The organism is Endobacterium panacihumi, assembly GCF_050847465.1.
Classification (GTDB): Bacteria; Pseudomonadota; Alphaproteobacteria; order Rhizobiales; family Rhizobiaceae; genus Neorhizobium; species Neorhizobium panacihumi.
This window is the reverse complement of the sequence record NZ_JBOZRA010000008.1, coordinates 164,874-221,987: the sequence shown is the minus strand read 5'-3', so window position 1 is coordinate 221,987 and position 57,114 is coordinate 164,874. Positions and strand designations below refer to the sequence as shown.

The following is a 57,114-nucleotide window of genomic DNA, read 5'->3' as shown; positions in this document are numbered from 1 at the left end:
TCGCCTTGCGCTTGCGGTAAGCGATGATGGCGAGCACAATCAGGCTGTCGACGGCAATCGCGCGCGCAACAAGCGGCGGAAGATCTTCAGCGGGAATACCCAATATCTGGCTGTAAACCTCGAAGACGAGATCGTGCGTCTGGCGCGTCAGCATGAAGAAGCCAAAGCTCATGTCGTAATAGGACAGGCCGTACCACGCTCCCAGGAGCAGAACCGGGCCTGCCCACAGTATAAGAAACCACTTCATGCGGCCCCCCTTGCCATTGTCACCGGACCAATTTCCAGCGACACCACCCACCGCAACAACGCCATTGCGCTCAGGACCACCGCCGGAACAGCGATATCCAGAGCAAGGACCGCGAAAAACACGACCCCTGAGATTAGCAAATACTTATGGAAATAAGTCGTTCCCATAAAGAGCCCATGCCCGCTTGCGATGGTTAATTTTCTGTTAACCCCAACTTAGAGCGTGAGCGTCAGGCCGCAACGAAAACCCCGCCATATGGTTAACGGCGGGGCGAAGGCTGTGGAAACGTGGGGTTTTTAGATCAGCTGGCTGCGGGGTAAAGCAGGTCGACGATGTAGGATGCGTCGAATCTGGCGTCCAACATGCCGTAGGTGGAGCGCCAGCCACCCGCGAGGCGCGTTTCAACGAAGGCATCGACGATCTTGCCGGCGCCAAGCCGCGCCAGTTCCGCTGCGCCGGCCGCCAGTGCAAGCTGTTCGATCAGCAAACGGGCTGCCCCCTCGTCACGTTCGGCCAGCGCCATGGCGGCACGCAGCACCTCAACCGTCTTTTTGCCGGAAGGACCGAGATCTCGTTCGAAACCGGCAATCACCATGTCGAAAAGGTCGCGGCCGCGCGACAGGACACGCAACACGTCCAGCGCCATGACATTGCCGGAGCCTTCCCAGATCGCGTTGACGGGAGCCTCGCGATAGTGCCGGGCAATCGGACGTTCCTCGATGTAGCCGTTGCCGCCAAGGCATTCCATCGCCTCATAGATAAGCGATGGCGCAATCTTGCAGTTCCAGTATTTGATGACCGGCGTCATGACGCGGGCATAGGCGGCATCGGCAGGCGATGTCGCAGCCTTGTCGAAGGCCTCGGCCAGACGATAGGCAAGCGATGTAGCGGCAGCGACATCCAATGCCATATCGGCGAGCACGCGCGTCATCAGCGGCTGGTCGATCAGGTTCTTGCCGAAAGCGGTGCGGCCACGGCAATTGTGGACGGCTTCGGATAACGACGCGCGCATGATGCCGGCCGATGCCAGCGCACAATCGAGGCGGGTCAACGTCACCATGTCCAAAATGGTGCGGATGCCGTCACCCGGTTCGCCGAGCAGATAACCGAAGGCATCGCTGAACTCGACCTCGGATGAGGCGTTCGAGCGGTTGCCGACCTTGTCCTTCAGGCGCTGTAAGCGCAAGCCGTTGGCTGATCCGTCTTCAAGAAGACGTGGCACAAGGAAACATCCCATGCCGTCGCGGGTCTGCGCCAGCATGACAAAGGCATCGCTCATCGGCGCCGACATGAACCATTTGTGGCCGGAAAGTCGGAAAACGCCTTCGCCAACGCGCTCCGCCGTCGAGCGGATGGCGCGCACATCGGTGCCCGCCTGCTTTTCGGTCATGCCCATGCCGATGGTGACGGCACTTTTCTGCAATGCGGGCTTGCTGCTCGAATCATATTTGCGCGACAGGATTTTTGGTGCCCATTCCTTCTGCACACGCGGCGACGCCATGATCGCCGCAATCGAGGCGCTGGTCATGGTGAGCGGGCAAAGATGGCCGCATTCGAGTTGCGAGGTCAGATAGAAGCGCGCAGCACGGGCGCGGTGCGAAGAACCACGCGTTTCCGGCACGCTTTCCCAAAGCGAAGAATGCAGACCTGACGCCATCGAGCGGCGCATCAGCGCATGCCATGCCGGATGGAATTCGACCTGGTCAAGCCGTTCTCCACGCGGTCCGTGGGTGCGCAAGGTCGGCGGGCTTTCATTGGCCATGCGCGCCAGATCCTGCGCTTCCGGCGACGTCACGTAACGGCCAAGCGCGTCATACTCTTCCCGCAGGCTGCGGTTGAGACCCGCCGTCAGGTCAACAATCAACGGATCGGAGCGATAGGCATTGATCCCGCTCCAGAGTCCCGGCTGATTCAGTTCAGAGTTTTTTTCTTCGTCGCGCGACATGTCAATCATGAGCCGGTTCTAGCGGAAGTTACATTGTGTGGGAACGGCCACCTCAAGCGATTTTCGGCTTTCCGACAAAAAGCTCAAAACCGGAGACGCCGAACCCGGTGACATTTGCAAAACAGCCGCATGGACCTTAAAATGCCGCGCATTGCGGGAGAACTCCATGAGTGTGCGAAAACTCAGTATCGAACTACCGGAAGCCATGGTCAACGCGATCGAAACCCGGATTGGCGCGGGTCGATACCAATCTACAAGCGATGTCATGCGAGCCGCCATTGACGCGCTTTTGCGCGAGGAAGAAGCACATGACACCCATCTCGACACTGTCCGTCAGAAAGTGCGCGCATCACTTGACGATCCTCGCCCCAATGTGAGCAGTGCCGAGATGCGCAAGCATATCGAGAGCCTCTACGCCAGCCGCAGGGGCTAAGCGCAATGAAGCGTCTGCCGGTTCAATACAGGCCGACGGCAAAAGACGACATCGAAGCAATATTCGTCTACGTATTCGAAACAAGCCAAAGCTTCTCAACCGCGCAGCGACTGGCCGACGAATTGATGGCGCGCTGTGAGAGCATCGGCAACGCGCCTCTCGGTGGCGTCGCTCGCCCGGACCTTGGCAACGGCATTTGAATGGTTCCCTTCGAGAAGCGCGCCGTTATTCTCTACCGGGTCGTTGAAACCTCGGTTGAGATCACCAACGTCTTCTATAAAGGTCGTGATTACGGCGCTATCATTACAAACAAGCCGTAGATAACGAACGCCGCCGCTTGCGGGCATCTCCCCCACTCTTTATAGACCGCGTGACTGACACGGAGGACGTTTACGTGGTCTTCTTTCCCCATCGCCATCTGCTTGGCATCAAGGGCCTTACCGAACAGGACATCACCATTCTTCTCGACAAGGCCGATGAGGCCGTGAAGATTTCCCGTCAAAGGGAAAAGAAGACGTCCACATTGCGCGGCCTCACCCAGATCAATCTTTTTTTCGAAGCTTCGACCCGGACGCAATCCTCGTTTGAACTCGCAGGCAAACGCCTCGGCGCCGACGTGATGAACATGTCGGTCGGCAATTCGTCCGTCAAAAAGGGCGAAACGCTGATCGATACGGCGATGACGCTCAATGCCATGCGCCCCGACGTGCTCGTGTTGCGCCACTCGTCGGCCGGTGCTGCCGCCCTGCTCGCGCAAAAAGTCGCCTGCTCGGTCGTCAATGCCGGAGACGGCCAGCACGAGCATCCGACGCAGGCCCTGCTTGACGCGCTGACCATCCGCCGCGCCAAGGGCAAGTTGTCGCGCATCATCGTCGCCATCTGCGGTGACGTCCTGCATTCGCGCGTTGCCCGCTCCAACATCCTGCTCCTCAACGCCATGGGCGCCCGCGTCCGTGTCGTTGCACCGTCCACGCTTCTGCCCTCGGGCATTGCGGAGATGGGGGCGGAAGTCTTCCACTCCATGGAAGAAGGCCTGAAGGATGCCGACGTGGTGATGATGCTGCGCCTGCAGCGTGAACGCATGGCCGGCGCCTTCGTCCCTTCGGTGCGCGAGTATTTCCGCTTCTACGGTCTCGATGCCGAAAAGCTGGAGGCGGCCAAGGAAGACGCGCTGGTGATGCATCCCGGCCCGATGAACCGTGGCGTTGAAATTTCCTCCGATGTCGCCGACGGCCCGCAAAGCGTGATCGAGCAACAGGTGGAAATGGGGGTCGCCGTACGCATGGCCGTGATGGAAACCCTGCTTCTTTCGCAGAACAACGGAGAACGCGCATGACCGCCCCCGTTCTCGACAAACCGCTCGTCATCGAAAACGTCCGCATCATCGATCCGTCACGCAAGCTGGATGAAACCGGTACGATCATTGTTGGCGCAGATGGCAAAATTCTTGCAGCCGGAGCCGACGCCCGCAATCAGGGCCGCCCGGATGGCGCCACGGTGCGCAACGGCAAGGGCCTTGTTGCCACGCCCGGCCTCGTTGACGCCCGCGTCCATGTTGGCGAACCCGGTGCGGAACATCGCGAGACGATCGAATCCGCTTCCCGTGCGGCGGCTGCCGGCGGCGTCACCTCCTTCATCATGATGCCGGACACCGATCCGGTCATCGACGATATCGCGCTGGTCGAATTCGTGCTGAAGACGGCGCGCGACAACGCGATCGTCAACGTGCATCCGGCCGCCGCCCTTACCAAGGGTTTGCTCGGCAAGGAAATGACCGAACTCGGCCTTCTTACCCAGGCCGGTGCCGTCGCCTTCACTGATGGTCATCACGGCCTGTCGGACTCGTTGCTTCTGCGCCGCGCGCTGACCTATGCGCGCGAATTCGATGCCGTGATCTCGCTCGAATCTCGTGAAAAATATCTCGGCAACGGCGTCATGAATGAAGGCCTGCTGGCAAGCTGGCTCGGCCTTTCCGGTGTCCCGAAGGAAGCCGAGCTGATCCCGCTCGAGCGTGACCTGCGCATTGCCGGCCTGACGCGCGGCAAATACCATGCGGCACAAATCTCGGTGCCGGAATCGGCCGCCGCCATCCGGATCGCCCGCGAGCGCGGTGCGAATGTCACCTGCGGCATGTCCATCAACAACCTGACGCTCAACGAAAACGACATCGGCGAATACCGCACCTTCTTCAAGCTGTGGCCGCCGCTGCGCACCGAAGACGACCGCATTTCCATGGTCGATGCTTTGGCCGACGGCACGATCGATATCATCGTTTCCTCGCATGATCCGCAGGACGTCGATACCAAGCGCCTGCCGTTTGCCGATGCCGAAGATGGCGCGGTCGGTCTCGAAACCATGCTCGCCGCAGCGCTTCGCCTGCACCATGCCGGACAGGTGCCGCTGATGCGCCTGATCGATGCCATGTCGACGCGTCCTGCCCAGATCTTTGGTCTCGATGCCGGCACGCTGAAGCCGGGCGCCAAGGCCGATATCACGCTGATCGATCTGGAAGAACCGTGGCTGCTGTCGAAGGACATGCTGCTGTCGCGTTCGAAGAATACACCGTTCGATGATGCCCGTTTCAGCGGCCGGGTGGTTGCCACCTATGTTAACGGCCGTTGCGTGCATGCGCTTTAAGGGAGACAAAGCGTGAGCGAACTTTTCAACTGGCAGATCACCTGGGGTGTTGCGCTCGGCGCGCTTGCTTTCGGTTACCTGCTCGGATCCATTCCCTTCGGTCTGCTTCTGACGCGTGCTGCCGGTCTCGGCGATATCCGCTCGATCGGCTCGGGCAATATCGGCGCGACCAACGTCTTGCGCACCGGCAACAAGAAGCTTGCCGCTGCAACGCTGCTGCTCGACGCGCTGAAGGCGACCGCTGCTGCACTCATCGCCTATGCCTTTTTCGGCAAGGATGCGGGCACACTGGCCGGCTTCGCCGCCTTCATGGGCCACCTCTATCCGGTCTGGCTCGGTTTCAAGGGCGGCAAGGGTGTGGCGACCTATATCGGCACGCTTCTGGGCGTGGCGTGGCCGATGGTGTTTGTCTTTGCCGTTGTCTGGCTATCGGTCGCCAAGATCAGCAAATATTCCTCGCTATCCGCCCTGGTTGCAACGCTTGTCATTCCGGTTGTGTTGTGGTTCATAAATGAACCGAGGGTCGCGCTCGTCATGGCCATCATGACGGTGATCTCGTGGTGGAAACATGAGGCCAATATCAAGCGCCTGATCGCGGGCACGGAAAGCAGGATCGGCCAGAAGGGCTAGGCCGGCGAAAGGGAGATATGCCGGGGAGCAGCGCAGGACGAACGGGAATTGCGCTGACCGACCGCCAGAGACTGGCATGGTTGCGGCTGATCCGCAGCGACAATGTCGGACCCGCCACGTTTCGTGACCTCATCAATCATTTCGGCTCCGCCGAGGCGGCAATAGAAGCCCTGCCGGAACTTTCTCGCCGCGGTGGCGCCACGCGCTCCGTGCGTATCGTCTCCCGCTCAGAGGCCGAGCAGGAACTGGAAACCGCGTCGCGCCATGGTGCCGTGTTTATCGGCATCGGTGAGCCGGATTATCCGCCTGCCCTGCGCCAGATCGACGGAGCGCCTCCGCTGATCGCTGTCAAAGGCAATCTGTCTGCCCTCACCAAACCATCCGTCGGCATTGTCGGCTCGCGCAACGCCTCGATCAGCGGCGCAAAATTCGCGGCCATGATCGCCCGTGACGCCGGTCGCGCGGGGTATGTCGTCACCTCCGGGCTCGCACGCGGCATCGATACCGCAGCCCATCGCGCCAGCGTTGATACAGGCACGATCGCTGTTCTCGCCGGCGGCCTCGACCGCCCCTACCCGCCAGAAAATCTCGGCCTGCTTGACGACATTACCGACGGCAGCGGCCTCTCCGTCAGCGAAATGCCGTTTGGCTGGGAACCGCGTGCCCGCGACTTTCCGCGCCGCAACCGTCTGATCGCCGGCATCTCGCTTGGTGTCGTGGTCGTGGAAGCTGCGGAACGTTCGGGATCGTTGATTACCGCGCGCATGGCTGCCGATTTCGGACGGCTGGTGTTTGCCGTACCCGGCTCGCCGCTCGATCCGCGCTGCCAGGGAACGAATGGCTTGCTGAAGGAAGGCGCCATCATCACCACCGGGCCGGAAGACGTGCTCGCGGCGTTTGCCCCGCTCTCGCAACTCGACCTCTTCTCACCGCCGATCATCGAGGAACCGGCCAGGGACAGCGACATGATGCCGCCGGATGACGACGCGCGCGGCATCATCGTCAACGCGCTCGGCCCAACACCGGTCGAGGTAGACGACATCATCCGCCACACGGAACTGCCGGCCTCCACGGTCTATCTCATCCTGCTGGAACTTGACCTTGCCGGACGGCTGCACCGCCATTCGGGCGGAATGGTTTCGCTTGCCTACTGACACGGCGCATCAGGTTTCACTCAAACCCAAAAATGGCTCTGAATAACGGCAGCAGGATCATGGCCCCTTTCGTTTGATCGATGACAGCGGGCGCCGCCCTGCCTGCAGGTCTCCCGCCTCCACATAGGCCATCTCGATCAGGTAACAGAGCATGTCGGCGCCTTCCACCTGCGCCACGTGGCGCAACTGTCCCAGCATCTCATGGATGTAGGCGATGTTCTGTCGCGTCTCATCTGAGCCACCGGCATGTGCAAATCCCGAGATCATTCTGCCCCCTACCAACGAGCGGAAAAGCACAGCCAAACGGCCGGTTCAACACTACGTTTCATCAGGAATAGCGCATTTATTTAAAATTGCACTCAACGCGCCGTATCGCATAAGTTGAATCCCGTTGAATAAGCTAATTTGGCCGTGCCCTCTTGACCCCGGCGCAAACGCCCTCCATGTCGGGAGGTCAGATTTCCGGCCTGATCGCGATTGTTCCGCGGTTTTTATGTGGCCTGCCTCGTTCCAGAGAAAAGCAGAATGAAAGTTGTCGTCGTAGAATCCCCCGGGAAAATTAAGAGCATCAACAAGTATCTCGGCTCGGGCTACAAGGTTCTGGCGTCCTTCGGGCATGTGCGGGATCTGCCGGCCAAGGACGGATCGGTGTTGCCCGACCAGGATTTCGAAATGTCCTGGGAAGTCGATGCCCAGTCCCAGAAGCGTATCAAGGATATCGCCGATGCCGTGAAAAGCTCGGATGGCCTCATTCTCGCGACCGACCCGGATCGCGAAGGTGAAGCCATTTCCTGGCACGTTCTCGACGTGTTGAAGAAGAAGCGTGTGCTCGGCGACAAGCCGGTGGAACGTGTTGTTTTCAACGCCATCACCAAAAAGGCCGTGCTCGACGCCATTGCCAATCCGCGCGATATCGACGTGCCGCTGGTCGATGCCTATCTCGCCCGCCGCGCACTGGATTATCTCGTCGGCTTCAACCTGTCGCCGGTCCTGTGGCGCAAGCTGCCGGGCGCGCGGTCTGCCGGCCGCGTGCAGTCTGTGGCGCTGCGCCTCGTCTGCGACCGCGAAAACGAGATCGAACGTTTCGTTTCGGAAGAATACTGGAACCTCTCGGCACTGCTGAAGACGCCGCGCGGTGACGAGTTCGAAGCAAAGCTCACGGCTGCCGATGGCAAGCGCCTGCCGCCGCGCGGCATCAAGAACGGCGAGGAAGCCGGTCGCCTGAAATCGTTGCTGGATGGTGCCGCCTACACGGTCGATACGGTCGAGGCAAAGCCTGTCAAGCGCAATCCCGGCCCGCCCTTCACCACCTCGACACTGCAGCAGGCGGCCTCCTCCAATCTCGGTTTCAACGCCTCGCGCACCATGCAGGTGGCTCAGAAGCTTTATGAAGGCGTCGATATCGGCGGCGAAACCGTCGGTCTGATCACCTATATGCGTACCGACGGCGTGCAGATGGCCCCTGAAGCGATCGACGCTGCCCGCAACGCGATCGTTGACCAGTTCGGCCAGCGTTACCTGCCGGAAAAGGCACGCCATTACTCCACCAAGGCGAAAAACGCCCAGGAAGCGCACGAAGCCATCCGCCCGACCGATTTCAATCGCTCGCCCGACAAGGTGCGCCAGTATCTCGATGGCGACCAGTTGCGTCTTTATGACCTGATCTGGAAGCGCGGCATTGCCAGTCAGATGGCGTCGGCAGAAATCGAACGCACCACGGTCGAGATCATCGCTGACAATAACGGTCAGAAAGCCGGTCTGCGTGCTGTCGGTTCGGTCGTCCGTTTCGACGGCTTCCTTGGCGCTTACATGGACCAGAAGGAAGAAGGCGAAAAAAGCGATGATGACGACGACGATGGTCGTCTGCCGCAGATCAATGCCAGCGAGAAGCTCGATAAAAACAAGGTCAATTCGACCCAGCATTTCACCGAGCCGCCGCCGCGTTATTCGGAAGCCTCGCTGATCAAGAAGATGGAAGAACTCGGCATCGGCCGTCCTTCGACCTACGCCGCGACGCTCAAGACGCTGTCCGACCGCGAATATATCGTCGTCGACAAGCGCAAGCTGATCCCGCATTCCAAGGGACGACTGGTGACGGCCTTCCTCGAAAGCTTCTTCACGAAGTATGTGGAATACGATTTCACCGCTGATCTCGAGGAAAAGCTCGACAAGATTTCTGCCGGCGAACTCGACTGGAAACAGGTTCTGCGGGAATTCTGGACCGATTTCTTCGCCCAGATCGAAGACACGAAAGAACTGCGCGTCACCAACGTGCTCGACGCGTTGAACGAAACGCTCGCGCCTCTGGTCTTCCCGACACGCGAAGACGGTTCCGATCCGCGCATCTGCCAGGTCTGCGGCACCGGAAACCTGTCGCTGAAGCTCGGCAAGTATGGCGCCTTCGTCGGCTGCTCGAACTATCCGGAATGCAATTTCACCCGCCAACTGTCGTCCGACGGCAATGAGGCGGATGCATCCGGTCTGAACGAACCGAAGGCACTTGGTGCCGACCCGATGACCGGCGAGGAACTGACGCTGCGTTCGGGCCGCTTCGGACCCTACATCCAGCGCGGTGAAGGCAAGGAAGCCAAGCGTTCGTCGCTGCCGAAGGGCTGGAAGCCGGAAAATATCGATCACGAGAAGGCATTGGCGCTGATCAACCTGCCGCGTGACGTCGGCCAGCACCCGGAAAGCGGCAAGATGATTTCCGCAGGTCTCGGTCGTTACGGACCGTTTCTTCTGCATGATGGTGGTTACGCCAATCTCGAAAGCATCGAGGACGTGTTCTCGATCGGCCTCAACCGCGCCGTCACCGTGATTGCCGAAAAGGCAGCCAAGGGCCCGGGCGGCCGTGGCCGTGGCACGCCGGCAGCGCTGAAGGAACTCGGCGAACATCCCGATGGCGGCCCGATCACGGTGCGTGACGGCAAGTATGGCCCTTATGTCAATTGGGCAAAGGTCAACGCCACCCTGCCGAAGGGCAAGGATCCGCAGTCGGTGACGCTCGAAGAAGCGCTCGCTCTGATCGTCGAAAAGGGCGGCAAAACGCCGGCCAAGGGCAAGGCGAAAAAGGCTCCGGCCAAAGCTAAGGCGCCGGCAAAGGCGAAGACGGCTGCCAAGACAGCTGACGGCGAGACCAAGAAGGCCGCACCGAAAAAGGCGGCCGCGAAGAAAGCTCCGGCAAAAACTGCCGCAACCAAGGCAAAGAAGACGACCACGTGAAGACTCCGCGCGACAGGAACAAGCCCGGCCGCACCGGCGACCAACCGAAAAGCAGGCGCACCGACCGGCGTGCCAATGGCGAACCGAAAGTCGCAAGCCAGGGTTCGGGCATCGTTCACGGTGCGGTTCCGCCGCGCGAAGTGCTGCTTGAATTTATCGCAGACAATCCGGATCGCGCCTCCAAACGCGAGATCGCCAAGGCGTTTGGCCTGAAAGGTGAAACCCGCGTCGAGCTGAAGGATGTTTTGCGCGATCTCGAGAGCGAAGGCCTGCTCAAGAAGGATCGCAAGTCGCTGTCGCGGCCGGGTGCCCTGCCCCCGGTCACGGTGCTCGACATCACCACACGCGACAAGGATGGCGAACTGATCGGTCGCCCGGCGGAATGGCCGGATGATGCCGGTGCGGCACCGGCCGTGCTGATCCGCATGAGCTCGGAAAAACGCGGCAAGGGCAAGGCGGTCACCGCTGGTCTCAATGACCGCATCCTTGCAAAGATATTTCCGAACAAGGACCGTTCCGGCCCGGCCTATACCGCCCGCATCATCAAGGTTATCGACAAGCGCCAGAACGCAGCACTCGGCGTCATCCGCATGATGGCGGAAGGCGGCGCGCGGCTGATGCCGATCGACCGTCGTGGCGAGGAAATGCAGATTTCCGCCGACGATCTCGGCAATGCCAAGGACGGCGACCTGATCGAAGCCGACATCCTGCGCGGCAACCGTTTTGGCCTGACGCGCGCCAAGGTGCTCAATATCGTCGGCTCGGTCGCCAGCGAAAAGGCGATCTCGATGATCGCCATCTATGCGCACGGCATTCCGCACATTTTTCCGCAGACGGTCATGGCGGAAGCCGAGGCCGCAACATCGGCCAACATGTCGAAGCGCGAGGACTGGCGCAGCCTGCCGCTCGTCACCATCGACCCGGCCGATGCCAAGGACCATGACGACGCCGTTTACGCTGAGCCCGATACCTCGCCGGACAATCCGGACGGCGTCATCGTCACCGTCGCGATCGCCGATGTCTCCTGGTATGTCCGCACCGGCTCGGACCTCGACCGCGAGGCGCTGAAGCGCGGCAATTCCGTCTATTTCCCCGACCGCGTCGTGCCGATGCTGCCGGAGCGCATTTCCAACGATCTCTGCTCGCTGCGCGAAGGCGAAGACCGCCCGGCACTTGCCGTCCGCATGACCTTTTCGAAGGAAGGCCGCAAGGCCGGCCACACTTTTCATCGCATCATGATGAAGAGCGCGGCAAAACTCTCCTACCAGCAGGCGCAGGCCGCCATCGACGGCAAGACGGACGACAAGACCGGCCCGCTGCTGGAACCGATCCTGAAGCCGCTCTGGCATGCCTATGAAGTGATGAAGCGCGGCCGCGACCGTCGCCAACCGCTCGAACTCGACATGCCGGAACGCAAGATCGTTTTGAAATCCGACGGCACCGTCGACAAGGTGATCATCCCGGAACGCCTTGATGCGCACAAGCTCATCGAAGAAATGATGATCCAGGCAAACGTCGCTGCCGCCGAGACGCTGGAAAAGAAAAAGCAGCCGCTCGTCTACCGCATCCATGACGGGCCATCGCTCGCGAAGCAGGAAGTGCTGCGCGAGTTTCTGGCCACACTCTCCATCCCGATGGCCAAGGGCGGACAGGTGCGCGCCAATTCGTTCAACGGCATTCTCGCCAGCGCTGCCAACACGCCACATCAGATCATGGTCAACGAGATGGTGCTGCGCTCCCAGAGCCAGGCGATCTACAGCCCGGACAATCTCGGCCATTTTGGCCTCAACCTGATGAAATACGCACACTTCACCTCGCCGATCCGCCGTTATGCCGACCTCATCGTGCATCGTGGTCTCGTCGGTGCGCTGGGTCTTGGCGAAGGCGCCATCACGGCTGCGGAAGAAGCGCAGCTGGAAGATATCGCGGCGGAAATCTCCACCTTCGAGCGCCGCGCCATGGCCGCCGAACGCGACACCATCAACCGCCTGATCGCACACCATTTGTCGGAGCGTGTCGGCCAGGAATTCGAAGGCCGCGTTTCGGGCGTCACCAAGTCCGGTCTGTTCGTGTCGTTGCCGACCTATGGTGCCGATGGCTTTGTGCCGATTTCCACGCTCGGACGCGACTATTTCATCTATGACGAAGCCCATCAGGCTTTGGTCGGCGACAAATCCGGCCTCGGTTTCCAGCTCGGCGATTCGGTCGATGTGAAGCTGGTCGAGGCGATCCCGCTTGCCGGTGCACTGCGCTTCGAGATGATCAGCGAAGGCCGCAAGATGGCAGGCGGCACACGCTCCTTCCACAAGGCCGGCCGCCAGCGCCGTACCGCGCGCGGCAAGGCGGGCATGCACCCGAGACGATAGGAACGGATGATGACGGTCAGGGAGGCGACCAAGGACGAAACGGCAAACCGGCAACCAGTTCGCTACGGCGGCGATGCCGGCGGGACCGAGCGCCCACTCGGCCGCTCCATCCTGCGCGGCCTGAAATGCCGTTGCCCGGCCTGCGGTGAGGGTCGACTGTTCCGAGCCTTCCTGAAGCCTGTCGATACCTGTGCCAACTGCGGCGCCGACATGCACCATCATCGCTCCGACGACTTGCCACCCTATCTTGTCATCGTCGTCATCGGCCATGTGGCGCTCGGCGGCTTCATGATGACCGACATGGTGTGGGACATGTCGCCCTGGGCGCATCTCGCCATCTGGGCGCCGTTGACGGTGCTTTCCGCCCTTCTGACCATCCAGCCCATCAAGGGCGGCGTAATCGGCCTGCAATGGGCCTTGAAGATGCATGGCTTCGGCGGAGAACGCGACGACGTCGATCCCGGCCGGGGCGGACCGCCGGAATGAGCGATCAGACGGTGACCCTGACACCGGCACCGGAAGAGCCCTCCGCAAAGACGGCGGCTGGCCGCATTCGCCCGAGAGACGCCGCCGCCCTTATCCTTGTCGATCGTTCGCAGAAGACGCCCCGCGTTTTGATGGGCAGGCGCTCGAGCGGTCATGTTTTCATGCCGGATGTCTATGTCTTTCCCGGCGGTCGGCGCGATCCGGGCGACCATGCTCTACCCTTTTCCAACAGCCTGCATCCGCGTGTTCTGGAAAAGCTTCTGTCGGCCACATCTGCTCGAATGACCGATCGCCGGGCTCGCGCCCTCGCGCTTGCGGCACTTCGGGAGGTGCAGGAAGAAACCGGCATCATGCCAGCCGGTGGCGCGCCGGACCTTTCTCGCCTGCGCTATATCGCCCGCGCCATCACCCCACCCGGCCATGTCCGCCGTTACGATACGCACTTCTTTCTGGCCTTTTGCGATGAAACCGTCTTCGACCTGACGCAATTGCGCGATACGGACGAGTTGGAAGACCTGCAATGGCTTGACATTGCAGCGATTTCGGGTGTGAAACTCGCCCGCATCACGCAAATGGTGCTGGAAGACGTGAAGAGACTGATGGAAGCGGACAAAGCGCTGCCTTTCGAGAATTCCGTTTCCTTCTATTCCACGCGTCACGGGCGTTTTGTCCGCAGCCGACTGTAAGGATTGTTGAATGTCGCAGCCGACGACCGACGAGAACGGCCATGTCGAAAAGATCCACTGGCCATCTCTCATCGCAGCGACTGCCGCCATCAGCGCGGTCGGCATCGCCATCGGCCTCGGCCTGCCGCTTTTGAGCATCATTCTTGAAAAACGCGGCATCCCGGCGACACAGATCGGCCTCAATGCGGCAATGGCCGGTGTCGCCTCCATGCTGGCGGCGCCGCTGACGACCAAACTCGCGCACGACTTTGGCGTCGCTCGAACGATGATCCTGGCGATCGTGATTGCGGCAATCAGCGGCCTCGGTTTCTATTACGCCACGGCGTTCTGGATGTGGTTCCCGTTGCGCTTCACCTTCCATGGCGCCACCACCATGCTGTTCATCCTGTCCGAATTCTGGATCAACCAGGCAGCACCACCACGCCGGCGCGGGCTTGTTCTCGGCATCTACGCGACCATGCTGGCCGTCGGCTTTGCACTCGGGCCGCTTCTCTTTTCCAAGCTTGGCAGCGACGGCATTCTTCCCTTTGCCGTCGGCGCCATCATCATTCTTCTGGCGATCATCCCGATTTTCATCGCGCGCGGGGAAAGCCCTGTGCTGAATGAGAAGCCGGAAAGGCATTTCTTCCACTACATCCTGCTGGTGCCCTCCGCGACGGCGGCCGTATTCGCCTTTGGCGCGGTTTCGGCCGGCGGCCTGTCGCTGTTCACCATTTACGCCCTGCGAGAAAACATGCCGGAGCCGGATGCCGCCGTGCTGCTCACCATCATGGGTGTCGGCAACATGGCCTTCCAGATCCCGCTTGGCCTGATCTCCGACAAGATGCGCGACCGTCGCCCGCTGCTGTTTGGCATGGCGGTGCTCGGTGTCATTGGCGCGCTCTCCCTGCCCTTCCTCATCCACAACTGGCTGATGATGGCCGTGGTGCTGTTTTTCTGGGGCGGATGCGTCTCCGGCCTCTACACGGTCGGGCTCGCACATCTGGGCGCACGGCTCAGCGGACCGGACCTTGCTGCAGCCAATGCCGCCTTCATCTTCTGTTATGCGGTGGGCACTGTCGCCGGTCCGCAGGGAATCGGCGCGGCCATGGATGTGGCTGGCAATGACGGTTTTGCCTGGGCGCTGGCGGCTTTCTTCGCCTTTTACGTGCTGGTTTCCCTGAGTAGACCGCTTTTCCAGTCGAAACAGAGTTGACTTTTGGCCCGCGATTTGTAATTTCGCGCCAGATTTAGCCGTGGGTTCCGACTGGCCATCCACGGCTTACATTTTTTCCAGAAGGCAGAAAACCATGGCGAAAGCTACGACCATCAAGATCAAGCTGCTGTCGACGGCCGACACGGGTTTCTTCTACGTCACCAAGAAGAACAGCCGTACGTTCACCGACAAGATGAGCAAGACCAAGTACGACCCGATTGCCAAGAAGCACGTCGAGTTCAAGGAAACCAAGATCAAGTAATTGATCTGAAGGTTTCGGCTTCTAAGGCGCGTCAGCCATTCGGCTTCGCGCCTTTTTTGTTGCCCGGATTTCTGCCAGCCCTTCCCGCCCCACCGGAAAAGCGCGCAAAGAAAAAGCGCCGCTCCCGGGGGAGACGGCGCTTTGATTTGGGGGTCGATCAGCCTGCAATCACGGCACGAGGAACCGTTTTTGGCATGCCTGCCGATCGACCGACCCCACGACCCAGGAGATGCGGCGGACCTGAGCATCATGGGGTATCGTGTTCCGCTAGGAACATCTGCTTGTTGATAGCAAACTCGCTCATATTCCCCGGAAAAGCAACATAATCTTAACAAGCGGTGCATTTTTGCACCGCTATGGTTAAAAATGACGCGACTTCGGAGAACTCACGGATGTTTTACATCAGCAAGAAATCACGAAACGAGAGCATCGGACGTTTCAATTCAACAATTTAGCCCGATTAGGAATAAAAGCACTCGTTAATATGAAATTTTTAGCAAGTACAAATTAACGGAATACACCTGAACAACAACCAGGTTTTCAGTGAATTTAACTCAAATGCGACTGTGTGGCAGGTTTCTACTTTGCTTTGATCTTTGGAATGACGGAGATCACTCACACGATCAATTTCATGCCAGTGCCCTGTGAACAACTCTGAAACGGCTGCGCCACAGGCATTTCGTCATTCAGCCAGCGTTTAGCAACCCGCGACTCGATTCGCGTCCCTCACGCTGCGAAGGCCACGACGCGATTGCGGCCGCCGTTTTTAGCCTCATAGAGCGCGCGATCCGCCTGCTTGAGTAGCTGATCCGGCGTTTCCACGCCCGGCTCGTTTCCGGCGATGCCCAGCGATGCCGTGACCGTCAGGCTGATCCCGAGACTGCGGATCTGGAATGGCTGCGTCTCGATCATGGCACGCAGGCGCTCGGCGATCGTTGCCGCCTGCGCCGCATCGGTATCCGGCATGACGACCACGAATTCCTCGCCGCCATAACGACAGGCCAGATCGGCGCCACGCACGGTGGAGCGAATGCGCGACGCGAATTCCTTCAGCACCTCATCGCCAACGTCGTGGCCATAGGTGTCGTTCACCTGCTTGAAGCGGTCGATATCGACAAGGCAGATCGACAGCGAACGCCCGCGCGCGGCGGCGCGGTTGAACAGCGTCTTCAGATGATTGTCGAGATAACGGCGGTTCTGAAGGCCCGTCAGGCCATCCGTGACGGCCAGTTCGATCGTTTCTCGTACGCTGGAACGAAGACGATCATTGTAGCGCTTGCGCTTGATCTGGGTGAGCGTGCGCGCCACCAGTTCGTTCGGATCGATCGGGCGGACGATATAGTCGTTCACACCGAGATCGAGCGCACGTACGATCAGATCCTCGTCACCAAGATCAGTGACCAGCAGCAACGGGATAAAACGGGTGCGTTCCAGCGAGCGAAGCTGCGAGCAGAGACGCAAAGGATCGTATTCACCGGAATTGCCGTTGACGATGACGAGATCGATCGGGTTTTCCGCCGCCTCGAACAATGCCGCCTGCGGATCAGACATGGCGGTGACATCGCCGATCGGCTTCAGCGCCTTGATGATGCGTTCCTGCGAGCTGGCACGGCTATCGACGAGAAGAATCTGTCCCGCCTCCTCGCGCCCGTCCCCTTTGAGCATGTCTTCCATGCCGATCGTGCGCGCGGTTTCGGAGCGGATGCGCAGTTCGTCGCTCAGCGTCTTTAGCCGCACAAGGCTTTTCACGCGCGAGATGAGTTGAAGATCGTTGACCGGCTTGGTGAGAAAATCATCGGCGCCGGCCTTGAGGCCGCGCACACGGTCGGATGGCTGGTCGAGCGCCGTCACCATGACCACGGGAATATGGGCAGTGCGCGGGTTCGCCTTCAGGCGTTCGCACACTTCAAAGCCGCTCATGCCCGGCATCATGATGTCGAGCAGGACGAGGTCGACGCTGGTGCTTTCGACGATGGCGAGCGCCTTTGGACCGTCCTCGGCCGTAAGGACCTCAAAATATTCAGCAAGAAGCCGGGCTTCGAGCAGTTTCACATTGGCTGGAATATCGTCGACTACAAGGATGCGCGCCGTCATGGCAATTTTCCCGAATTTTAGGCGTCGCCCAGATAGGTCTTGATGGTTTCGATGAACTTCGGCACCGAGATGGGTTTCGATACATAGGCCTCGCAGCCGCCTTGTCGAATCCGTTCCTCGTCACCCTTCATGGCAAAAGCGGTGACGGCGATGACGGGGATGACATGCAACTCGTCGTCTTCCTTCAACCACTTGGTCACTTCCAGACCGGACACTTCCGGCAACTGGATATCCATGAGGATGAGGTCCGGGCGATGTTTACGGGCCAGATCCAGCGCTTCCATGCCGTTGCGGGTCTGAATCGTCTCATAACCGGAAGCCTCGATAAGGTCGCGAAAGAGCTTCATGTTCAGCTCATTGTCTTCGACGATCATAACCTGCTTGGCCATTTATGAACGGTCCTTATTTCGCACGGAAAGTTGGCCGGGAACGGCCGGTTCCGGTCTTGTAACGCTATCGCGAAGATATAAGTTCACCCCACGACCGATTCCAAAAACTCTTGTTCGTTTCAGTCTAGAGTAATTTGTTTGAAGAAAAGGTAACTTGAGAGCATGCAAGGACCGCTTGAGCCGCGTCAGAAAGACAAAGCGGCAGCCGTCGACCCCGAAGAAACCGCCGTCACCCTGCTTGGCTGGCTGGCCAGCGAGCCGGATATGATGAGCCGTTTTCTGGCGCTGTCCGGCATTCAGGCCCCGCAACTGCGACAGGCGATCAACGATCCCGGCTTTCTTGCCGGCATGCTGGATTTCGTCATGGCGCACGAACCGAGCCTGATGGCCTTTTGCGAAACCACCAATACCAAGCCGGAAACTGTCGTTGCCGCATGGCACCACTATTCCGGCCCGGCGATGGACTGAAACGGAAACGACATGACCAAAGGCTCGGGTGATATTCTCGATATTTCGCATGTCGCCGTCACTGACAGACCGCTTGTCGTCTGCGACGTCGACGACGTCGTCTTGCATTTTGCCGACCCGTTTCAGAAATTTCTGCGCGCACAGGGGCACGAATTCCTGCCGCGCTCCTTCAATCTGATCGGCAATATCATTGCCAGCGACACGAAGCTGGAAGTCGATGCGAGCGGCGTTTCCCAGCTTATCGGCGCGTTTTTCGAGGCGCAGGAAGATTGGCAGTTGCCCATCGACGAAGTCGTCCAGACTTTGGAAGCATTGTCCGCCGATGCCGACGTGGTGTTTCTGACCGCCATGCCGCCGCTTTACAGCCAACAGCGCCGCCGCCTTCTCGACAGGCTGGCCCTTAAATTTCCGCTGATCGCCAGCGAGGAGGCAAAGGGGCCGATCATGCGGCGGCTGAATGCCGAGCGCATTTTCCCGACGACGTTCATCGACGACATGGCGCATAACCTGCATTCCGTGCGTACGCACATGCCGGACAGCCTGCTCATTCACATGATGCCCGACAGCCCGCTGCATCTGATGGCGCCGAAGCCGCAGGACGATATCGTTCGCGCCCTTAACTGGCGGCATGCGGAAGAACTGATCCGGGCGCACTGGCTGCCCCGCTGATTTCCGGTGCGACAAATAGGTCTGGAAGTCGTGCATGCCTGCTTCCTTACCGCTTGAGAGTTCTGATCCTACGGCCTAATGTCGACTTGTTCAACATTTGTTCCGAAGATGGCAACCGAGATCGACAGCCAAGACAAACCGGGTGGATTTTGTAGAGACTGCCTGACGGAACAACCGGAGGGCCGCACCCGCTGTCGTGCCTGCGGTAGTCCTCGTCTGCTCCGCCACAAGGAGCTTTACGGGCTGACACTGGCGCATATCGATTGTGACGCCTTTTATGCCAGCATCGAAAAACGCGACGATCCAAGCCTTGCCGATAAGCCGGTGATCATCGGCGGCGGCAAGCGTGGTGTCGTATCCACTGCCTGTTACATTGCCCGCATCAGCGGCGTGCGCTCGGCCATGCCGATGTTCAAGGCGCTGGAAGCCTGTCCAGATGCGGTGGTGATCAAGCCCAACATCGAAAAATACGTGACTGTCGGCAGGCAGATGCGCGCCATGATGCAGGACCTGACACCATTGGTGCAGCCGCTTTCAATCGATGAAGCATTTCTGGAACTGGCCGGCACCGAGCGCCTGCATCGTGACCCGCCGGCCCGCACGCTGGCACGTTTTGCCAAGCGCGTGGAAAGCGAACTCGGCATCTCCATCTCGGTTGGCCTCTCCTATTGCAAGTTTTTGGCCAAGGTCGCGTCCGACTTGCAGAAACCACGCGGCTTTTCCGTGATCGGCAAGGCGGAGGCGCTCGATTTTCTGGCCCCCCGCCCCGTCACCACCATTTGGGGCGTCGGCAAGGCGTTCAATGCCTCGCTCGAAGCCGATGGCATCCGCACCATCGGGCAATTGCAGGCCATGGCCGAAAGCGACCTGATGCGTCGTTATGGCGTGATGGGTCAGCGGCTTTTTCGGCTTTCGCGCGGCATCGATGACCGCACGGTGCATCTCAACGAGGCGGCGAAAAGCGTTTCGGCAGAAACGACCTTTTTCGACGACATTTCCAGCCACGAGCAACTGGTGCCGATCCTGCGCAGCCTTGCGGAAAAAGTTTCGACCCGGCTGAAAAGACACGACATTGCCGGCCATACCGTCGTTCTGAAAATGAAAACATCGGACTTCAAAAGCCGCACCCGCAACCGGCGTCTGGAAGATCCGACGCAGCTTGCCGACCGGATTTTTCGCACCGGCCTGCAGCTGATGGAACGCGAGACGGACGGCACAAAATTTCGCCTGCTTGGCATCGGCGTGACCGATCTCGAAGACTCATCGCGCGCCGATCCGCCCGACCTGGTGGACCAGCAAGCGACCCGGCGCGCAAAGGCGGAAGCGGCGATCGACAAGCTGCGCGACAAATTCGGCAAGGGCGCGGTGGAAACCGGCTATACCTTTGGCGGAAAGGACCGCAAACGCTGATGTCAACAGGCATGCAGTCAGCGTACGTGTCACCGCCCTCTCACCGCAACGTGAGACAATCGTGTTGCAAAACGACAATTTTCCCCGACCCGGTCAAACCTTTCTTAAGCATGTCGGAATAGACTGTGAGCCTGTATTGCGTATGAGGTTTCCATGTCCCGGCTTGCGGCCTTCGGCCTTGCATTGATGTCCACCTGCGTGCTGGCCGGAACGGCCGTCGCGGAAAACGCACGGACCCTGCAGATCATCGTTTCCAAGGACAAGCAGTCGCTTTCCGTCTATGACGGAGACACGGTTGTGGCGACGTCGAAAGTGTCGACCGGCAAGGAAGGTCACGACACGCCGACCGGTATCTTTTCGATCCTCGACAAGAAAAAATATCACGAGTCCAACATCTACTCAAACGCGCCGATGCCGTGGATGCAGCGCCTGACATGGTCGGGCATCGCGCTGCACGAATCGAGCAGCGTGCCGAATTATCCCGCCTCGCATGGCTGCGTGCGCCTGCCGGCCAAGTTCGCACAATCACTTTACGGCCAGACCGAACGCGGCGTGCATGTGGTGATCACCGATGCGCAGGTAACGCCGGTCATGCTGCATGACGCAAAACTGTTTGCGCCGAAAAAGCCGGTGCCGGCCAACCTAATGTCCGACGTGCCGCTGCGCGCCGACAATTTTGCCCGCACGACCAAGCAGCTCGAAGTGGCCATGAACACGGCCCCTGCTTCTCCGCTGCTGACGGCGCCGAAAAAAGCCGAGGCAGAGACACCGGAAGCGGCGCCCTTGCGTATTCTCATCACCCGTCGCGGCGAACGCGAGCAGGTGGCGGATGTGCAGGCCATGTTGAACGATCTGGGTTTCGATGCCGGTTCGCATGACGGTTTTGTCGGGCCGATGACACGTTCGGCCGTGGACGGCTTCAAGCGCTGGAAGGGCCTTGAGGCGAAAGGGTTTCTGACCGAAGAGTTTCTGACGGCACTCTACGAGACGAGCGGCAAACCGAAGGCGCCGATGGGTCAGTTGATGATCCGTCAGGGCTTTAAGCCGATCCTGTCGGTTCCGGTCGGCATCAAGAACCCGGAAACGGCGCTCGGAACGCATCTTTTTACCGCCACCGCTTTTGATCGCGCCGCAGGCACGGCCGGCTGGCAGGCGCTGACGCTGCCGAACCGTCTGCCGGAAGCGATGATGAAACGTCTGGGCATCACCAGCAGCGACGCAGGTTTCACCACGACCGAAACGGCGGCCCAGCAGGCGTTTGACCGCATCGAGATTTCACCGGAACTGCGCGACCGGATCGAAACCCTGCTGACCAGCGGCAGTTCGATCACCATCAACGATCAGGGCATCGGCCAGGACACCGGCGACGGCACCGACTTCATCACCATCACCCGCTCCTCGCCGGAACGCGCCGAGGCGCAGACGGTTTCGACCAGGCCTCGGGCGGAAAAGCCGGCGCGAAAGGTGCGGGCGATTCCGCTAGGCGTGGGGCTGTACTGAGCCCTGCCCTCAAATCTTGCAGAGCTTTTTCAGCCCTGCCAGTTCCTCGCCCGCGCCATCAAGACTGAATGAAACCGAAAGGTCTCTCGGGCCGGAAAAGGTCAACTCGCCTTTTGAAGCAACCAGCTGTGTAATGGTCGCCTTGGCCGCTGGACCCTCAAAACCGAGATATTCGCGCATGACCTGCATGATGTGCGCTTTTTCGTAGGTGTCGAAACGGACATTTACCATTTCCGGCGCTTTCCAGATCATGCCCTGCCCGAAGTCGACGCTGAGTGCGAAACTGCCCTCCGTCGATCCGACACCGCAAAACGCCATTGCGATCACTGGGGTGCCGTCCGCCAGTTCCTTGTAAAGCGTGATGGAATGGATCTCCATGCCATTCGCCTTGAAATTCGGCATCAGGTTGGCGGATGTCGGCGCCTCTTCGGCCGAGACAATACCGGCGGAGGCCACAGCGACGATACCGGACAGAAGCGTGGCCGCTACCGGATAAGAAAAAGCTCTAAATTTCAAAATATTCCCCGGTTCAAGACATGGAATGCGGCCGGCCATGAGCGGCGGAACCTTGCCGCCACATAACGTCCGTCCTGCCTTTTTCCAGTAGCGCCATCACACCAGCTCCACATCCAATACACCGGGTGCGGCCCTCAAGGCCGCGGCGATTTCCGGTGACAGGCGGTAACGGTCGTTGAGCGAGACCTCGATTTCGCGGCGGCCATCATCCTTGATGACCACGAAGGAGACCTGGCCATCGCCGCGCCCGTTCAGATGCTTGGCGACGATCTTCATGGGGCTCGCATCGCGGACAAAGATGCGCAGCGCCTTCTGCATGCGCACCGATTGTTCTTCCAGCGACTGGACGTTCTGGATGCGCAGGCCTATGCCTTCCGGGCGTTCGTCGGCCTGCACGATGATGACCAGCGATTTGCCGGGCTCCAGCATGTCGCGATATTGCGCCAAGGCTTCGGAAAACAGGATGGCTTCGTAACCGCCGGACGAATCGGAGAAGGTGACGATGCCCATCTTGTTGCCGGTTCGGGTCTTGCGCTCCTGACGGCCGGTGACGGTGCCGGCGAGACGACCGGCACTTGCGCCCTTTTTCACGGCGACCGAAAAATCGGCAAAGGTCTGCACGCGCAGTTTGGCCAGCGTTTCCTTGTAGCTGTCGAGCGGGTGGGCCGAGAGATAGAAACCGAGGACCTGATATTCCTTCATCAGCTTGTCGGATGGCGTCCACGGATCGAAACTCGGCATGGCGATCTTTTCCGGCCCGCCGCAGCTGCCACCACCCGAGCCAAAAATATCGAACTGGCCGCTGGTCTTGTTTTCGGCCGCGCGCTGGGCGTAACCGATAATGCGGTCCATGCCCGTCACCAGAGCGGCACGGTCGATGCCGAAACAATCGAAGGCACCGGCAAAGATCAGGCTTTCCAGCACGCGCCGGTTGACCTGTTTCGGATCGATGCGCAGGCAGAAATCCTCAAGGCTTTCAAAGGGCTTGTCGCCGCGCACTTCAGTGATGTGATCGACGGCGCCTTCGCCGACCCCCTTGATGGCGGCGAGCGAATAATAGATGCGCATGTCGCCGGTTTCGAACTTGCGGAACGAGGTCTGCACCGATGGCGCCAGAACCTTGATGCCAAGACGTCCGGCGTCCTGCCTGAAATCGTTGAGCTTTTCCGTGTTGGCCATATCGTAGGTCATCGACGCGGCCAGGAACTCGACCGGGTAATGCGCCTTCATATAGGCCGTCTGGTAGGACACGATGGCGTAGGCCGCGGCGTGCGACTTGTTGAAACCGTAGTTCGCGAACTTTGCCAGCAGTTCAAAGATGTTCTTGGCCTGCGGCTTCGACACGCCGTTCTTGATGGCGCCATCAACAAAGCGCTCGCTCTGCTGGTCCATCTCCGCCTTGATCTTCTTACCCATGGCGCGACGCAGAAGGTCGGCTTCGCCGAGCGAATATCCCGACAGGACCTGCGCGATCTGCATGACCTGTTCCTGATAGACGATAACGCCCTGCGTTTCCTTGAGCAGATAATCGATCGACGGATGGACGGATTCGATCTCTTCCTCACCATGCTTGCGGGCATTGTAGGTGGGGATGTTTTCCATCGGACCCGGACGATAAAGCGCCACGAGCGCGATAATGTCCTCGATGCAGTCGGGTTTCATACCGAGCAGCGCCTTGCGCATGCCTGCACTTTCCACCTGGAACACGCCGACTGTTTCACCGCGTGACAACATCTCGTAGGTCAGCTTGTCATCAAGCGGGATGGTGGCGAGATCGACATGGATGTCGCGCTTGCGGCAGAAATCCACCGCCGTCTTCAACACAGTGAGTGTCTTCAGGCCGAGAAAGTCGAATTTGACGAGACCGGCCTGTTCCACCCATTTCATGTTGAACTGGGTGACCGGCATGTCGGATCGCGGATCGCGATACATCGGCACGAGTTTCGACAGCGGACGGTCGCCGATGACGATACCGGCGGCGTGGGTCGAAGCGTGGCGGTAAAGGCCCTCGACCTTCTGGGCGATATCGAGCAGGCGCGCGACGACCGGTTCGGCCTCCGCCTCTTCGCGCAGTTTCGGCTCTTCCTCGATCGCCTTTGACAGCGGCGTCGGATTGGCCGGGTTATTGGGCACCAGTTTGCAGATCTTGTCGACCTGACCGTAAGGCATTTCCAGCACGCGACCGACGTCGCGCAAGGCCGCGCGCGCCTGCAGCGAACCGAAGGTGATGATCTGGGCCACCTGCTCGCGCCCATATTTGCGCTGCACGTAGCGGATCACCTCTTCGCGGCGATCCTGGCAGAAGTCGATATCGAAGTCGGGCATCGATACGCGGTCGGGATTGAGGAAACGTTCGAACAGGAGCGAGAAACGCAGCGGATCGACGTCGGTAATGGTGAGCGCATAGGCGACCAGCGAGCCTGCACCCGAACCACGGCCGGGACCGACCGGAATGTTCTGATCCTTGGCCCATTTGATGAAGTCGGCAACGATGAGGAAGTAACCCGGAAACTTCATCTTCTCGATGACGCTCAGCTCGAAATCTAGCCGGTCGTGATAATCCTTTTCGGTATAACCGGCGGTTATGCCAAGCAGCCTGATACGGCTTTCCAGCCCCTCGACCGCCTGGCGGCGCAACTCGGCCGCTTCCTTGCGCTCGTCTTCCTCCGGGTGATCGCTGACGCCGGTAAAGCGGGGCAGGATCGGCTTGCGGGTGTTCAGGATATACGAACAGCGCCGCGCGATCTCGACCGTGTTGGCAAGCGCTTCGGGAATATCGGCAAACAGTTTTGCCATTTCCGCGCGGCTCTTGAGATAGTGATCGGGCGTCAGGCGAAAACGGGTATCGTCCGACACGATGGCGCCGTGAGCCACGGCCATCAGTGCATCATGGGCATCGTAATCGTCGCGGGTCGGGAAAAACGCCTCATTGGTGGCGACCAGCGGGATTTCGTGATCATAGGCCAGTGCGATCATCGACTTTTCATGACGACGGTCATAACGGCCATGACGCTGCAGCTCGACATAAAGCCGGTCGCCAAAAATCTCCTTCAGCCGCAACAGCCGGGCAACCGCCTGCGGACGATGGCCGTCGTTCAAAGCCATATCGACCGGCCCGGTGCCGGCACCGGTGAGCGCGATCAGACCTTCGGCCCCCATTTCCTCCAGCCAGGACTGTCGGATGTGGATACCGCTACTCCCTCCCTCGCCGCCGAGATAAGCGCGGCTGACGATATCGACGAGGTTTTCATAACCGGTCTGCGTGGCGGCAAGCAGAACGATGGCCGGCAGTTTCTGCAGACCATTGCCACGTTTTTCGTCGGTCGCATCCTCCATGTCGATCGACATCTGGCAGCCGATGATCGGCTGCAAGCCGTCGCCCGACGCCTTCTGGGCGAATTCCAACGCAACGAAGAGGTTGTTGGTATCGGTAATGGCGATCGCCGGCTGACCATCTGCGACGGCCTTGCCAAGGACCTTTTTCAGCGGCAGTGCGCCTTCCAGCAGCGAATAGGCCGAATGGAGACGCAGATGCACGAATTGCGGCGTGGCTGCACCCTGCCCGGCTCCCTGGCCGTTCGTTACTGCGGTCACGTCTTTATGGTCTGCCATGCTGTCGCCGATGCCTTTTCGATGAATCGGCCTATTGTCCGGCCTGGACGCCCGAGAGTCCAGTTTCGAATGCGGATCTCAACGTCATTCACAGCCTTGGCATTCACAGGCCCACACGGTCACTTTCAACGGCCGGGCCTTGCACGGCCCCGGGCACATCCCGAGGCTTTTCCTGAGGGGCAGCCGCGCTCTCGCGCCGACGGTCCCAAAAGTCTTTTCACATGGCCATCATGAAAAGTGACAGGCTGGCCAGAAAGGTCGCGATCGATGCGAATGCGGCAATATCACGAAGAAGGTCGGTCATTCGTAGTCTCCCGTGTTCGTTATGTTTGTATTTTGTTCTCATTTCGTACTCAGAGTCAATACAAGAACAAACGGTGAATGAAAATTCTTTTCGATTGACGGTTCGCGGGATTTTCGTGCTGGCGGGAAGGCATTGAGTCGTCTGAGGAATCCCGGACAGAGTCGGGCCTTGGCGATCTCGGTATTTTCAATTTTTGCCCGCTGTCGTTGCGGGTTATGCGGCCGGGGCACGCCCTGTGCCTCCTAATTTAATTTTATAATGGCGCACGACGTGCCCCGTTCGGGTCCTCGGGTTAAACCCGAGGATTTCCGCGCAACTCCGGTCCTTCTGCGGCGACTCGCTGTTATTGGTTATTAGATCGAGCCGGTTTGTGTGCGACACACGCACGCCCCGCCATCTTTCAGGCGAGAGGAAGACCATTTTCTGCGCAGCCCCGCATGGATCACCTGCATCAGGGCGTCCCATGCGATCACCGGCTCTATCTCGCCGGCAATGCGGACCGGTGTAGCCGAAACAGAACGCGATGAGTGTCGCACATTCTGGAAATGCGGGGATGAAATTAGATACAAGATCTTGATTTTGTTGGACCGCAGGGTGTCGGCTCGAGGAGAAAATATTCTTTTTGCGACATTGAGTGCCGTTTTTGTTGTGTATTGGCGGAGGTGGCCTCCTCTCTCCTCTACGTCATTCCGGCCTTGAGCCGGGATCTAGCCACCGCGCGTCCGCGCGGTGAGAGAACTCTTCCTTCACGGTGACCGGATCTGAGTCTATCGCGCCGCGGACGCGGCGCTGCTGGATTCCTGTGACAAGCACAGGAATGACGGGAGAGAGGGCCGGAGCGATGGAGTGGGCGGCCGGAATGGCGAAAGAGAGAAAGTCGGGGCGGCGATTGCCTCGCTTATCGCAAATCGGACAGTTACGGACAGAGCGCAGCATAATACCTGCCTTGCGCCTTGAACCCGCCATCGAAACCGGCTTAGTCACGCCATCTGCCAATGCCAGCCAAATAACGCGAGCCACATCATGATCGACCTGCGCCACGAGCTGTTTGCCGCCGCCTCGTTTCTGTTTGCCGCCGCCCCCTCGGTCGCAGCGGAAGAGCCCTGCGACAGGCAGGAATTTGGCGGCGCGCGTTATATCGTCTGCTCGGTGGAAGCGAAGGATGCGCGGTTAAAACTGTTCTGGCAGAAGGCGGATGGCGCGCCCTATCGCTGGTTCGGCACGCTTTCGGAGGCGATGAAGGCGCAAGGCAAGGCGCTGGTCTTTGCCATGAATGCCGGCATGTATGGCACCGATTATGCGCCGATGGGGCTTTATATCGAGGGGACCAAGGAATTGCGGCCGGCGGACCTGAAGACGATGGACGGGCCGCAATCGAAAATTCCGAATTTTTACAAACAGCCCAACGGCATCTTCTATTTTGGCGCCGATGGCGCCGGCATTCTGGCGACCGGCCGGTTTCTGAAAGAACGGCCGCAAGCGGAGTTCGCCACGCAATCCGGCCCGATGCTGGTAACGGACAACACCGTGAACCCGATCTTCATCGAAGGATCGAGCGACCGCACGCGACGCAGTGGTGTGGGCGTGTGCGCGGGCGGCGACATGCGCTTCGTGATCAGCGAGGACGATGTCAACTTTTTCGATTTCGCAGCCGTCTTCAAAACGCATCTCGCCTGCCCGGATGCGCTGTTTCTCGATGGCGGACAGGGGGCGGGATTTTTCAACCCCTCCCTGAAACGTGCCGACTGGTCATGGCATGGCGGTTACGGGCCGATGATCGGTTTTATCGAATGATCAGGCCCCCCTTTTTCAGGCAGGCTTCAGTGTGATCACCGTCAGTTCCGACGGCACGCCGAGGCGCAGCGCAAAACCGATCCACAGGGCCGTGCCGTTGTTGACGTAAAGCTGCATGCCATCGACATCGTATAGGCCGGACACAAAGCCGTTGTTGAAACGGGCGACGAGCTGGTCAAAACCGCGGATCATGCCGCCATGGGTGTGGCCGGAGAGCTGCAGATCGGCACCGGCAGCGGCCGAGATGCGGGCATTGCGCGGCTGGTGATCGAGCAGGATGACGGGCGCGCCTTCAGGAGCGCCGGCCAGCGCCTTTGTCACATCAGGACCTTCGCGTTCGAAACGGGTGGCGTTGACATCGTTGACGCCGGCCAGCGTGAGTTTTCCCGCGCCGCGTTGCAGCACGACATGGCCATTGGAAATGGTGGTGAGGCCAAGCTGCTGGTATTTGTGCATCCACGCGTCATGGCCAAAATAATATTCATGATTACCGGGGATGGTGAAGACGCCGTCTTTTGCCCGCAGCTTGGCAAGCGGCGCGATATCCTTTTCGCGCGCCTGCAGCGTGCCGTCGATGAGATCACCGGTGAGCACGATGAGATCGGCATTCTGGGCGTTGGCGAGCGCCACGGTCTGTTCTGCCCATGGGGCTTCGAACAGGCGGCTCAGATGCAGGTCGGTCAGCTGGATCATGCGATAACCATCAAATTCCGCCGGCAGGTTTTTGATCCGCACTTCCATTTCCTTGACCGGCGGCACGCGGATGGCCTGGGAGACGGCAAAGGCGGCGATGGATAGCGCGATCACGCCGACAGCATAACGCAAGGTGGCCGGCACACGGATCGTGCGGCGGCGGATGGCGGCCGTGATCAGCGACATGACGTCGATGGCCAGTTGCAGGATGGCGAGGAAAAGAACGGAGCCCGCCAGCCAGTTGACGCCGATCATGACGGCGCGCGGCACTTCCGGCGAGAACATCGTGCCGAAGACGAGGAGGCTGAGATAGCTGTGCTGGAACACCACGATCAGCGTGATGGCGATCAGCGCCTTGATCCATTTCGGCCAGGGCATGGGCCAGAGGAAACGGGCGACGACGTAAAGGCTCAGAAGAAATTTGAAGAGATGAAACACGGGGAGCGGCACTCGAAGGGCGGGATCGGACGCCTTAGATCGTCGCGTTCTCCTGTCATATCAAGGTGCTGACGGGATTTTGATCGGGCTTGCCAGGCCTGAGAGGGAAGATTAAGCGATGCCGATGAACATTGATGAAAGCCTCAGCCTTTACGGCCTGCCACCTTCGGACGATGCCCTGCCCGCCATTCGCCAGCTTTTGCAGGGCGAAGCGGAACTGGAAAAAACGGAACGCGGCGAGGAACGTACGCCGGACCTTGCGCTGCTCTGCTGCGTGCAGCTTTTCTCAAGGGCGCTGGACGAGGATATCATGCGGATCTGGCGGGCCAAAACCTCCGGCTTCGACATGCATTGTTCGATCGACGTACAGCTTTTGTGCGGGCCCGGACTGGAAGAGACCAAGGCCTATCTGCGGCAATCGACAGAGCCGGACGCGGCCGAAGCGCTTGCCTATATCGAGGAATGCGAAAGGGCCGGCGATTTCGACGACTTTACCCCGGAAGGCGATCTCGCCTTTCATTGCAACACGTTCGGCGTGACGCCTTAGGGCCAAAGAGGGCGCACACACGCCCTCTCCGATGATGGGATCGCTGAGGGGCGGATCAGCCGCCAGGGGTGCACGCACCTCCCCGCCCCTCGAAACGATCAATGCGTGGCGCCGGAACCGCCGGCGGCGACCACGACAAAGGGCTGGCCTTCGACGGCGATGGTGCGCTCTTCCTTCAGCGTCTTCGGATCGATGACGCGCACCAGGCTGTGGCGCGGATCGGTGATGACGATGTGATCACCTGCAACGGCCAGACGCGGGCGCGGATCGCGCCAGTGGCCATCCTTGCTGTAGGGCTCGGTGACGGTTTGCGACAGCGTGATCCTGGCATCGATCGTGTCGATCAGGTGCAGTTTTCCGTCCTCGGTCAGTACATAGGCATTGCGCGGTTCGGCCGGATCGAGCGCGAAATCGACGCGGCGGGTGGGCAGGTCGACGAGGCGGTAAGGCTGATCCTTGTCATCGGGATCGATCAGCGCGACCTTGTCTTCCCCATAATTGCCGAGGAAAAACTGCATGGATGTGCCGCCGAGCAGCGTCGAGACCTTGCCCTTGGGCAGCGTGTCGCCATAGGCGATCAGATCCAGCTTCGGGGCTTCCGAACCGTTCGGGCGCACGACGAGCACGCCTTCCGTGCAGCCGAAGGCGACGAGGCGGGCGGAGGTGGCTTCGCCGTGCAGATCCGAGCAGGTGGCGATATCGCCGAGCTGCTTGCCTTCACGATCGAGCACGCGCAGGCCACGGCGTGGCGGCAATTCGCCTTCCTTCACCGTCACATCCGTCTTCGGCACCGAGGTGAGCAGGTAATTGCCCATGGGCACGGCAACACCATGATGGGCGAGCGTGGTTTCGAAACCGCGGATGGCCGGTTTGCCTTCGATCAGTGCTTCTTCGGAGAGAAGGTCGAAACGGTTGTCGCGATCGTAGAAGACAGCGATGTCATCACCATGCGTCACGACGTGACCCGGCTTCTTGCCGGTGATCGTTGTCGGCAGCGGCTTTGGATCGGAAAGCTCGATATCGCGGTGATCACCATGGTCGGACAGCGCCACGCCGGTATCGATCGCCTGGACGAGGTTTTGATCGCCCTGGATAGCGAACAGGGTGCGGCCGCTTTCCGACAGCGACAGGGCATTAAAACCCTTGGTGTCGAAACGGCCGATCTCCTTGCCCGAGGCAAGATCGATGGCGCGTACGACGGGCAAAGTGTGATCGGCAATAAACAGCCGCCAGCTTTCCGCATGCTCTTCTTGCGCCAACGAAATCTGCGGCATGAAGACAGTGGAGGCGAGCGCGGAGGCGGCGAGTGCCAGGCCGTAACCGGTGCGGGACATGGGGTCTCCTGTAAATGTAACTTTATAACATACGTATCGTTATAAAGTTACAGATGGCTTGTCCACTGCCGAGTGCTGTCGCAGGTGAGACAGTGCATCCTGCCGCTGTGGAAAACAGTGATCCTTGAGGACGCAATCGAGCCGCAAGGGCATCCGAAACCAACCTTACGGAGGGTGGCCTATGCCTTAAATCGCTTGATAAAGCGGGGTAAAACTACCCATTCTGCATATCTGACACGGTATCCAGATATGCAAACCCATAAAAATCGGCGGGATTGTCCGAAAAACGACAAAACCGCCCTTGCCGGAAGGCGATTTTGCGAAAGATCATGCGCAGACTGATTTGAAAAAGGACAATTTAAACGGGGCATATGAGAGGGGAAAAGGTGGATGGGAGACACCTATTCGTTCAACAACAAACCGCATTATGGTTATTTCACCTGGGATATTGCCAGGGATGAAATCTGGGGCGATGCCACTTTTGCAGACAATCTCGGCCTCGATGCGGAGACGGCGAATACCGGCTTTTCGGTTCTGCATTATATGGAACTGGTCCACCCGGACGACCGCGAGAAAGTGGCGACGGCGACGCGAACCGCGGTGCTGACGGGTAATCCCTACATGGTCATCAACCGGGTCTGCCGTGGCGACGATATCGTCACCATCCGCAACCGTGGCACATGCTTTCGTTACCGTGACGGCCTGCCGAGCATGGCGACCGGGATGCTCGAAGTGCTGTCTGTGGAAAAACTTCGCCCGCCGGCAGCCAACGAGCAGCCGTCAGCAAATACCCGTCGGGCATCGGCCAATCCTGCACACAGGCAGCGGCGCACATTGTTCGAGCCACAAGACTGATTTTCAAGCGCAGGACGAACTGCACGCATGGCATTCAGGTTTTTCCGCCACAGGACGGCGGAGCAGAAACAGCGCGAAATCGACATGGCGCGCGTCATGTTGAAAACAGGCGGTGTCCTGATCTGCATTCCGATCGGATTGGTGGCGTTCGGCCTTGCCTTTCCCATCTTCATGCCGCTTCTGCGCGGCATCGCCATCCTCTTCGGCCTTATCGCTGGGTGGGCACTGTTGCATGGCGGCGCCGACATGCTGGTGGCGCGCACCTATGGCCAGCGCAACGGCTTTTTCGGTGCCATCGGTCTGCTGATCGTGATCGGTCTGGTGATGACCGCTCTGACCGGCGGCGAATTTTTGCGGGACTTTTTGCCGTAAGAGCTGCCGTCGGTGCATGCGTTCTGGCGATTGGCATGCGCAGACTGATGAATGGACTGCGCGGCATCTCCGGAAAACGCCCCCCCCCCCCGCGCGGCCCAGATGCAAATGCTTCTCAATACCATAACAAACTGTTTTTGTTGACTTATTTTGAACGAGTCGATATCCGGACCGCATTCGGGGAGTAGCAACCGTCAATTCTGACGGGGCGACGTCAACATGATCGCGGGCATTGCCCCGCGTGGCGCCGCCAGCCTTTTTGTAAAGGCCCTGCGAGACCGTTGGCGGCGGCGCATCTGGGGCAGATGCGTGGGTTTGCCGTCCAACCGCACGTCCCGACGAAAGACCAAACATGTCTCCCTTCACGATCGCCGCGCTCGCCGTCGGCATGTCCATCGACGCCTTTGTCGCATCCGTCAGCCGTGGCGCCGGACTGAAACGCCCGCCACTCAAGGAAGCGTTGCGCACCGGCCTCGTCTTCGGTGTCGTCGAAACCATCACGCCGCTGATCGGCTGGTTGGCCGGTATCGTCGCCAGCCAGTATGTGCAGGCCGTCGACCACTGGATCGCCTTCACCCTGCTCGCCATCGTTGGCGGCCGCATGGTGATGGAGGGTTTTTCGCGAAAAGAGGAAGCGGAGCAGGCAGGTTCGGACAATCGTTCGATCCTGATTCTGATGGCGACCGCGATCGGCACCAGTATCGATGCCATGGCCGTCGGTGTGTCGCTCGCCTTTCTCGAGGTCAATATCGTCATCGTGGCGATTGCCATCGGTTTCGCCACCTTCGCCATGTCCACAGGCGGCATGCTGCTGTCGCGTCTGATCGGCGTGCGTTTCGGCAAATGGGCGGAAGTCATCGGCGGTATCGGGCTGGTGGCGCTGGGGGCGTCCATCCTGTTCGACCACCTGACGGCGTGATTTATCCTTGCCTGTCGGGCTTTGTGCCTGGCGGCGACAGAAAATAGCGGCGCCCCCACAATTCCCAAAATGTCCATTGCGACAGGCACAGGAGGACGGTGGCGCCGTCTTCGACCATCGAAAATCCAAAACGCTGCCAGATCAGCAGCATATAAAGCGCGGCCGCCAGATAGAGAACGGTCATGCTGCCCAGCAAAACACTGACGGCCAGCGCCGCAAACCGGTGGCGCAGGAGGATCAGGGCAAGGCCAGCGCACGCCAGCAATGTCAGGATGATGCTCGATACCAACAACAGCCCGACATAATGGACGACGCTATCGCCCCCGCGTGAAACGAGTTCAAGCGCATTGAGGCGGATCGTGACCAGCTGCCCCTGATAGAGCCCGATGACCGTGAGGTAAAAGACCAGCAGCCGGATCGTCCATGTCATCCGGCCGGACGCCCTGCCTCATAAGCCGAATCCAGTGCCGCCCGCCGTGCATTTGCCGGCAGCACCCCGATATCGAGGCGTTGCGCCGCCGAAAGCGGCAGATGTTCGAGCAACCAGCGCGCCAGAAGCGCGTCGGCATCGCAGGCGCGCAGCTTCAGCGCTTCATAGGATGCGATGCCGCCAAGGCGTTTTGCCAGCGGACCACCCTCCTCCAGATCGCTGACGATCTTTTCTCGCAAGGCTGCCGGCTCGATGGTGACGGGCGTATCGGTAACCTGCGCCAAGGGCGCGATGCGGACGAGCGGCAACGCATCCGCCGGCACCGGTTTCGGGCGTCGACGGAAAAAGCCGGTCGTGCCGAGTGCTCCGCGTTTGCCGTTTCTCACCTGCCCTTCGATGGCGACAATCTGCACCGCCTGGCCTACGCGAAAACCGTATTCCTGCGGCTCATCCGGCGCGCCACCGTAACTGCGGCAATCGACGATCACGGCCGGAGCGCCGGGTGAGAGCTCGGCAGCGGCAACATAGGGCTGGTCGAAGACGTCGCGATCGCCATCCTCATCGGCAACAACCGCCGTGCCGATCGGCGCCTCGCCCTTTGTTTCGAAAGTCCGGCCGGTCCAGGCAACATTTTGCGACACGAAAGCGGGATAAAGCTGCTGATAATCAACGGGACCGGGTGCGCGCACGGCGCTCGAAGAGAGCCTGTCGGTCGCGACGAAATCGGTCAGGCATTCAAGATCCGGCGGACGACGGGCAGGCTCGATGATGCGGCCATCGCGCGGCTCGAACTGCACGACATAGTTCGGCAGCTTGTCGAAATCCTCGCCATGGGCGCCCGGCTCCTTGTCCCATTCGACCGCCGTCACGGTGACGGCGTAATCACCGTTTTCGACCTCGACCCAGTAATCCTCGTTGTCCGATGTCTGCGCCATCTGCTCAAGGCCGGGCAGCGCATCGGAATTATCGAGAAAAACGCGGCTATGGCGCACCGTATAGGGAAAGATCCAGCTTGGGCCGGCATATTTCTGTTCGCGTTCGGTGATGGCGCCATTGGTCAGCCGCACGGCAAAACCGCCATCGCTGCCGGTGCACCAGGCGATCAGGCGACCGGCGGCGCTTTCTGAAGGATAGATGAAAGGCTCGGAATACCAGGCGATCGGCCATTCGGCGACATGCGTGAAGTCGTCCGGGTGGAAGATGACGATATGCGCGACATCCGTCGGCATCATCAGTTTTTTGGAGAATTCGGTCATGGATCCCGCCGCAAGTCATTGTTGTCGCCGGGAAAATAGGCCGTGAAGCTCGGTTTGGAAGTGTGGAAGAGGTCGATTGGGGGATTATACCCCACTGATGCGAGATTCCGTCTTAGACTGTATCGTTATAGCAGACACTCTTCAGCCCAAGGACTTGGGCTGGCTGGATCCCGGCTCAAGGCCGGGATGACGCTGGAGGAGTGCAGCGATCAATACAAGACGGCCCGGTCATGCCGGGCCGTTTTCATTTCCATTTCGCGGCTACAGCGTGTTCCTGCGAATGACCTCGCTCAGCCAGTGATACGACGCTTTCGGAATGCGCTGCAGCGTCGGGTAATCGACGTAAACCAGGCCAAAGCGTTTGGAAAAACCCCTGCCCCATTCGAAATTGTCCATCAGCGACCAGGCGAAATAACCCCGGATATCGTGGCCTTCCTCAAGTGCGTCGAGCAGGACGTTCAGATAGCCTTCGAAATAGGCGATGCGGTCCTTGTCGATGACCTTGCGGTCGGGGCCGAGGGCATCCGGGTAAGAGGCGCCGTTTTCGGTGATGTAGATCGTCGGCTTGTTGTAACGTTCGCTGGTGTCGCGAATCTGTTCGAGAAACGCCTGCGGATCGACCACCCAGTTGACGTCGGTGAGCGGGCCCATGCCGGTTGGCGGGGCGGTTTCGGCGATGCCGAACGTGGTGTTCTTGTTGGGGCCGACAAAGACCGGATTGTAGTGGTTGAGGCCAAAAAAATCCATCTTCTGGCTGATATCGGCCATGTCGTCGCCGAGAATCAGCGGCTCCATTTCCCTGGCGATCGGCTCGGGATAGGTGCCGAGCCAGAGCGGATCGACGGTGACGCGGCGCCACAGGCAATCACCGAGAATACGAGCTTCCTCATGGGCGGCATCGTCATAATGCGGGCGCACGGGGCCGAGCGAGACGATATTGCCGACTTGGGCATCCGACGCTTCGGCGCGCACGGCCTTGACCGAATAACCATGGGCGAGGTTCAGCGTGTGGATGGCCTTCAAACTGTCCTCGTAGGACTGTTTTCCGGGCGCGTGGCGGCCGACATTGTAAGCCACCCACGGAATGACATTGGGTTCGTTGATCGGCGCAAACCGCTTGACGCGATCGCCAAAATGGCGGGCGATGGTGGCGGCGTAATCGGCAAAAATCTTCGGTGTCTCGCGGGAGCGCCAGCCGCCCTTTTCCTCCACTGCGACGGGCATGTCCCAGTGATGCAGGCAGATCCACGGCTCGATGCCTTCATGCAGGAGAAGGTCGATGACGCGGTCGTAAAAATCCAGCCCGCGCTGGTTCACCTGACCGGACCCTTCCGGAAAAATGCGCGGCCATGCAGTCGACAGGCGATAAGCGCCGACGCCGAGCCCACTCATCAGGCCGATATCCTCCGGGTAACGGTGGTAATGGTCACAGGCGATGTCGGCGGTTTCGCCATTGGTGGTGCGGCCGGGCGTGTGGGCGTAAACGTCCCAGACGCTTTTGCCGCGGCCATCCTTGTTGACGGCGCCTTCGGTCTGGAAGGCGGAGGCGGCGACGCCCCAGAGAAAGTCCTTGGGAAAAGAACGCGTCATGTCTGATGCTCGTTATCGATCAATGATGTTTTGGGAATGATGGTTTTGGGCATGCCCCGCGGGGAGCGCGGGACATGCCTTTTGTCAGGAGACGGCAACGGGATCAGTTGGCCGTGCTGACATTCCAGAAGTAAGGCCAGGGCGACGGCTGAAAGTCCTTCAGCGTCTTCTTTTTCGAGCCGAGCGCGTTGAAATCACCGACCTTGTAGACCGGGGCTTCCTCGTAAAAGGTCTTCTGGATTTCAGCGAAGAGGGCTTTACGCTTTTCCTGATCCGGCTCGGCGATGAAGGGTTCGACGGCTGCCGTTTTGGCAGGTGTTGCCCACCAGCCGGGATAGCTGTCGGACATCCAGCCGTTGAGGATCGGCTCCGGCGGGAACGGGCCGTGGGTGATGAAGATATCCCACAGTTTTGGATCGGCGCGGCGGGTGGTGAGTGTCGCCCAGTCGAACACGCCGAGTTCCACCTTGAAGCCGGCGGCCTTCAGATATTCGGCGGCGACCTGCGCCATCTTGTAATGGAATTCATACTGGCGGCTGGTGAGGATACGGATCGGCTTTTCGCCGTCATACCCGGCTTCCTTGGCCATGGAGGCTGCGGTTTCCGGATCGCCATTGCCGTAACGCTCGATGCCCTCTTCCGTGTGCCAGACATAGCCTTCCGGATAAAGCGCGCCGTTGACCGCGAAAAATTCCGGATTGCCGAAGGCGGCGAGCAGCATGTCTTCCGGGTTGAGCGCTGCCTGGATGGCATGGCGCATTTCCTTTTTCGCCAGCACACCTTCCTTGGTGTTCATGACGAAAACCGGGGCGCCGTAAGGCTTCAGCACCACCGGTTCGGAAGCATCCGAGCCTTTCAGGCGGTCAAAAGTTTCGGGCGCCAGCGAGTCGGCATAATCGAACTGGCCGGAGATCGCGCCTTCGAGGCGCGTATTCGCATCCGGCACCGGCACGAAGCGGATTTCATCGAGGATCGCCTTGCGGGCGCCACCAAAACCGTTGGCCGCTTCAGAACGCGGCTGGTAGCCGTCGAAACGCGTCAGCTGCAGATACTGGTCGGCCTTGCGCTCCTTCAGCAGATAGGGGCCGGTGCCGATGAACTTTGTCAGCGGGTCTTCGGCGAGGTTCGCCTTCGGCATGATGACGGCGGCCGAATTGTTGAAGGCCAGCAGCGACAGAAGCGGCGCATAAGGCTTGTTCAGCACGATCTGCACGGCATCGTCGCCCTTGGCGGTGATCGAGGTGAAATAGGGTGCGATCTGTTTTCCGCGCGAGGCGATCTTTACCCAGCGCTCAACCGAGGCGACGACATCGGCGGATGTCATGGTCGAGCCGTCGTGGAATTTTATGCCCTTGCGCAGGGTGATGTCATAGGTTTTGCCGTCGGCCGAGACGGTCGGCATCGCCTCGGCGAGAAGCGGCACGACATTCCATTCGGCATCGAAGGTGAACAGCGTTTCAAAGATGTGCTGCGTGGTCATGCCGACGACATCGGCGGTAGAGGCCATCGGATCGAGCGTCGGCGGCTCGCCGATCGTGGCGACATTGATGACGCCGGCAGCGAAACTCGGGTTGGGGATGGCGGACAAGAACAGGAAGGGGGCAGCGAGCAAAGCGTGTCTGAGCATGAAGTTCCCTTTTTCGATAAACCACAATTATGGAATATGCATTCTTATTATGGATATAGTGTCGGGCATGATTTTGTTTGTCAAACCCGAATTGCGGTCATCGCGATGGGGTGAGACCGGCGGCGATGCCGATAACGCCGGGTTGAACGTCGGAAAACGATGGGCTGGCTGAGTACGGTTGCGTACGAAGCGTCATCGAATTATGCCTAATATATCAAACGACATAGCGGCAGTGTTGCCGCTTCCGGGAGACGACTGCGATGACGGCCTCGAAAGTTCTCGAAAAATCGCCTGCGTTGACGATGCAGCGGGAAGCCGACCGGCTGGCGGCACTGCAGGAACTCGACATGCTCGACAGCCCGCGCGACGAGGGCTTTGATCGTATCGTAAGGCTGATCCAGCAGATCTTCGATGTCGAGATCGGCATTGTTTCGCTGATCGACGCGCATCGGCAATGGTACAAGGCCTGCAGCGGCCTGACATTTGGGGAAATCGAGCGTGATGCCAGTTTCTGCCGGTATGTGGTGGCGGCAGAGGAAGCGATCATCGTGCCCGATGCGACGCTCGACCCGCGTTTCGCCGACCATCCGGCCGTGACCGGCGATCTGCATGTGCGCTTTTACGCCGGCATGCCGATGAAGACCAAGGCCGGGCATGTGATCGGCACGCTCTGCGCCGTCGGCAAACGCCCGCGCGCCTTTGGAGTCCGTGAGATCGGCATCCTGCAGGAACTGGCGGGTGCGGCCATGGACCGGATCGAGCTTCTGCAGACAGCCTCCACCGACAGTTTGACGGAAGCGCTGACGCGCCGCGCCTTCAAGACCGAAGCAGACCAGATGGTGACGCTGGCGCAGCGCCACGCGCATGCGCTCTCCTGCATCGTGCTCGATATCGACCATTTCAAATCGATCAACGACACCTATGGCCATGCGGCGGGAGATATCGTGCTCAAAGCCGTATCCGCCACCTGCAAGGCGACGCTCAGGGCAACCGACCTGTTCGGCCGTTTCGGCGGCGAGGAGTTCGTGGTCGTCCTGCCCTATGTGGACATGGACGGCGCCATGGCGACGGCCGAGCGACTGCGCAAGGCACTTGAAGGCCTGACGGTCGATATCGGGACCGAGACAATTTCGGTCACCGCGAGTTTTGGCGTCGCCTCCCGCTCATTGACCGGCAAGGATATCGAGACGCTGCTGGCGCAGGCGGATGCCGCCATGTACCGGGCCAAGCAGGAAGGCCGAAACCAGTGCCGCTCCTGGAGTGCGTTGCAGAAGGAAGCTGCCAAGGCCGCCAATGGCGCGCGCAAGCGCGTGCTGCGCACCGGCTTCATTCTGTTTGATGATCGCAAGAACCTCGTTAATTGCTCCGTGAAATCGCTGGGTGCCGACAGCGCGGGACTGGTGGTGTCGAATGCCGACAGCCTGCCGGTCGAATTTCTGCTGCAGATCCCGGCCGATGGCATCGAGACGACCTGCCGGGTGATTGCTCATGACGGGCATAATCTGGAAGTGGTGTTTCAGTAATTCTTGTCTCGGTAAGGAGCATAATCATGCGCCTTCTATGCGCATGATTATGCACGTTCGAAACAAATCGTGACATATCCCCAAGATTGACGCTCGCGTTTACGCACGCTAATGCACGATCATGAACACTTCACTGTCCATCTCCCGTCGCGACGTCATCGAAGCCCGGCTTGCAAAAGGCCAGGAAATCGTCGCTTCCGCCATCGCTTTGGAATTCGACATTTCCGAGGATGCAGTGCGTCGTGATCTGCGCGCGCTGGCGGCCGAAGGCAAATGCCGACGCGTTTATGGCGGCGCGCTGCCGCTGGTCACGCCATCACGGCCGATAACCGAGCGGATAGGCAAGGCATCGGAACGCAAAACCGCTTTGGCGCGTGTCGCGGCAGAGACGGTGGCGGCAGGAGAATTGCTGTTTCTCGATTGCGGCAGCACCAATCTGGCCATGGCAGCACTTTTGCCGGGCGATCAGAAACTGACGGTCGCGACCAATTCCGTCGATATCGCTTCCGCCATCATGAAACGCGGCGACATTCCGCTGATCCTCATCGGCGGGCTGGTCGATCCCGTGGTCGGCGGCAGTGTCGATGCCTGCGCAATCGCAAAGCTGGACGAGTTGAACATCGACCGCTGTTTTGTCGGCGCCTGCGCTGTCTCGGCCGAAACCGGAATGAGTGTGCAGGAACATGCAGACGCGATCTTCAAGCGAAAGCTGATGGCCCGCAGCGCCATCAATATCGTGCTCGCGACATCGGAAAAATTCGAGGAACGCGCGCCGCATCGCATCGGCAGCGCCGAAAATATCGACTGGCTGATCGTCGAGGACACGCTCAGCGCCGACACCAGAGAAACATTGACCGAGGCCGGTTACGCCTTGCTGACACCCGGCCAGAGCACCGCCTGACCCTTCCCGCAGGAAAGATCTTCATGACCGCTTTTGCACAAACCACCGCCAGTGCCGACCGGCCTTCCACACGGCTTGCCACCCGTCTCTCCTTCCTTGTTGCCGGTTTCGGCATCGCCTGCTGGGCACCGCTGGTGCCCTTTGCCAAGGCGCGGCTGGGTGTCGATGACGGTGTTCTCGGCGTGCTCCTGCTCTGCCTCGGCCTCGGCTCCGTCCTCGCCATGCTGGCGACCGGCGTGCTTTCGGCGAAATATGGCGCCAAGCCGATCATTCTCGTCAGCGGTTTCGGCATTGCGCTGACCCTGCCCTTCCTCACAATTGCCGACACGCCGGTGGCTCTCGGCATCGCGCTTGCCCTGTTCGGCGCCTCGCTCGGCACGCTCGATGTGGCGATGAACATCCATGCGATCGAGGTCGAGAAGGATGCGCCGAAACCGCTGATGTCCGGCTTTCACGCGCAATACAGCATTGGCGGCTTTATCGCGGCCATGCTGGTGACGTTGCTTCTGTCGGCAAAGCTCGGGCCTTTCCTCACCACGCTGATCTCGTCGGCAATGATGCTGGTGGCGATGGCGATCATCTGGCCGCGGCTGCTTTCCACCGTGCAGGCCGAGGACGGACCGCTGTTCGTGATGCCGCGCGGCATCGTCGTGCTGCTTGCTGCACTCGCCGCCATCACCTTTCTCGTTGAAGGCGCGGTGCTGGACTGGAGCGCGCTGCTTTTGACCTCCGAAGGCCGAGTCGAGGCAAGCCAGGGCGGACTGGGTTACATGCTGTTTGCAATCGCCATGACGGCTGGCCGCCTGTGCGGCGATGTGATCACCGCCAAACTCGGTGACCGCCCCACCTTGTTTTGGGGTGGCATCGTGGCGATTGCCGGTTTTGCCGTGCTGCTCGCAGCCCCCGGCACGGTGCTGGCCATGAGCGGTTTTCTGCTGATCGGACTGGGTGCATCAAACATCGTGCCGGTTCTGTTCCGCCGTGCCGGTTCGCAGACGGTCATGCCATCCGGGCTTGCCGTCGCCGCCATCACCACGACCGGTTATGCCGGCGTACTCGTCGGTCCGGCCGGCGTCGGCTTCGTTGCCAAACACACCGGCCTGCCGGTCTCCTTCTGGCTGCTGGCCGCCCTGCTCTGCCTTGTGCCGATCTGCGCAGGCATTGTGACCCGAAAGGCGAACTGATGCGGATCGCCCATACGGCATTATGGACGCGTGACCTCGAAGCGGCGTCAAAATTCTGGCAAGACTATTTTGGCGCGGAAATCGGCGAGGCATATCACAGCAAAAACCGGCCAGGCTTCATCTCGCGCTTCGTGACATTGCCTGAGAGTGGTGGCCAGATCGAACTGATGACCGGGCCCTGGCTGGTAGCGGACGCACCAGCGGAGCGGGTCGGCTGGGATCACATCGCCATTTCCCTCGGGCACGGCGAAACAGTGGATAAGCTTGCGGAACAATGCCGCCGCGATGGCTGCCTGAAATCCGGTCCGCGCTGGACCGGCGATGGATTTTACGAGGCAGTCATTCTTATGCCCGACGGGACGCCGGTGGAGATCACGGCGTAAGGGCAGTTTCGGCTTCATCGGGATAAAAAGCCATCGCCGATCTCATCGATCGATCGCTCGAAGGTGTCTTGCTCCACGATTGTGCGACTTTTCCGCTCGTCAGGTTTCGGCAATCCCGATCAGCGACGCCCGCAACCGTACGCTTGCGAAATCAAGAAAGTAACGGATTTTCTGCGGAAGCTGTGGCCGCGGCGCGTGAAGCACATGGACTGGTGCCGGCTTTCCCTCGAAAGACGCAAGCAACAAGCGCAGGCGCCCGGAACGCAAAGCCTCCGCCGCCTGATAATGCATCAGACGCACAATTCCCAAACCAGCCTCAGCAGCATCGACCGCAGCTTCGGCGGTAGAGACGAAAAGCCGTGTCTTGCCTTCCGGCCATTCAAAGCCATCGCCGCCCTGCCGCATCGCCTTGAACGGCAGCGGAATATTGAGGTTGATGGACGGCAACCTCGCAAGATCTTCGGGCTGCTGTGGCTCGGCATGGCGCTGCAGGAAGGCCGGACTCGCAACGAGCACAGATCGCATGCTGCCAAGCCTTGTGCTGATCAGACCACTGTCCGGAAGGGCACCGATCCGAACGGCGATGTCGGCAGCACCGGCTGCCAGATCGACGTTCTCGTCGCTAAGCTGCAGATCGACGCTGATGCCCTGGTGATGGTTCAGGAACTCGCCGACCACCGGCAGAACGTGAAGCCGCCCGAACATTCGCGGCGCACTCACCGCGAGGCGTCCGGTCGGCTCGTTGAATTCCCCTGCGGCCTCGCGCTCGATCTCTTCAAGTTGGGTAAGGATTTGTCGCGCTCCGGCGATATATCGTTCGCCGGCGCTGGTGAGAGAAAGCCGTCGCGTCGAGCGGATCAGGAGAGCGGCTCCAAGATGTGCTTCCAACTGCCCGATCTTACGGGTGAGCGTTGCAACCGGCACGCGGCGGCGCCTTGCCGCCGCTGAAAAACTTCCTGATTCCAAGGTGTCGATCAAGAGCGACATGGCTTCCAAACGATCCATATATTTCCTCATTTTCTGAGAAGATGCTGCGCAAATACCATCGATTGTGGGGAGAGCACAGCTCCATTACATCCATTCTTGCCAAGTATTCATCATCAGGCAAGCGATGGAGACCGAACAATGGGCTTTGGATTTCTGGATGTGGCGGTAACGCCATCCGTGCGCGCCTTTCAGGAGCAACACGGTGTCTCCCAGATGTGGGAAAACTTCGGCGGCAACCGCGACTTCGACAGGTTCACCGAGCAGGAGCAGCGTTTCATCGCCGAGCGGGACAGCTTTTACATGGCAACGACCTCCGAGACCGGATGGCCGTATGTCCAGCACCGCGGCGGGCCACAGGGTTTCCTCAAGGTTCTGGATGAGCGCACGCTCGCGTTTGCCGATTACCGCGGGAATTTTCAATACATCAGCATGGGAAACCTGTCGGCCAGCGATAAGGCTTGTCTTTTCCTGATGGACTATCCGCGCCGGACGCGTCTCAAGATCTACGTTCACGCCGAAGTCGTGCAGATCGATGAGGATGGTGAACTGGCTGCGGCTGTTCTGGAGGGAACCCGCGCAAAGGCCGAGCGGATCGTGCGGCTGCGGCTTCAGAATTTCGACTGGAATTGTCCGCAGCATATCGTGCCGCGCTACACCGAGGCACAGATCGAGGACGGGTTGCGCCCGATACGTGACCGGTTGAGCGCGCTGGAGGCCGAAAACGCTACGCTTCGCGCGCAGATTCATAAAACACCCTGACCGGCGCCCTATCCGCCGATTTTCATTCCTTCACATTATTCTGGACAACGATTCATGCTGACTCTGTTTTATAGCCCCTATGCCTGCTCCATGGCCTCGCACGTCGCACTTGAGGAGGCAGGCGCCGTCTTCGAGGCGAAAAAGATCAACATCTTTACGGGAGAAAACAACAAGCCAAACTACCTTGCCATCAATCATCGCGCAAAAGTGCCGGCACTGCGTTTTGATGACGGTCGCGTGCTCCTCGAGACAACCGCCATCCTGGGCTGGGTGGGATCCACGCATCTTCAGGGCAGGCTGCTTGGCACGAATGCAATAGACAGGGCGCGCACAATTGCACATTGTGCATGGCTTTCCGCTTCCGTGCATTCGACCTTCAAACAGTTCATTCATCCGGAGCAATATGTCGCCGATACCGGATCACAAGGTGACCTGAAAGCGCAGGCGAAAGACACCTACTGGACGCATTTGCGAGAGCTTGACGCAATGGCGGCAGACCAGCCCTGGATCATGGGCGACGAATTTACCCTGGCCGATGCCTACACACTGGTGTTCTTTCCCTGGGGCCGCGACGTCGGACTGCCAATCAACGAACTGACAAACCTCACCGCTCTGAAAGACCGTTTGCTGGAGCGACCGGCTGCCCGGCGCGCACTGGAGAGGGAAAGAAGTGTTCTTCTCCAGCTTTGATCGCTCTGCGCGGATGCTTCATTTCCGGCTGCACGCGTTGCCGTGACGCAGCCATGAACCAAAAGGCCCCGGTCGGGATGGAACACCGACCGGGGCCATACTCTGACCGTTGGGGATCGATCCGGTCAGAAATCCGTCCAGGTTTGCGCTGCTGCGGCAGACCCGCCGCCGAAGGCGCTGGCGACCTTGCGGCCGAGTGCCTTGACCGGCGACACGACCGGCTTGCTCTGCTCACTCGCCACTCGCAGTTCAGGGGCAGCGGCCGCACCGTTGCCGAGATTGAACTGGCGGATCAGGCCGTTCAGGGCATCGGCTTCACGCGCAAGACCATGGCTGGCGGCGGTGGATTCCTCCACCATGGCGGCGTTCTGCTGGGTGCCCTGATCGATGCTGTTGACGGCCTTGTTGATCTCCTGAATGCCGACCGACTGTTCGCGGGCCGCCTCGACGATCGCCGAGACATTCTGGTTGATCTGGTTGACCTCGCCGACGATGGTGGTGAGCTGGGAACCCGTTTCGCCGACCAGTTCGACGCCGTTCTGCACGTGTTCGTTGGAGGTGTTGATCAGCGACTTGATTTCCTTTGCCGCTGTTGCCGAACGCTGGGCGAGTTCGCGAACTTCCTGTGCCACGACGGCAAAACCCTTGCCCGCTTCCCCGGCGCGTGCCGCTTCCACACCGGCGTTCAGAGCCAGAAGGTTGGTCTGGAAGGCGATCTCGTCGATAACGCCGATGATGTTGGAAATTTCGCCGGATGACTGTTCGATCTGCTGCATGGCGACAACCGCCTCGCGGACGATCTGGCCGGCCTTTTCGGCACCGACGCGGGTACGGGAAACCAAGGTGCCGGCTTCTTCGGCGCGGATGGTCGAATCCTTCATCGTCGTGGCGATCTGTTCGAGAGCTGCCGCGGTTTCCTCGACGGAGGCCGCCTGCTGTTCGGTGCGCTTGGCGAGATCATTGGCGGCCGAGCGGATTTCGTTGGCGCCGCCTTCGATGGCATGCGCATTCGCCTTCACGTTCTGCAATGCCTTCTGCAGCTTGCTCAGCGAGTCGTTGAAGTTCATCCGCAGGCCATCAAGATGGGCAACGAACGGGCTGGAGATGCGGTAGGCGACATCACCGTCGGAGAGACGTTTCAGACCTTCGGCCAGTGAATCGACGGCGTGCTGGATATCGGCAGCGTCGCGCGCCTTCTGGGCATCGCGTTCCCGCCGTTCGGTTTCGCTCATGTTGCGCTCAGTCTCGGCGGCGCGTTCGATGCCGACCTTGGCGATCGCGTTTTCCTTGAACACTTCGACGGCGCCGGCCATGTGGCCGATTTCATCGGCACGGCCGCGGCCAGGCACATCGACGGAGGTGTCATTGCCGGCAAGGCGGCGCATGCTGTCGGTCAGCAAGGCGATCGGGTTGGCGATGGAGCGGGCGACGAACCACATGCCCCCGATACCGGCTGCGGCGATCAGCAGCGCCACCAGCATCTGCAACTGCATGTCGTTGCCGTTCCGGTTGGAAAGATCCTTGTCCAGCGCGATGACTTCGGACATGGCAACGCCCCGCGGCACATCGATGACCACGGACCACGGCGTGGTGGTGCGACCGATGGTGATCGGCGCAAAGGCCTTGAAACTGTCGGCATCGACCACGACATCGCTCTTGCCGCCACGGATGATCGACAGGTCGCCTTCACGACCGGCATCGTTCATCGCATACTGTTTGCCGATGGTTTCAGGGCTGGAACTGGAGGCGACGATCAGGCCCTTGTAGCTGACGATCTCGACGCTGGCCTTGCCGCCATAGATGGACGATTTCACCTGTTCGGCCAGTTGCTGCACGAAGGTCAGGTCGAAATCTGCGCCGGCAACGCCCTTGAACTTGCCGTCGATGGTGATCGGCACCGACATGGTGGCCAGAAACACCTGCTTGCCCTGAACGATATAGGGAAGCGGATCGAGAATGCTTTCGCCATTGCCGGTCTGCGGGCCGATATACCAGCCGCCCTTCATGACGCCGTTCGGGTGCAGTTCGTGGCTGTCGAATTCGACCAGTTGCTGCAGGGCGATCTTGCCGGCGGCATCGCGTGTCCAATAGGGCAGGAAACGGCCATTGGCATCGGAGGCGAACTGTTTGTTGTTGCGGAATTCCGCATCGCGGCCGTCGAGACCGTTCGGCTCCCAGGCGCTGTAGGTGCCGTTGAAGCGCGGATTGCCCTCCAGCACGTTCAACAGCATGGCGTTCAGTTGCGCGCGGCGGGTCTCGATCGGCGTGGCCGTCGGACCGCTGGACGCTGCGACCTCGAAGGCGCGCGCCAGATTGCGGGCCGAATCCATGGCACTGTCGAGCGAGGAGCGGATCGTGCCGGACTGGGTGGAGGCGAGTGTCGCCAGGCTTGATTTGGTCTTTTCGACCAGAAGATCGTTCACCTTCGTGCCGACAAACTGCTGGGTATTGCTGGCGGAAACCATGCTGTAGCCGACCAGCGAACCGGTGGCGGCAATGACGCAGAAGCCCGAAAGCAGAGCGATTTTCATCTGTATGGAACGGAATTGCATGTGTTCCTCGTGGGATATGGAAGCCGATCGAACGTGAGGGATGGGGTGAATTTCAAGCATGGGGCACCCTGCCCCAACCGCGTCATGCGGTTGTCGCTGTGCGAACCTGGCCTCGCGGCCGGTCAATGAACGATGCTTGGGAGGATCGTAAGGAGAGAACGATCGGCACGACGTGCTTCGCGCCGATCGTTCCACGCCGGGAACGCGGCTACCGCAATGTCTTGGGGGTCAGTGCAGGCAAAACGCGCTCCATGGGTTCAGGTCGGTGAACCACCAGCGCCCTTCATGAGGCCAGGTTCTCTACAGTCACATGTCATCTGCGACAGACAAAGAGCTAGATTTAAATGCTGAACACAATATTAACGGGAAATACTTCAAAGCGACACCCAATCACATGCACTACAAACATCGAAATATTACTCGGATTATACTTTATCAATCCTTGGTGATTGCCGCACCCTGCCTGTACCTACTCAAACGCGAAAACCGAAAATCGTGTGTCGCAGGTTTGAGACACTCCCACACGCAGACTGCGTGCAATTGCCGACACATACAATCGCAGCATCGGCCCCGCACAGGCCGTGCACGGCACACAATCCGCGTAAAAAAATTTTCGAATTTGAAAAATAATCGAAGCGCTTGCCGGCAACAGACGCGTGGCGTGCGCCGAAAGGCGCGCCGCCAAGGATTGCCCGCAGGATAAAATGCGATTCGCCTTGCGTGTCGTCGATCAGAAATCGACGATCTTGCCGCCTTCGAGCGTCACGCGCCGGTCCATGCGGGCGGCGAGTTCGTGGTTGTGGGTGGCGATCATGGCGGCCAGACCGGACTGACGCACCAGCGCCTGCAAGGCGTCGAACACGTAGGATGCGGTTTCCGGGTCGAGATTGCCGGTCGGTTCGTCGGCCAGAAGCAGGAGCGGCGCATTGGCGACGGCGCGGGCAATCGCCACACGCTGCTGTTCACCGCCGGAAAGCTCTGCCGGGCGATGTTCGGCACGGTGGCCGATGCGCATGTAATCTAGGAGTGCGGCAGCACGCTCCTTGGCTTCCTTGTGCGGAAGGCCGGCGATCAGCTGCGGCATCATGATGTTTTCGAGCGCAGTGAATTCCGGCAGCAGATGGTGGAACTGGTAAACGAAGCCGATATCGCCACGGCGGATGGCCGTGCGGCGATCGTCGGACAAGCCACCACAGGCTTCGCCATCGATATAGATTTCGCCCTGATCGGGGTGTTCCAGCAGACCGGCAAGATGCAGCAGGGTGGACTTTCCCGTGCCAGACGGGGCGACCAGCGCGACGATCTCGCCCGATTTCAGTGAAAAATCGGCGTCCTTGAGGATGGAGAGCACGGTATCGCCCTGGCCGTACTGCCTGCCGACGCCGGTGAGCTTCAGAATGGTCTTGGTTGCCATGGAGGTGTGCGTTCCTATTCGTAGCGCAGCGCCTGCACGGGATCGAGCCTGGAGGCCCGCCATGCCGGGAATATGGTTGCGATGAAGGAGAGCGTCAGCGCCATGATGACCACGGTCGAGGTTTCGCTGAAGGTCATTTCGGCGGGCAGTTCACTGAGGAAATAGAGTTCCGGATTGAACAGGACTGTGCCGGAAAGCCAGGAGAAGAAGCTGCGGATCGATTCGATATTCAGACAGACGACGACGCCCAGGAGAACACCGGCAAACGTGCCGACAAAACCGATCGCTGCGCCGGTCATGAAGAAAATGCGCATGATGGCGCCTGAACTGGCCCCCATGGTGCGCAGGATGGCGATATCCGATCCCTTGTCCTTCACCAGCATGATCAGGCCGGAAATGATGTTGAGGGCTGCGACAAGCACGATCAGCGTCAGGATCATGAACATGACGTTGCGCTCCACCTGCAGAGCGGAAAAGAAGGTCTGGTTGCGCTGGCGCCAATCGGTCAGAAAGATCTGGCGATCGCCGGCCGCCATCTCGATCAGCGGCCGCATGCCATCCACCGCATCCGGATGCTCGATGAAGAGTTCGATCGACTGGACGATGCCGTCTGCGTTGAAATAGGCCTGCGCCTCTTCGAGCGGCATATAGACGATCGAGGCATCATATTCCGACATGCCGATCTCGAACGTGCCGGAAATCGGATAGGATTTGACCCGCGGACTGACGCCCATCGGGGTAACGTCGCCTTCCGGCGCCACCAGCGTGATGCGATCACCGGCCGACAGACCGAGCGACGAAGCCAGGCGCGAACCGATCAGGACGCCATCGCCCGAGGCGAAACCGACCATATCGCCCGACTTGATGTTGCCGGAGACTTCCTTCAGCTTTTCCAGATCTTCGGCGCGCACACCGCGCACCAACGCGCCGGAACCGCCGCCGGTATTGCCCTGCGCCAGCGTCTGGCCTTCGACCAGCGGCAGCGCCATGGTGACACCGGGAACGGCTGCGAATTTGGTGGTGAGATCGGCATAATCATTGAGCGGGCGATCGACCGGCTGCACGATGATATGGCCGTTGATGCCGAGAATGCGCGAGATCAGTTCGGTGCGAAAACCGTTCATGACGGCCATGACGATGATCAGCGTGGCAACGCCAAGCATGATGCCGACAAAGGAAAAGCCGGCGATGACGGAGATGAAGGCTTCCTTGCGGCGCGAGCGCAGATAACGCCAGGCGACCATGCGCTCAAACCCGGAAAACGGACCGGCCGAGGGTGCTCCCTGCCGCGTGCCATCACCTTCGCTCACGACCTTCGCCATGTGTTCTCCTCGGTCACCGCGCATGGGCGGTCATTGGTCTTGGCGCTCGGGCGACCTCACGAGAGGTCGCCAGAACGGTATTCCGTATCAGGCCTTGGCCGTCAGACGGTTCAGCGCGGCTTCCATGGTCATGGTTTCGCGCGCACCCGTCTTGCGGTCCTTCACCTCGACTTCGCCGGTCGCGGCCGAACGCGGGCCGACGATCAGCTGCACCGGCACACCGATCAGATCGGCCGTGGCGAACTTGGTGCCTGCACGGTCATCCGTGTCGTCGTAGAGCACGTCCAAACCGGCATTTGTGAGGCCGGTGTAGAGGCCGTCGCAAACGCGGTCGCAGTTTTCGTCACCCGGCTTCATGGTGATGACCATGGCATCGAACGGCGCGACCGAAGCCGGCCAGATGATTCCGTTCTCGTCATGCGAGGCTTCGATGATGGCGGGAACAAGGCGGGTCGGGCCGATGCCATAGGATCCCATGTGGACAAGGTGTTCCTTGCCATCCGGGCCCTGAACCTTGGCGCCCATCGGCTCCGAATATTTTGTGCCGAAATAGAAGATGTGGCCGACTTCGATACCACGAGCGGACAGGCGGTCGCCTTCCGGAATGGCGTCGAATGCAGCTTCATCGTGCATTTCCGAGGTGGCGGCGTAAACCGAAGTCCACTTGTCGAAGATCGCCTGCATGCCGGCAACATCGTCGAAATCGATATCGGCGGCCGGAATGTCGAAATTGGTGAAATCGCGGTGCGAGAAGACTTCGGACTCGCCGGTTTCCGCGAGAATGATGAATTCGTGGCTGTGGTTGCCGCCGATGGGGCCGGTATCGGCGCGCATCGGGATGGCGCGCAGGCCGAGACGATCGAACGTGCGCAGGTAAGCCGCGAACATCTTGTTATAGGAATGGATCGCGCCTTCCTTGGTCAGGTCGAAGGAATAGGCATCCTTCATCAGGAATTCGCGCGAACGCATGGTGCCGAAACGCGGACGGATCTCGTCGCGGAATTTCAGCTGAATATGATAGAGGTTGAGCGGCAGGTTCTTGTAGGATTTTACCGCCGAACGGAAAATGTCGGTGACCATTTCCTCATTGGTCGGACCGTAGAGCATCGGACGCTCCTGGCGGTCCGTGATGCGCAGCATTTCCTTGCCGTAATCCTCGTAACGACCGCTTTCCTGCCACAGCTCGGCCGACTGCAGGGTCGGCATCAGCAGCTCGATGGCGCCGGCGCGATCCTGCTCTTCACGGATGATCTTGTTGACCTTGTCCATGACGCGCTTGCCGAGCGGCAGCCAGGAATAAATGCCCTGGCTCTGCTGGCGAACCATGCCCGAACGCAGCATCAGGCGGTGGGAGACGATTTCCGCTTCCTTGGGATTTTCCTTCAGAATGGGCAAAAAATAGCGGGACAGGCGCATCGCGTTTTCCGATTTGCGGGCCGACACTTGAAAGGAATCGACCGTTAGAGGGCTGATATTGCGTGCGTTCATAGCCGGTTCGGCAGCACATGAAAACCCGGTTGGGCACAGGCTTGAAAACATGTGAGCGGATGCTCAGAAGACAGGCTTTTGCAGCAATCTGCGCGTGTGCCGGAACGAAGCAGCGCCGCCATAGGTAATCAAAACATGGTTTTTTGAGGGACAAGGGGTGCGACATTTTTGTTCACAGGATTTTTTTACCCCTGTGTAGCAAAAATGCAAAAAATTGGGGTGACAAGATGTCTCATGTGAGCTAGCTTCAGCTCACAAAACGGGCAAGGAGATTAAATTCTTGCCTATTTCGCGGTCAAAGTCTTGGGAGGATTTAGATCTTAGGCGCGCTCGTTCGCAGCCCCGGCAACGGAAAGATCACGCGAAACTCAAAAAACAAGGCTTCAACGCCTTGTTTTTTTTTGCCTTTAAATCAGGCTTCGTTCTTTCGGCTGACTGGCTTATGCCTGTGAAAGGTTACGGGAAGATGACAGATGCCAGGTCTTACCCCCCTATCGGGCCGTCTTCCATTCCCTTGCCAGTACGGCATAAATATATTCGTCGCCCCACTCACCGTTAAACCGGTCGTTTTCGACCAGATGTGCCTCACGGCGCAGACCGAGGCGCTCGACGATACCGACCGAGCCCCTGTTGCGGCTATCGAGGCGGGCAAAAATGCGATGGAAACCAAAGGTTTCGAAGCCGGTGGAGATCATCGCCAAGACGGCTTCCGTCGCATAACCCTTGCCGCCGTAGTCGGGGTGAAAGACATATCCGACCTCGGCCTGTAGCGCCGCCTTGTTGGCGAGTTTCAGCATGACGTCACCGATCAGCGCCCCATCTTCCTTTCGGGTGACGGCGAGGCGAAAGTCTTCGCCATCGTTTTCGAAGGGCGCGTTTAGCAGCCTTGCGAATTTTTCCTCGAGCACAGCACGGGTGGACGGTGCGGCATAGAGGTAACGATAGACATCTTCACGCGTGCGGTAGGCGGCGTAACTTTCAAGGTCGCCGGGCCGAAACTTGCGGAGGATGAGGCGTTGTGTAGTGATGGTTTCAGGCTGCGTCTGCTTGTTCACGGTAAAGCCTCGAAGCGATCGATATCCGGCCGCGTTTCGAACCGCAGCTCAGCCGAGGGAAAAACGAAGCGCACGGCTGCGGGCTCTTTATCCCAAAAGATGACCTGATGAGACGAACGAGATCCGAAATAAGGCCCCGGTATCGCCGTGCTGGTGAGGACGTGATTGACGCCCGGACCGCTGACTCTGAATTCGAAATAATGCTTGGTTTCACCGCGAAAGAAGGGTGGGTCGGAACACTCCATGACGCCGGCGCTGTAGGCGCCATCCGGCGACGCGCCAAACTCTCCGGTGCAGATCGGTTGCGTGGTCACCCAGCGGATAAAAATCACCGCCGCGATAAAACACACGACCAGAACCGAAAGAACAACAAGCAGCACACGCCACCAGAAACGCCTGCTACCGAGCCTCATCCGAAATCCGGCAGTATGACAGGCAGCGAGCTGACGCTGATGCCGAAAAAATGCGAGGCGAGCATCCAGCCGCCATGCATGACGGCGGCGATCAGGCTGGTGAGGAGAACGACACGCAGGCCGCGAAATCGTGCCGGCGCGCTTGCCACCGTGCCCAGAACCACTTCGCCTTCTTCCTGCTGACTGCGCATGCCGATCGGCAGCACGATGAACAGGGTCAGCCACCAGATGACGAAATAGACCGCGAATGTCGACAGGATGGGCATGCGTTTTTCCTCCTCGAAACCCAGCCCGATTATAGGGATAACGAAGCCAAGCTCAATTGCAGCACTGCATGAAGCGGATGCGAAAATGATTCCATCTCTCGCCCCAAGTGATTGAAAACAGATTCAAATCTGCTCCAGCTCGGTCAGCGTGCCGGAAAAATCCTTCGGGTGGAGAAAAAGGACCGGTTTGCCGTGCGCGCCGATTTTTGGGACGCCGTCACCGAGAACGCGCAGGCCGAGCGCCACTGCTCGATCGCGGGCTGCGAGAATGTCGGGCACCTCGTAGCAGATATGATGCATGCCTCCCGCCGGGTTCTTGGAGAGAAAGGCAGCGATGGGCGAGTTTTCGCCGAGGGGCTCGAGAAGTTCAACCTTGGTGTTTTCCAGCGTGACGAATACGACCGTCACGCCGTGTTCCGGCAAGGGCTGCGGATCGGACACGCCGGCGCCGAGGTTTTTATAGGGCATCGCGGCAGCCGTGAGATTGGGAACCGCGATGGCGATGTGATTGATACGGCCGAGCATGACATCCTCCCAACACAGACGCCCCCTCATCTGCGAGCGCCAGCACACGGCATTCCAGCCGTGATGTCGAACTCGTCTTCGACCTCCCATACCGGAAGAGACGGGCCCGCAGCATCTCTATCTCTTGCCGACGGGAGACGCCACAAAATCACGACCGCGCTTCAGCCAAGCGTCGCAGATCTTGTTGATGAGGGGCAAGGTCCCTGCCCCACAAAGATCCTCAGCGCACCACGGTCACCGTGGTGGCGGCCATTTCGGCGTTGCTGTCCTGCGTCACCGAGGCGACGAACACGATCGCCAACAGCGCCGCGCAGATGACGGCGGCGCCCAGGAAATTTCCAGGTCTCATAAAGTGTCTCCGAATCGTCCCAGCCGATTGCAGAGCTAGCATATGAAAATGGCGCGGAGCTTTCACACATCCGCGCCATCGCATCACACAAACGTCAATTTGCGGCCGGGTGTGGCCGCCTGGACTCAGAGGCGGGTGACGAACACCGTCACGATCGGCTTCTTGCCCCAACCATTGTTGGCGGCGGAGCGAACGGCGCGACGTACGGATTCACGCAGCATGTCGAGATCCTTGCGGCGGGCGCGCGGGATGCTTTCGATGGCGCCGAGAACGGAATCGTAGAGCGTGTCTTCCATGCTCTCACCTTCGTCATCGACGTCCGGCAGGCCGAACAGGACGATATCCGGGTCGGCCAGAAAATCGTGGCGGCTGTCGAGCAGGACATTCACCGAGACGTGACCGACATAGGAGAGCTTGCGGCGATCGCCGATACCCATCTCCTCGAAATCGCCGATCAGTTTGCCATCCTTGTAGATGCGGCCGAAAGGAACATCCGCGATGATTTCGGCCGGGCCCGGTGCGAGACGCAGCATGTTGCCGTTGCGCACGCGCGGCACGGTCTTGATACCGGCGCCGAGCGCCAGATCACGCTGCGCCGTCAGGTGCGCGGCTTCGCCGTGGACGGGTACGAGGATTTCCGGACGTGTCCACTCGTACATCTTCAAAAGTTCGTTGCGGCGTGGGTGGCCGGAAACGTGGACAAGCGCCTGGGTATCGGTGACGATGTTGACGCCCTGCTCGATAAGGCCGTTCATGATCTCGAGGATCGGCTTTTCATTGCCGGGAATGGTGCGGGAGGAAAACACCACCGTATCGCCGGCGGCAAGTGCGACGTTGCGCATCTCGTCACGCGACAGTTTTGCCAGTGCGGCTCGCGGCTCGCCCTGGCTGCCGGTGAGGATGACCACGACCTTGTCGCGCGGGATGTAGCCGAATTCGTCTTCGGCGATGAAAGGCTTGATATCGTCCATGATACCGATATCGCGGGCGACGGAGACAACGCGCTTCAGCGACGAGCCGAGCAGCAGGACTTCGCGGCCGGCGGCTTCGGCGGCAAGCGCGATGGAGCGGATGCGGCCGACATTGGACGAGAAGGTGGTGACGGCAACGCGGCCTTCAGCGGCCTCGATGACCTTCTGCAGGCCATGCGACACTTCCTCTTCGGACGGCGAGACGCCATCGCGCATGGAATTGGTACTGTCGCACATGACGGCGAGCACGCCTTCATCGCCGATGGCGCGGAAACGGGCTTCGTCGGTGAGCGGACCGAGCGACGGATTATGGTCGATCTTCCAGTCACCGGTGTGGATGACATTGCCGAGATCCGTGCGGATCACCAGCGACATCGGCTCGGGGATGGAGTGATTGACGCCGACGGCTTCCACCTCGAACGGGCCGACCTTGATACGGTCGCCGGCCTTGAAAATGGTGATCGGAATTTCGGCGCGGGTGCCTTCGTAATTGCGCTTGGCTTCCAGCATGCCGGCGGTGAAGGGCGATGCATAGACCGGCACGTTGAGACCGGGCCAGATGTCGTTGAGCGCGCCGTAATGGTCTTCATGCGCGTGGGTGATGAAGATGCCCTTGAGGTTTTTCTTCTTGTCCGCGAGGAAGCGGACATCAGGCAGAACAAGATCGACACCCGGCAGGTCGGGACCGGGGAATGTCACGCCGCAATCGACCATGATCCACTGGCGGGTTGCCTCGGGGCCATAACCGTAGAGCGCGAGGTTCATGCCGATCTCGCCTACGCCGCCCAGCGGCAAAAATACCAGTTCGTCCTTGGATGCCATCTTGTCTCGATTCTTGATCATGCAAAAAATACGTCGCCGGCAGCTATGGGCATAAGTTCCGTGCCCGTGTCCAGCATCAGCAAGCCTTTATCATCAATTCCGGCAAAGCGCCCGGAAATCGAACGGTCCGGCAGATTGACGGTGATCTTCTCACCGATGCCACAGGCTACGCTACGCCACTGCGCCGTGATTTCGGCAATACCGTGACCTTCGTCCCATGATTCCAGAACCTGTGCCATCTCCTTGTAAAGATGCGCAAAAAGCTCGTCAGCCGAAGCCGTCACACCATAGTCTTCAAGCGAGGCCACGGCATATTGGGCACTGTCCGGCTTGTGGCGAATATTGATGCCGATACCGATGACGAGCGCGCGTTTTCCGTCCGCAAGCATCTCGGCTTCGAGCAAAATGCCGCAGGTTTTTTTGCGTTCTATCAGAATATCGTTCGGCCATTTGACCTCGACCGGCGGTGTACCGGGCGGCATGACGGCGGCAATCGCGTTGCGTACGGCAAGGGCAACGGCCAGCGGAAGCGAGGCGGTGCGTTCGATCGGCGCGGGGTCGATCAACAGGAGCGTGGCGTAAAGATTGCCGGTCTCGGAGGTCCACGCCCTCCCTCTACGACCACGCCCGGCGTTTTGGCGCCGGGCGGTGATCCAGAGAAGACCTTGGTCTCCTGCCCTCGCGGCTGCGAGGGCATCTGTGTTCGTGGAGCCGACTTCATCCAGCGCCTGATGCCGGAAGGCCTCGAGCGGGAAGCGGCGTCTGTTTTCCGTCATCTCAGAAGAATGACTTTGCTGCCGCAGATGCTGCCGTGCCGACCGGGCCGCCGAACAGCACGTATGCCGTAACGAACAGGCCGGAGAAACCGAAGACCAGCTTCAGCACGCCCGAAGTACGGGCGAACTCGCCGGTCGGCTGATCGAACCACATCAGCTTGACGACGCGCAGGTAATAATAGGCGCCGACGACCGAGGAGAGAACGCCGATGACGGCCAGTGCATAAAGCTTGGCTTCGATGGCAGCGAGGAAGACAAAATACTTGGCGAAGAAACCGGCAAGCGGCGGAATACCGGCAAGCGAGAACATCAGCGCGGTCAGAACCAGCGCCATGAACGGACGCGTGGAGGACAGGCCGGCCAGATCGTCCACGGCTTCGACGGCAGTGCCATCGGCGCGGCGCATCGACATGATGCAGGCAAAGGTGCCGAGCGTCATGACCATGTAGATCAACATGTAGAGCGCGACCGAGGACACGCCTGCTTCCGAACCGGCAGACAGACCGACAAGGGCGTAACCCATGTGACCGATCGAGGAATAGGCCATCAGTCGCTTGATGTTCTTCTGGCCGATGGCCGCGAACGAACCGAGCAGCATGGAGGCAATCGCGATGAACACGATGACCTGACGCCAGTCGGCAACAACAGGGATGA

At 59.8% G+C, this 57,114-nt stretch carries 53 protein-coding genes (2 of these 53 running past the window's edge); 27 read left to right on the top strand and 26 right to left on the bottom strand.

The genetic code is table 11. From position 1 onward, the window contains the following. Together ACRQ1B_RS25975 and ACRQ1B_RS25970 are read right to left on the bottom strand one after the other, a co-directional pair. Positions 1–247, bottom strand: the 5' portion of a protein-coding gene (locus ACRQ1B_RS25975; protein ID WP_432297010.1) for a DUF6105 family protein. Its footprint begins 77 nt before the window's first position; the window shows 247 of its 324 coding nt (coding positions 1–247); the start codon lies at positions 245–247; the stop codon falls past the left edge of the window. A 301-nt stretch (positions 248–548) separates the two neighbouring features. Beyond that, positions 549–2,201, bottom strand: coding sequence for an acyl-CoA dehydrogenase family protein (locus tag ACRQ1B_RS25970; protein ID WP_432297009.1), 1,653 nt, complete (start codon positions 2,199–2,201; stop codon positions 549–551). A 157-nt stretch (positions 2,202–2,358) separates the two neighbouring features. On the opposite strand from ACRQ1B_RS25970, the gene ACRQ1B_RS25965 reads away from it, so the two are divergent. The 6 genes from ACRQ1B_RS25965 to dprA all read left to right on the top strand — a co-directional run bounded on the left by ACRQ1B_RS25965 (position 2,359) and on the right by dprA (position 7,046). Then, entirely contained in the window at positions 2,359–2,625 is a 267-nt protein-coding gene (locus tag ACRQ1B_RS25965; RefSeq protein ID WP_432297008.1) for a ribbon-helix-helix domain-containing protein, read from the top strand. Positions 2,626–2,630: 5 nt separating this feature from the next. Next, positions 2,631–2,825 carry a type II toxin-antitoxin system RelE/ParE family toxin gene (locus ACRQ1B_RS25960; RefSeq protein WP_432297007.1) on the top strand — a complete coding sequence of 65 codons (195 nt, stop codon included), beginning with the start codon at positions 2,631–2,633 and terminating at the stop codon, positions 2,823–2,825. A 194-nt stretch (positions 2,826–3,019) separates the two neighbouring features. Beyond that, positions 3,020–3,961, top strand: a complete 942-nt coding sequence (locus ACRQ1B_RS25955) for an aspartate carbamoyltransferase catalytic subunit (RefSeq protein ID WP_432297006.1) — start codon at positions 3,020–3,022, stop codon at positions 3,959–3,961. Then, positions 3,958–5,262 (top strand): dihydroorotase, encoded by a 1,305-nt coding sequence (locus ACRQ1B_RS25950; protein ID WP_432297005.1) that lies wholly within the window; start codon positions 3,958–3,960, stop codon positions 5,260–5,262. The genes ACRQ1B_RS25955 and ACRQ1B_RS25950 overlap by 4 nt, the downstream gene beginning before the upstream one ends. Before the next feature lie 12 nt (positions 5,263–5,274). Beyond that, complete coding sequence (plsY, locus tag ACRQ1B_RS25945; RefSeq protein ID WP_432297004.1) at positions 5,275–5,892, top strand: glycerol-3-phosphate 1-O-acyltransferase PlsY; 618 nt, start codon at positions 5,275–5,277, stop codon at positions 5,890–5,892. Positions 5,893–5,909: 17 nt separating this feature from the next. After that, a complete protein-coding gene (dprA, locus tag ACRQ1B_RS25940; RefSeq protein WP_432297003.1) occupies positions 5,910–7,046 on the top strand; it encodes a DNA-processing protein DprA in 1,137 nt (378 codons plus the stop codon). A 57-nt stretch (positions 7,047–7,103) separates the two neighbouring features. On the opposite strand, the gene ACRQ1B_RS25935 is transcribed toward dprA, so the two are convergent. Beyond that, on the bottom strand, positions 7,104–7,313 hold the full coding sequence (locus tag ACRQ1B_RS25935; protein ID WP_432297002.1) for a hypothetical protein: 210 nt from the start codon (positions 7,311–7,313) through the stop codon (positions 7,104–7,106). A 258-nt stretch (positions 7,314–7,571) separates the two neighbouring features. Between ACRQ1B_RS25935 and topA the strand changes: the two genes are divergently transcribed. The 6 genes from topA to rpmG all read left to right on the top strand — a co-directional run bounded on the left by topA (position 7,572) and on the right by rpmG (position 15,263). After that, complete coding sequence (gene topA / locus ACRQ1B_RS25930; protein WP_432297001.1) at positions 7,572–10,268, top strand: type I DNA topoisomerase; 2,697 nt, start codon at positions 7,572–7,574, stop codon at positions 10,266–10,268. Next, the gene (gene rnr, locus ACRQ1B_RS25925; RefSeq protein ID WP_432297000.1) at positions 10,265–12,634 is read left to right on the top strand and encodes a ribonuclease R; all 2,370 of its coding nucleotides are present in this window, start codon (positions 10,265–10,267) and stop codon (positions 12,632–12,634) included. Before topA ends, rnr begins: the two co-directional genes overlap by 4 nt. Before the next feature lie 9 nt (positions 12,635–12,643). Further along, entirely contained in the window at positions 12,644–13,120 is a 477-nt protein-coding gene (locus tag ACRQ1B_RS25920; RefSeq protein ID WP_432297055.1) for a DUF983 domain-containing protein, read from the top strand. Then, positions 13,117–13,806 carry an NUDIX hydrolase gene (locus ACRQ1B_RS25915; protein WP_432296999.1) on the top strand — a complete coding sequence of 230 codons (690 nt, stop codon included), beginning with the start codon at positions 13,117–13,119 and terminating at the stop codon, positions 13,804–13,806. Before ACRQ1B_RS25920 ends, ACRQ1B_RS25915 begins: the two co-directional genes overlap by 4 nt. A gap of 10 nt (positions 13,807–13,816) precedes the next feature. Then, positions 13,817–15,001: an MFS transporter gene (locus tag ACRQ1B_RS25910; protein WP_432296998.1), complete on the top strand. Its 1,185-nt coding sequence runs from the start codon at positions 13,817–13,819 to the stop codon at positions 14,999–15,001. Between the two features lie 94 nt (positions 15,002–15,095). Further along, positions 15,096–15,263, top strand: a complete 168-nt coding sequence (rpmG, locus tag ACRQ1B_RS25905; protein WP_052637931.1) for a 50S ribosomal protein L33 — start codon at positions 15,096–15,098, stop codon at positions 15,261–15,263. A gap of 726 nt (positions 15,264–15,989) precedes the next feature. Here the strand turns inward: rpmG and ACRQ1B_RS25900 are convergent. Next, the gene (locus tag ACRQ1B_RS25900) at positions 15,990–17,357 is read right to left on the bottom strand and encodes a PleD family two-component system response regulator (RefSeq protein WP_432296997.1); all 1,368 of its coding nucleotides are present in this window, start codon (positions 17,355–17,357) and stop codon (positions 15,990–15,992) included. Between the two features lie 17 nt (positions 17,358–17,374). Continuing rightward, positions 17,375–17,746, bottom strand: a complete 372-nt coding sequence (locus ACRQ1B_RS25895) for a response regulator (protein WP_432296996.1) — start codon at positions 17,744–17,746, stop codon at positions 17,375–17,377. Positions 17,747–17,908: 162 nt separating this feature from the next. Between ACRQ1B_RS25895 and ACRQ1B_RS25890 the strand changes: the two genes are divergently transcribed. From ACRQ1B_RS25890 to ACRQ1B_RS25875, 4 genes are all read left to right on the top strand, one after another. Continuing rightward, a complete protein-coding gene (locus tag ACRQ1B_RS25890) occupies positions 17,909–18,214 on the top strand; it encodes a DUF3572 domain-containing protein (RefSeq protein ID WP_153356402.1) in 306 nt (101 codons plus the stop codon). Positions 18,215–18,226: 12 nt separating this feature from the next. After that, positions 18,227–18,883 (top strand): hypothetical protein, encoded by a 657-nt coding sequence (locus tag ACRQ1B_RS25885; RefSeq protein ID WP_432296995.1) that lies wholly within the window; start codon positions 18,227–18,229, stop codon positions 18,881–18,883. Between the two features lie 108 nt (positions 18,884–18,991). Continuing rightward, positions 18,992–20,293, top strand: a complete 1,302-nt coding sequence (locus ACRQ1B_RS25880; protein ID WP_489753113.1) for a DNA polymerase IV — start codon at positions 18,992–18,994, stop codon at positions 20,291–20,293. Between the two features lie 153 nt (positions 20,294–20,446). Then, on the top strand, positions 20,447–21,793 hold the full coding sequence (locus tag ACRQ1B_RS25875) for a L,D-transpeptidase family protein (protein ID WP_432296993.1): 1,347 nt from the start codon (positions 20,447–20,449) through the stop codon (positions 21,791–21,793). 9 nt (positions 21,794–21,802) lie between these two features. Here ACRQ1B_RS25875 and ACRQ1B_RS25870 read toward each other — a convergent pair whose 3' ends face one another. Further along, a complete protein-coding gene (locus ACRQ1B_RS25870) occupies positions 21,803–22,309 on the bottom strand; it encodes a hypothetical protein (RefSeq protein ID WP_432296992.1) in 507 nt (168 codons plus the stop codon). A gap of 96 nt (positions 22,310–22,405) precedes the next feature. Continuing rightward, the gene (dnaE, locus tag ACRQ1B_RS25865) at positions 22,406–25,921 is read right to left on the bottom strand and encodes a DNA polymerase III subunit alpha (protein WP_432296991.1); all 3,516 of its coding nucleotides are present in this window, start codon (positions 25,919–25,921) and stop codon (positions 22,406–22,408) included. A 1,327-nt stretch (positions 25,922–27,248) separates the two neighbouring features. On the opposite strand from dnaE, the gene ACRQ1B_RS25860 reads away from it, so the two are divergent. Continuing rightward, a complete protein-coding gene (locus ACRQ1B_RS25860) occupies positions 27,249–28,019 on the top strand; it encodes a phosphodiester glycosidase family protein (protein WP_432296990.1) in 771 nt (256 codons plus the stop codon). Positions 28,020–28,034: 15 nt separating this feature from the next. On the opposite strand, the gene ACRQ1B_RS25855 is transcribed toward ACRQ1B_RS25860, so the two are convergent. Further along, positions 28,035–29,150 carry a metallophosphoesterase gene (locus ACRQ1B_RS25855; RefSeq protein WP_432296989.1) on the bottom strand — a complete coding sequence of 372 codons (1,116 nt, stop codon included), beginning with the start codon at positions 29,148–29,150 and terminating at the stop codon, positions 28,035–28,037. Between the two features lie 118 nt (positions 29,151–29,268). On the opposite strand from ACRQ1B_RS25855, the gene ACRQ1B_RS25850 reads away from it, so the two are divergent. After that, positions 29,269–29,697: a hypothetical protein gene (locus tag ACRQ1B_RS25850; RefSeq protein ID WP_432296988.1), complete on the top strand. Its 429-nt coding sequence runs from the start codon at positions 29,269–29,271 to the stop codon at positions 29,695–29,697. Between the two features lie 98 nt (positions 29,698–29,795). Here ACRQ1B_RS25850 and ACRQ1B_RS25845 read toward each other — a convergent pair whose 3' ends face one another. After that, on the bottom strand, positions 29,796–31,031 hold the full coding sequence (locus ACRQ1B_RS25845; protein WP_432296987.1) for a hypothetical protein: 1,236 nt from the start codon (positions 31,029–31,031) through the stop codon (positions 29,796–29,798). Positions 31,032–31,421: 390 nt separating this feature from the next. Here ACRQ1B_RS25845 and ACRQ1B_RS25840 point away from each other — a divergent pair, with 390 nt between their 5' ends. The 3 genes from ACRQ1B_RS25840 to ACRQ1B_RS25830 all read left to right on the top strand — a co-directional run bounded on the left by ACRQ1B_RS25840 (position 31,422) and on the right by ACRQ1B_RS25830 (position 33,177). Beyond that, a complete protein-coding gene (locus tag ACRQ1B_RS25840; protein ID WP_432296986.1) occupies positions 31,422–31,886 on the top strand; it encodes a PAS domain-containing protein in 465 nt (154 codons plus the stop codon). Between the two features lie 27 nt (positions 31,887–31,913). Then, a complete protein-coding gene (locus tag ACRQ1B_RS25835; protein ID WP_432296985.1) occupies positions 31,914–32,258 on the top strand; it encodes a hypothetical protein in 345 nt (114 codons plus the stop codon). A 352-nt stretch (positions 32,259–32,610) separates the two neighbouring features. Continuing rightward, positions 32,611–33,177 (top strand): manganese efflux pump MntP, encoded by a 567-nt coding sequence (locus ACRQ1B_RS25830; protein WP_432296984.1) that lies wholly within the window; start codon positions 32,611–32,613, stop codon positions 33,175–33,177. A 1-nt stretch (position 33,178) separates the two neighbouring features. Here ACRQ1B_RS25830 and ACRQ1B_RS25825 read toward each other — a convergent pair whose 3' ends face one another. The 4 genes from ACRQ1B_RS25825 to ACRQ1B_RS25810 all read right to left on the bottom strand — a co-directional run bounded on the left by ACRQ1B_RS25825 (position 33,179) and on the right by ACRQ1B_RS25810 (position 38,080). Then, positions 33,179–33,607 (bottom strand): hypothetical protein, encoded by a 429-nt coding sequence (locus ACRQ1B_RS25825; RefSeq protein WP_432296983.1) that lies wholly within the window; start codon positions 33,605–33,607, stop codon positions 33,179–33,181. Next, positions 33,604–34,863, bottom strand: coding sequence for a hypothetical protein (locus ACRQ1B_RS25820; protein WP_432296982.1), 1,260 nt, complete (start codon positions 34,861–34,863; stop codon positions 33,604–33,606). Before ACRQ1B_RS25820 ends, ACRQ1B_RS25825 begins: the two co-directional genes overlap by 4 nt. A 261-nt stretch (positions 34,864–35,124) precedes the next feature. Beyond that, complete coding sequence (locus tag ACRQ1B_RS25815) at positions 35,125–36,453, bottom strand: GH1 family beta-glucosidase (RefSeq protein ID WP_432296981.1); 1,329 nt, start codon at positions 36,451–36,453, stop codon at positions 35,125–35,127. 103 nt (positions 36,454–36,556) lie between these two features. After that, the gene (locus ACRQ1B_RS25810) at positions 36,557–38,080 is read right to left on the bottom strand and encodes an ABC transporter substrate-binding protein (protein ID WP_432296980.1); all 1,524 of its coding nucleotides are present in this window, start codon (positions 38,078–38,080) and stop codon (positions 36,557–36,559) included. Positions 38,081–38,340: 260 nt separating this feature from the next. On the opposite strand from ACRQ1B_RS25810, the gene ACRQ1B_RS25805 reads away from it, so the two are divergent. The 4 genes from ACRQ1B_RS25805 to ACRQ1B_RS25790 all read left to right on the top strand — a co-directional run bounded on the left by ACRQ1B_RS25805 (position 38,341) and on the right by ACRQ1B_RS25790 (position 42,071). Then, entirely contained in the window at positions 38,341–39,603 is a 1,263-nt protein-coding gene (locus ACRQ1B_RS25805; protein WP_432296979.1) for a sensor domain-containing diguanylate cyclase, read from the top strand. Between the two features lie 121 nt (positions 39,604–39,724). Next, positions 39,725–40,504, top strand: a complete 780-nt coding sequence (locus ACRQ1B_RS25800) for a DeoR/GlpR family DNA-binding transcription regulator (RefSeq protein WP_432296978.1) — start codon at positions 39,725–39,727, stop codon at positions 40,502–40,504. A 23-nt stretch (positions 40,505–40,527) separates the two neighbouring features. After that, a complete protein-coding gene (locus ACRQ1B_RS25795; protein WP_432296977.1) occupies positions 40,528–41,688 on the top strand; it encodes an MFS transporter in 1,161 nt (386 codons plus the stop codon). Beyond that, complete coding sequence (locus ACRQ1B_RS25790) at positions 41,688–42,071, top strand: VOC family protein (RefSeq protein WP_432296976.1); 384 nt, start codon at positions 41,688–41,690, stop codon at positions 42,069–42,071. The genes ACRQ1B_RS25795 and ACRQ1B_RS25790 overlap by 1 nt, the downstream gene beginning before the upstream one ends. A gap of 99 nt (positions 42,072–42,170) precedes the next feature. On the opposite strand, the gene ACRQ1B_RS25785 is transcribed toward ACRQ1B_RS25790, so the two are convergent. Further along, entirely contained in the window at positions 42,171–43,076 is a 906-nt protein-coding gene (locus ACRQ1B_RS25785) for a LysR substrate-binding domain-containing protein (RefSeq protein ID WP_432296975.1), read from the bottom strand. A 120-nt stretch (positions 43,077–43,196) separates the two neighbouring features. Here ACRQ1B_RS25785 and ACRQ1B_RS25780 point away from each other — a divergent pair, with 120 nt between their 5' ends. Beyond that, positions 43,197–43,817 carry a pyridoxamine 5'-phosphate oxidase family protein gene (locus tag ACRQ1B_RS25780; protein WP_432296974.1) on the top strand — a complete coding sequence of 207 codons (621 nt, stop codon included), beginning with the start codon at positions 43,197–43,199 and terminating at the stop codon, positions 43,815–43,817. A gap of 54 nt (positions 43,818–43,871) precedes the next feature. After that, positions 43,872–44,507, top strand: a complete 636-nt coding sequence (locus ACRQ1B_RS25775; protein ID WP_432296973.1) for a glutathione S-transferase family protein — start codon at positions 43,872–43,874, stop codon at positions 44,505–44,507. A gap of 125 nt (positions 44,508–44,632) precedes the next feature. Here the strand turns inward: ACRQ1B_RS25775 and ACRQ1B_RS25770 are convergent, their stop codons facing one another. The 12 genes from ACRQ1B_RS25770 to nuoN form a co-directional block, all read right to left on the bottom strand. Then, positions 44,633–47,059 carry a methyl-accepting chemotaxis protein gene (locus tag ACRQ1B_RS25770; RefSeq protein WP_432296972.1) on the bottom strand — a complete coding sequence of 809 codons (2,427 nt, stop codon included), beginning with the start codon at positions 47,057–47,059 and terminating at the stop codon, positions 44,633–44,635. Between the two features lie 730 nt (positions 47,060–47,789). Then, positions 47,790–48,473: an ABC transporter ATP-binding protein gene (locus tag ACRQ1B_RS25765; protein WP_432296971.1), complete on the bottom strand. Its 684-nt coding sequence runs from the start codon at positions 48,471–48,473 to the stop codon at positions 47,790–47,792. A gap of 14 nt (positions 48,474–48,487) precedes the next feature. Continuing rightward, complete coding sequence (locus ACRQ1B_RS25760) at positions 48,488–49,795, bottom strand: lipoprotein-releasing ABC transporter permease subunit (protein WP_432296970.1); 1,308 nt, start codon at positions 49,793–49,795, stop codon at positions 48,488–48,490. 87 nt (positions 49,796–49,882) lie between these two features. Then, complete coding sequence (gene proS, locus ACRQ1B_RS25755) at positions 49,883–51,211, bottom strand: proline--tRNA ligase (protein WP_432296969.1); 1,329 nt, start codon at positions 51,209–51,211, stop codon at positions 49,883–49,885. A 563-nt stretch (positions 51,212–51,774) separates the two neighbouring features. Next, on the bottom strand, positions 51,775–52,338 hold the full coding sequence (locus tag ACRQ1B_RS25750; RefSeq protein ID WP_432296968.1) for a GNAT family N-acetyltransferase: 564 nt from the start codon (positions 52,336–52,338) through the stop codon (positions 51,775–51,777). After that, complete coding sequence (locus tag ACRQ1B_RS25745) at positions 52,335–52,751, bottom strand: hypothetical protein (protein ID WP_432296967.1); 417 nt, start codon at positions 52,749–52,751, stop codon at positions 52,335–52,337. Before ACRQ1B_RS25745 ends, ACRQ1B_RS25750 begins: the two co-directional genes overlap by 4 nt. Further along, positions 52,748–53,017, bottom strand: a complete 270-nt coding sequence (locus ACRQ1B_RS25740) for a DUF1467 family protein (protein ID WP_432296966.1) — start codon at positions 53,015–53,017, stop codon at positions 52,748–52,750. Before ACRQ1B_RS25740 ends, ACRQ1B_RS25745 begins: the two co-directional genes overlap by 4 nt. A gap of 123 nt (positions 53,018–53,140) precedes the next feature. After that, a complete protein-coding gene (gene mce, locus ACRQ1B_RS25735; protein ID WP_432296965.1) occupies positions 53,141–53,542 on the bottom strand; it encodes a methylmalonyl-CoA epimerase in 402 nt (133 codons plus the stop codon). Positions 53,543–53,762: 220 nt separating this feature from the next. Further along, entirely contained in the window at positions 53,763–53,891 is a 129-nt protein-coding gene (locus ACRQ1B_RS25730; protein WP_432296964.1) for a hypothetical protein, read from the bottom strand. Positions 53,892–54,016: 125 nt separating this feature from the next. Further along, positions 54,017–55,684: a ribonuclease J gene (locus ACRQ1B_RS25725; protein ID WP_432297054.1), complete on the bottom strand. Its 1,668-nt coding sequence runs from the start codon at positions 55,682–55,684 to the stop codon at positions 54,017–54,019. Between the two features lie 17 nt (positions 55,685–55,701). Further along, the gene (locus tag ACRQ1B_RS25720; protein WP_432296963.1) at positions 55,702–56,460 is read right to left on the bottom strand and encodes a biotin--[acetyl-CoA-carboxylase] ligase; all 759 of its coding nucleotides are present in this window, start codon (positions 56,458–56,460) and stop codon (positions 55,702–55,704) included. Position 56,461: 1 nt separating this feature from the next. Next, on the bottom strand, positions 56,462–57,114 hold the 3' end of the coding sequence (nuoN, locus tag ACRQ1B_RS25715; protein WP_432296962.1) for an NADH-quinone oxidoreductase subunit NuoN. 790 nt of this gene lie beyond the right edge of the window; 653 of the gene's 1,443 nt are visible here — the last part of the coding sequence; its start codon lies off the right edge, out of view; it ends in the stop codon at positions 56,462–56,464.

Coding starts and splice junctions, on each gene's coding strand:
- ACRQ1B_RS25970 (WP_432297009.1), bottom strand. CDS start 2,201: ATGATTGACATGTCGCGCGACGAAGAAAAAAACTCTGAACTGAATCAG.
- ACRQ1B_RS25965 (WP_432297008.1), top strand. CDS start 2,359: ATGAGTGTGCGAAAACTCAGTATCGAACTACCGGAAGCCATGGTCAAC.
- ACRQ1B_RS25960 (WP_432297007.1), top strand. CDS start 2,631: ATGAAGCGTCTGCCGGTTCAATACAGGCCGACGGCAAAAGACGACATC.
- ACRQ1B_RS25950 (WP_432297005.1), top strand. CDS start 3,958: ATGACCGCCCCCGTTCTCGACAAACCGCTCGTCATCGAAAACGTCCGC.
- dprA (WP_432297003.1), top strand. CDS start 5,910: ATGCCGGGGAGCAGCGCAGGACGAACGGGAATTGCGCTGACCGACCGC.
- ACRQ1B_RS25935 (WP_432297002.1), bottom strand. CDS start 7,313: ATGATCTCGGGATTTGCACATGCCGGTGGCTCAGATGAGACGCGACAG.
- topA (WP_432297001.1), top strand. CDS start 7,572: ATGAAAGTTGTCGTCGTAGAATCCCCCGGGAAAATTAAGAGCATCAAC.
- ACRQ1B_RS25920 (WP_432297055.1), top strand. CDS start 12,644: ATGACGGTCAGGGAGGCGACCAAGGACGAAACGGCAAACCGGCAACCA.
- ACRQ1B_RS25915 (WP_432296999.1), top strand. CDS start 13,117: ATGAGCGATCAGACGGTGACCCTGACACCGGCACCGGAAGAGCCCTCC.
- ACRQ1B_RS25910 (WP_432296998.1), top strand. CDS start 13,817: ATGTCGCAGCCGACGACCGACGAGAACGGCCATGTCGAAAAGATCCAC.
- rpmG (WP_052637931.1), top strand. CDS start 15,096: ATGGCGAAAGCTACGACCATCAAGATCAAGCTGCTGTCGACGGCCGAC.
- ACRQ1B_RS25900 (WP_432296997.1), bottom strand. CDS start 17,357: ATGACGGCGCGCATCCTTGTAGTCGACGATATTCCAGCCAATGTGAAA.
- ACRQ1B_RS25895 (WP_432296996.1), bottom strand. CDS start 17,746: ATGGCCAAGCAGGTTATGATCGTCGAAGACAATGAGCTGAACATGAAG.
- ACRQ1B_RS25890 (WP_153356402.1), top strand. CDS start 17,909: ATGCAAGGACCGCTTGAGCCGCGTCAGAAAGACAAAGCGGCAGCCGTC.
- ACRQ1B_RS25885 (WP_432296995.1), top strand. CDS start 18,227: ATGACCAAAGGCTCGGGTGATATTCTCGATATTTCGCATGTCGCCGTC.
- ACRQ1B_RS25880 (WP_489753113.1), top strand. CDS start 18,992: ATGGCAACCGAGATCGACAGCCAAGACAAACCGGGTGGATTTTGTAGA.
- ACRQ1B_RS25875 (WP_432296993.1), top strand. CDS start 20,447: ATGTCCCGGCTTGCGGCCTTCGGCCTTGCATTGATGTCCACCTGCGTG.
- dnaE (WP_432296991.1), bottom strand. CDS start 25,921: ATGGCAGACCATAAAGACGTGACCGCAGTAACGAACGGCCAGGGAGCC.
- ACRQ1B_RS25860 (WP_432296990.1), top strand. CDS start 27,249: ATGATCGACCTGCGCCACGAGCTGTTTGCCGCCGCCTCGTTTCTGTTT.
- ACRQ1B_RS25850 (WP_432296988.1), top strand. CDS start 29,269: ATGCCGATGAACATTGATGAAAGCCTCAGCCTTTACGGCCTGCCACCT.
- ACRQ1B_RS25845 (WP_432296987.1), bottom strand. CDS start 31,031: ATGTCCCGCACCGGTTACGGCCTGGCACTCGCCGCCTCCGCGCTCGCC.
- ACRQ1B_RS25840 (WP_432296986.1), top strand. CDS start 31,422: ATGGGAGACACCTATTCGTTCAACAACAAACCGCATTATGGTTATTTC.
- ACRQ1B_RS25835 (WP_432296985.1), top strand. CDS start 31,914: ATGGCATTCAGGTTTTTCCGCCACAGGACGGCGGAGCAGAAACAGCGC.
- ACRQ1B_RS25830 (WP_432296984.1), top strand. CDS start 32,611: ATGTCTCCCTTCACGATCGCCGCGCTCGCCGTCGGCATGTCCATCGAC.
- ACRQ1B_RS25825 (WP_432296983.1), bottom strand. CDS start 33,607: ATGACATGGACGATCCGGCTGCTGGTCTTTTACCTCACGGTCATCGGG.
- ACRQ1B_RS25820 (WP_432296982.1), bottom strand. CDS start 34,863: ATGACCGAATTCTCCAAAAAACTGATGATGCCGACGGATGTCGCGCAT.
- ACRQ1B_RS25815 (WP_432296981.1), bottom strand. CDS start 36,453: ATGACGCGTTCTTTTCCCAAGGACTTTCTCTGGGGCGTCGCCGCCTCC.
- ACRQ1B_RS25810 (WP_432296980.1), bottom strand. CDS start 38,080: ATGCTCAGACACGCTTTGCTCGCTGCCCCCTTCCTGTTCTTGTCCGCC.
- ACRQ1B_RS25805 (WP_432296979.1), top strand. CDS start 38,341: ATGACGGCCTCGAAAGTTCTCGAAAAATCGCCTGCGTTGACGATGCAG.
- ACRQ1B_RS25800 (WP_432296978.1), top strand. CDS start 39,725: ATGAACACTTCACTGTCCATCTCCCGTCGCGACGTCATCGAAGCCCGG.
- ACRQ1B_RS25795 (WP_432296977.1), top strand. CDS start 40,528: ATGACCGCTTTTGCACAAACCACCGCCAGTGCCGACCGGCCTTCCACA.
- ACRQ1B_RS25790 (WP_432296976.1), top strand. CDS start 41,688: ATGCGGATCGCCCATACGGCATTATGGACGCGTGACCTCGAAGCGGCG.
- ACRQ1B_RS25785 (WP_432296975.1), bottom strand. CDS start 43,076: ATGGATCGTTTGGAAGCCATGTCGCTCTTGATCGACACCTTGGAATCA.
- ACRQ1B_RS25780 (WP_432296974.1), top strand. CDS start 43,197: ATGGGCTTTGGATTTCTGGATGTGGCGGTAACGCCATCCGTGCGCGCC.
- ACRQ1B_RS25775 (WP_432296973.1), top strand. CDS start 43,872: ATGCTGACTCTGTTTTATAGCCCCTATGCCTGCTCCATGGCCTCGCAC.
- ACRQ1B_RS25770 (WP_432296972.1), bottom strand. CDS start 47,059: ATGCAATTCCGTTCCATACAGATGAAAATCGCTCTGCTTTCGGGCTTC.
- ACRQ1B_RS25765 (WP_432296971.1), bottom strand. CDS start 48,473: ATGGCAACCAAGACCATTCTGAAGCTCACCGGCGTCGGCAGGCAGTAC.
- ACRQ1B_RS25760 (WP_432296970.1), bottom strand. CDS start 49,795: ATGGCGAAGGTCGTGAGCGAAGGTGATGGCACGCGGCAGGGAGCACCC.
- proS (WP_432296969.1), bottom strand. CDS start 51,211: ATGCGCCTGTCCCGCTATTTTTTGCCCATTCTGAAGGAAAATCCCAAG.
- ACRQ1B_RS25745 (WP_432296967.1), bottom strand. CDS start 52,751: ATGAGGCTCGGTAGCAGGCGTTTCTGGTGGCGTGTGCTGCTTGTTGTT.
- ACRQ1B_RS25740 (WP_432296966.1), bottom strand. CDS start 53,017: ATGCCCATCCTGTCGACATTCGCGGTCTATTTCGTCATCTGGTGGCTG.
- mce (WP_432296965.1), bottom strand. CDS start 53,542: ATGCTCGGCCGTATCAATCACATCGCCATCGCGGTTCCCAATCTCACG.
- ACRQ1B_RS25730 (WP_432296964.1), bottom strand. CDS start 53,891: ATGAGACCTGGAAATTTCCTGGGCGCCGCCGTCATCTGCGCGGCGCTG.
- ACRQ1B_RS25725 (WP_432297054.1), bottom strand. CDS start 55,684: ATGGCATCCAAGGACGAACTGGTATTTTTGCCGCTGGGCGGCGTAGGC.
- ACRQ1B_RS25720 (WP_432296963.1), bottom strand. CDS start 56,460: ATGACGGAAAACAGACGCCGCTTCCCGCTCGAGGCCTTCCGGCATCAG.